This is a genomic window from Pseudoxanthomonas sp. CF125, from assembly GCF_900104085.1.
In the GTDB taxonomy this organism is placed as follows: domain Bacteria; phylum Pseudomonadota; class Gammaproteobacteria; order Xanthomonadales; family Xanthomonadaceae; genus Pseudoxanthomonas_A.
In genome coordinates this window covers 521,034-578,704 of record NZ_FNLD01000001.1, presented here as the reverse complement: position 1 = coordinate 578,704, position 57,671 = coordinate 521,034, and the positions used below count along the sequence as shown (strand labels likewise).

Sequence of the window (57,671 nt, the reverse complement as noted above, 5' to 3'; positions counted from 1 at the left end):
TTCTGGTAGAAATGCGGATGTCCGGCGGCGATGCCGGTATCCAGCACCGCCCAGCCGATCTTCTGCCCCAGCGCGCGGTAAGCCGTTTGCGCGGCGTCGGCCTGGATCACGCTGCGCGATTGGTTCAGCAACGCGCGCTTGCCCGCGTCGCGCCATAGCCGCTTGAAACTCAGGGCCTGGTAGTCGTTGCGCAGCGACTCGATTTCGAAACGGGTCAGCTTGGCCGAAACGAAGCGCTGAAGGTTGTCCTCCAGGTAGATTTCGTCGTCCAGCGCTTCGTTCTTGAGCTTGGTCGTTTCCGAAGCCAGGCCGCGTATGCGCGCGACCAGCGCAGCGCGCGCCGCCTCGCGCCCACCCTCGCCCGCCGGCAGCTTGTCGAGCTCGATCAGCACTTCATGGCGATGCTCGGCGCCGTTGGCTTCCAATTGATCGGATAGATCCTTGATGAGCACGGTGTTGGAAACCGGCTGGTCGAAACCCACGCCCACCACTTCCCGCACTTTGGCGCGCACGTGCAGATTGGAAAGGTAGCCGGAACCGGAATGCGGATTGCGCGGGCTGTCCGTATTGACGTCGGCGCCTTGCAAGTTGGAGAAGCGTTGCCCGGGATTCTCTATGTCGTCGGTCAGATTGCCGTCCAGCGCGACCGGATCCTGGCGGTCGGCGACGTTGTACCAATGGCGCACGCAGGGCGGGAACGGCAGTTTCTTCTTGCCGATCGAGCGCTTGAACATGCTACGGACGCTGGGCAGGCCGAGCGGCGAGCCGATGGTGACGAACAAGGCCACGTCGTATTTGGCCGGGTCGAGTTTGCGCAGCACTTCGTAGGCGATCATCGAACCCTGGCTGTGAGCCACCACCACGAACGGCCCGCCGCCGGATTCCATGCGGTCCAGCAGGCTGCGCTCCATCGCCTCGCGGCGCTTCTTGTCGAAGAAGAAATCGTGCACGTCTTGCAACAAGGCGGCCGAGATCATCTTGAGCAGGATTTCGTTGACTTTATCCAGCAGTCCGCGCTTGCCGGGGCCGCGTTGCGGCGTGCCGGTCGCGCCCATTTCCTCAAGCATGGCGTGCAGCATTTCGCTCTCGGCGGGCGTACCTGCCAGCGCATCGGCCAGTTCGCCCAGGTCGCGGCGGCTGGGCGCAACACCCAGCGCGCTCAACACCCGTTGCTCGGCCTGATTGATAGTGGGGCCCTGGTCGCGGTCGCCGCAGGTACCGGGTTCCGGCGTCGGATAACGATCACGGTTGACCCAGTACGCCAGCCGCGTGCGTTCGCCCATGCCACGTCCGAACAGCGCCTTGTCCCATTGGCAGCGCAGGACCTCGGCGGTCGGCTTGTTGCCGATGCCATGGATGTAGATGACAGTCTTGGCCTCGCCCTGGGCGGCGGCCATGAAATCGGAACGCTGCAAGGCGTCGGACTTGGCGGACTTCGCCGGGGCCGCTTTCCTGGCCTTGGCTGGCGCCTTGTCCTTCTTGGCGGTCGTCTTGCCCGCTGTTGCGACGCCGCGCGACGCCGGGGTCCGTTTGCCGCCTTTCTTTGCCGCCATGATCGATCCTCCGCTCTCCACCGGAAACGCATTCCCGCCGGGCCTGGGGCCGTCGGCGTGGAAAGCGATGAAGCAATGCTAACCAGCGCCTGTCGCAGAAGTTGTGACCCGGGTCCATCGCCCCTACACTGGGGATATCAGCAATGTCTGATTCCCGGGGATGCACTGGCTTCGACGGGGGTTGCGAAATTGCCTGGTGCATGCCGAGGGGGCGACTTTCCTCGTTAATCCAGTAGCAAACTTCTAGTTGCCAACGACGACAACTACGCTCTCGCCGCTTAAGGCGTAAGCCCCGAACCCACTTGTGCCCGTGCTCGTGGATGTAGGGTCATTATCACGGAACCGGCTGTGACGGCTGCCTGTCAGTCACGGCTTAACCAAAACAGGCTGGTCACCGGGTGCGCTTTGCGTGCCGTGCTGCCCGGGGGCGAGATCTAACGGAACGCTAAGCATGTAGTACCGGGGATGGAGTGCCTTCGGACGCGGGTTCGATTCCCGCCATCTCCACCATCTCAAGCGAAAGCCGGAACCGCGAGGTTCCGGCTTTTCGTTTTCCGCCGATCGATAGCGTCGCCGCGCTTGGGTGCCTAGCCCAGCGGCAGAATGGCCGGGAGCTGCGGTTCCCAGTCCGGCGCTTCGCCGAAGCGTTCGCTCAGGAAGTCCAGGAACGAGCGCACCAGGGCCGGCATTTGCCGGCGAGAAGCGTAGACGGCGTAGATGCCCATGGGCGGCACTTCGTAATCCGGCAGTACCGCGACCAGTTCTCCGCTGTGGATGAGTGGCGCCAGCTGGTAGGTCGGCAGCATGGCGATGCCTGCGTCGGCACGTACCGCCTGCAGCAGCACGCTGGCCTCGTTGGCACTGATGCTGCCACCGACGGCCACCGCCACGTCGCGTCCATGGCGCCGCAGCTGCCACAGGCTCTTGCCGACGAAGTGGTGGGTAAGACAGTTGTGCCGAACCAAATCCTCGGGCCGCTGCGGCGTGCCGCGGGCGGCCAGATAGGCCGGTGTGGCGCACAGCAGGGAACGGCAAACCGACAACCGGCGCGCGATCAAGCTGGGATCCAGTTCATGGGTAATGCGGATGGCCAAATCGATGCGTTCTTCGATCAGGTTCACGGTGCGGTCCACCATCAGCATGTCGATCCGTACGCCGGCAAAACGGTCGACGTAATCGGCCACAGCCGTTGCCAGCTGGCTTTGTCCGAACGATGTGCTGCAGGTAATTCGCAATTGCCCGTGCGGCGGCGCATTGGCGCTTTCGCCGACCGCTGCCTGCAGATCCTCGCCCAGTTCCAGCAAGCGGCGGCAACGCTCCAATGCCTGCTCGCCGGCCGAGGTCAGGTTGATGCGCCGGGTGGTGCGATGGAACAGCCGCGCGCCCAGCCAGTCTTCCAGTTCGGCCAGATAACGGGTAACCATCGCCCGCGACATCTCCAGCGCCTCGGCGGCGGCGGTCAAGCTGCCGCGCTCGGCAACTTCGACGAAGACGGTCATGGCGGTCATTCGGTCCATTTGATCGATATACGCAACAAATAAAGTACTTATACGGGGTTTTTCGCGCGATTTCAGCTCATTAAAGTGCCTTCATTCCCACTCTGGAGCGCACCATGAAAATCGCCCTTGTCGCCGCTACCGGCAAAATCGGCCGCCAGATCGCCCAGCAGGCGATCGCCCGCGGCCACGAAGTCACCGCTGTCGTCCGGCGCGATACCGACCTGCCGCCGGAACTGGCTGGCGCCCGTCTGGTTATCGCGCCATTGGACGATCACGATGCGTTGGTCGCGGCTATCCGTGGCAACGACGTGTTGGCCAGCGCCTACGGCCCGGCGCCCGGCGCTGAGGCAACGCTCAGCGAGATTGCCGATGACCTGATCGCCGCGGCGCGCGACGCCGGCATCCGGCGCCTGATCGTCGTCGGCGGCGCGGGCAGCCTGGAACTAGCTCCCGGCGTGCAACTGGTCGACACACCCGATTTCCCGGCGGCTTACAAACCGGTCGCACTTGCCCATCGCGATGCGCTGAAGCGCTACCAGGCCGCCGATGATCTGGACTGGACCTTCTATTCGCCCGCCGCGCATATCGGTCCGGGCGAAAAGCGCGGCGTCTTCCGCAGCCAAGCCAACGCATTCCTGGCGGATGCCGACGGCAACAGCGCCATCAGCTATGCCGATTACGCCGACGCCTTCGTCGGCGAGATCGAGCAACCCAAATATCCGAAGAACATCGCCACTGTCGCGTACTGAACGCGCCGTCGACTCTGTCGCGGCAAGTCAGAACTCGCTCCCATCCTTTTACCGCCCATGAAGGAACGAACATGAAATCGCATGCCCTGCCCCTCGCCTGCACCGCAGCCCTCACCCTGATGCTTGGCGCATGCAATCGCGAAGCGCCTCCCTCCTCCGGTCCGGCAACGGAAGCCGCCACGACCTCGCAGGCCGTCGAACCGGCCGCCCAGCCGTTGACGGTCGAAATCTACAACCCTGGCGAAAAAGCGGTTTTCGCGGTGACTTCGGTGTTGGTCAGCGGCAGGCAGGATGCGATTCTGATCGACGCGCAATTCTCCACTCTCGATGCGCAGAAAGTGGCCGATCTGATCCGGGCTTCGGGCAAGCGCCTGACTACGATCTACATCAGCCATGGCGACCCGGATTACTACTTCGGCCTGGAGACGCTGAAGCAAGCGTTCCCCGATGCGAAGATCCTGGCCACTCCGCAGACCGTCGCCCACATCAAGGAAACCAGCGCAGGCAAGCTGGCCTATTGGGCCCCGATACTCGGCGCCGGCGCACCGAAGCAGGCGGTCGTCCCCGAGCCGTTGCAAGGCAATAGCCTGAGCCTGGAAGGCCGGGAGCTGCAGATCATCGGCCTGGACGGTCCCACCCCGGACCGCAGCTTCGTGTGGATCCCGTCGATCAAGACCGTGGCCGGCGGAATTTCCGTCATGGCGGGCGAACACGTATGGATGGCCGATACGCAGACTCCGCAATCGCATGCCGATTGGCTGGCCACGCTGACCAAGATCGAATCGCTGCAGCCGGCGCGGGTGATTCCAGGCCACTTCGCCTCGGGCGCGCCGCAGGATCTGGAGGCAGTGCGTTTCACCGCCGCTTATATCAAGGCCTACGACGAGGAGGCCGCCAAAGCCAAGAACTCCGCCGGACTGATCGCGGCGATGACGCAGCGCTACCCCAAGCTCGACGCACTGCCCTCGCTGGAATTGAGCGCGAAGGTAAGCAAGGGCGAAATGAAATGGCCGTGAGCGTTGCGTAGGCAGCAATTGCCTGCTCCATGAGCCAGCGACAGGAACGGGCCGCTTTCTTTGCGGCCCGTTCTTTTTCGCGGGAATGCCTCCGTACGCTTAGAATTTAACGACACCGACCGGAGATAACGATGAATCCCCGCTCCGAAATGCAGAAGATGCTGGCCGGCGAACTCTACGACGCAGGCGATGCGGAGATACAGACCGCGCAAGCCGCCGCCAAGCACTGGATGGCGCGCTACAACGCCGCAGCGGACCGGCCTGCCTCGTTCCATCGCGAACTGCTTCGGGAGCGTTTGCCGGCCGTGGGCGATGGCGCGGTCATCCGCCCGCCGTTCCATTGCGACTACGGCTTCAACATCCATCTGGGCGCAGGCGTATTCCTCAACTTCAATTGCGTGATCCTGGATGTCGTGGCGGTGACCATCGGCGCCAGGACCCAGATCGCACCGGGCGTGCAGATACTGACCGCCGACCACCCGCGCGATCCGGAAACCCGGCGCACGGGTCTGGAATTCGGCCGGCCGGTGCATATCGGCGAGAACGTCTGGATTGGGGCCGGCGCGCTGATCCTGCCGGGAGTGACGATCGGCGACGATGCCTTGATCGGCGCCGGCAGCGTAGTGACGCGCGACGTGGCCGCCGGCGCTACCGTGTTCGGCAATCCGGCAAGGGCCAAGCCGCAATAAAAACGGGCCGCTTTCGCGGCCCGTTTCGCCATTACAACCGAACGCCGTGGCTTACGAACGCAGCGGCAACACGCGGATTTCGACGCGGCGGTTCAAGGCGCGGCCCGAATCGGTGTCGTTGCTGGCCACCGGCTGGGTTTCGCCGAAGCCGACGATTTCGAAACGCTCGCGCACCAGCCCCTTGCCGATCAGGTAATTGCCCACCGAATTGGCGCGTTGCACCGACAGGGTCTGGTTGGCCGCATCGCTGCCCACGCTGTCGGTGTGGCCGGACACCTCGACGATGGTCTGGTTGTACTGGGCCAAAGTGCTGGCGACGTTATCGAGCGCCGGGTAGAACTGCGGTTTCAGGTTCGCCTTGCCGAAGTCGAAAGTAACGCCATCGGGCAGATTGAGCTTGATGACATCGCCATCGCGGCTGACCTCGATTCCGGTTCCCGCGGTCTGGCGGCGCAGCTCGGCTTCCTGACGGTCCTGATAGGCGCCGATGGCGCCGCCGGCAAGACCGCCTACGCCCACGCCTACCAGCGCGCGCTGACGCCGTTCGGTCGCGTTGCCGCCGCTCAGCAAGCCGGCCACTGCGCCGATACCGGCGCCGATCAGCGCGGCATTGCGGGTGCGGTTTGGATCGTTGGGGTCGTTGGTCTGCCCGGTGTAGGTAGCGCAGCCACCCAGGGTGAGGGTGGCGATAAGCGCAGCTGCGGTGGCCTTGATTGCGTAGGTCTTCATTCGACTTCTCCTGTCATGAGGGACCGTGTCCCCTGGGTGGTTCAGAGTCGGCAAGCTACCTAGCCTGTGATGTCTGCTGGATAAAGCGGAGTGAAGAAAACGCAAACCGGAGTTGATCCGTTCAGTTTGAGGCGACGGTCAGAGCGGCGGCCGCTTCCGAATCCAGACTCCTGTCCCAGTTGCCCATCAGCGCCAGGTACAGCAATTTCTCGAACTCCGGACCGAAGCGCTGGATTACCGCATCGGGATCGGGCACCAGCTTGGCGTCGGCGATCAAACCGAAATGTACGCGGTTGTTGTAGCTCATGATGGAAATGCCGATGCCGATCGAGCCGGTCTGCGGCACCCAGAACATCATTTCCCGCATTTTGCACCCGCCCAGATACAGCGGCTGCTGCGGGCCGGGAACGTTGGTGGCTACCGCTGTGGCCTTGCGACTGAAAAGCTCCAGCGCAACGCCCTGCACTGCCGTCGGGGCCATGCCAAGCGCGGCAAGAAGTCCAAATGCAACAATGGCTTGCCTTGAATTCTTCAAGTCATTCATACACTGAGCGACGCGTTCCACACGCCGGATCGGATTGTCTTCCCCGACCGGCAGCTCCAGGAATACAAGACCGAAGTGATTGCCCAGTTTCTTGGCGTGCTCCAGCGGCCGCAGGTTCACCGGCACCGTGGCGCGCAAAGTCACTCCTTCCAGATCCTCGCCGCGTTCGATCATGTAACTGCGAAGCGCGCCGGCAGCCGCCGCCATCAACACGTCGTTGACCGTGCAATCGCAGGCGCGGCCGACCGCCTTCACTTCATCCAGATCGAGTGGTTCTGCCCAGGCCACTCGCTTGCTCACGCCCAGCTTGCCGCGAAGCATGGTGGGCGGATCGTCGGACAGCGCCAGCGCCGCCAGCAGCTCGCGGCCGATCTCGCCGCCCTCTTTGGCCAGCATGGTGGCCAGGGTCGGGTCGCGATACATCTCCATGCCTTTGTCCAGCACCTTGCCGCCGATCTTCATGTAGCGGTCGATGGCGCCGACGCGACGTACCACTTCGGCGCCGTCCTGCTTCAACCATGCGGTGCGCAGTTCGCTGCTTTTCTCGGGTTTGCGGGTAGTGTCCGTCAGCGACAGCAACACCTGCACCAGGGCGATGCCGTCGGCGTAGCTGTGGTGGATGCGGGTCACCAACGCCGAACCGCCGCCATATTTCTCAACCAGATGGAACTGCCAAAGCGGTTTCGACTTGTCCAACGGCGTGGACGCCATCTGGCTGACGAAACGCTCGAACGCCTTTTTCTCGGATTTCTTGTCGCTGCGGCCCGGCAACGCGGTCATGCGCACGTGCCAGTCCAGGTCGAAGTGCTCGTCTTCCAGCCACGCCGCGCCGGCGGGCGTGTCCACCGCCTTCTGCAGGAAGCGCGGATAGGCCAGGAAGCGTTTCCGGACCACCTTCTTCAGCGTTTCGAGCGTCATCGGCTCGTCCAGCATCAACACGCCGGTGATCATCATCGGGTTGGTGGGACGTTCCATCCGCAGCCATGCCGTATCGACCCTCGACATGGGTTCCTTGCGCGGCTTGCGCGGCGCTTTCGTCGTTGCCATCGTTTTCTCCTCTCCCGCGCCGAGTGAAGCACGCGGCGGCGAAGGGCGTCAACGCAGGTCGGACCCGGGTGGAAAGCGTTATGCGACGATTGCGCCGCCTGCAAGGTACTCGCGCGATATGCGCTGGTTAAGACCGGTCAGGATTTCGTAGGGAATGGTGCCCGCAGCCTGCGCCACCGCCTCGCAGTCGATCGCCGCATCGCCCTGCCATCCGATCAGCACCACTTCGTCGCCGTTGTAGGCGGTACCGTCCGGGCCGATGTCGACCATGAACTGGTCCATGCAGATGCGGCCGACGATCGGATGGCGCTGCCCACGCACCAGTACCTGCCCGCGCGAGGACAACGCGCGCGGGTAGCCATCGCCGTAACCGATGGGAAGCGTGATCACGCGCGTATCGGCTTCCGCGGTCCAGGTGGCGCCGTAACTCACCGTGCGGCCCGCCTTCACCACTTTGAAATAGACCACGCTGGACACCAGCGACAGCGCCGGTTTCAGCGCCACCGTGGCGCGCGAGGCCGGGTCCGGCATCACTCCGTACAAGGCGATGCCCGGGCGCACCATGTCCAGCCAGGTTTCCGGGAAATGCAGCACACCGCCGGAATTGGCCAGGTGGCGCAGCGGCATCGGCGCGCCGATCCGTTCGAAGTGGGAGCAGGCGGCCAGGAAGCGTTGCAGCTGCTCGGCGGTCATGGCCGAGGAAGGATCGTCGGAACAGGCGAGATGCGAATAGACGCCCTTGACCGTGCACCAGCGCGAAGCCGCCGCCGCCTCGATGAACGCCGCCGCGCTCTCGCTGTGCACGCCGATGCGTTCCATGCCGGTATCGATCTTCAGATGGATCACCGCCTTGCGGCCGATGGACTCGGCGGCTTGCTCCACCTGGCGAAGCTTGTCGATAGAGGAGACGGTCACTTCCAGGTCGTGGATCAGGAACTGGCTTACCTGCGGCGCGTGGATCCCGCCCAGCACCAGGATCGGCACCCGCACTCCGGCCCGACGCAAAGCCAGCCCTTCTTCCACGAAAGCGACGCCCAACTGGGCGATGCCCTGCGCCTCCAGGTGCAGGGCCACCGGCACCAGGCCATGTCCATAGGCATTGGCCTTGACGATGCCCATGACCGGCACGCCGGTGTGGCTGTGTAGCGCTTGCAGGTTATGAGTCAAAGCGCCCAGGTCCACGCGGATGCGCGTAGGACGGTCGCTGGCCTCGGCGCGATGCGGGTTGGCTTGACCGGGCACGGCGGTCGTAGACGGTTCGGACATCGTCAGATTGTAGCCGCCCTGCCCTGACGGCACCGCAGCTGGCCTGCGCCATCGCCGGATTCCGTATCGATAAGGATAGCCACGGCGCTCCAGGACAGATGATGGACACCACGCCCAGCCCGGACAGTTCGGTCTACCGCATCCTTTATTTCGAAGAGATATATCCGAGCCGGGCTGCTGAAGAACAGGCCGAGAAAAGCAAGCTAGCCGCCTTCGGCACGCTGGCCCGGCTCAATCCACTGAATCGTCCGAAACCCGAAACCGTTAAGCTCTCCAAGTGGGAGCTGCGGTACGAACCGTTCTGGCACCTCATCGCGCGCCGCGAGATCGACTACCTGCACGAAGCGGTGTATCCGGTGCAGATCACCAATCCCTATGCGCGCAAGGTCGAGATCGCCGGCAGCGCCTTCGAGATCATTCCCAACAGCGGCAGCAAACCGCGCATCGATGTGCAGCTGCAGGAATTCTGCCACCGCAAGATCGACGCGGTAGTCCACCAGGACGGGCTCAAGCGCGGAATCAAGCCGGTCAAGCTGCAGAGCTACATCGACCGCTACAAGGCCACCGAGCGCACCCAGCTGGACGTGGACGGCACGATCCCGCCGCAACTGCCGTTCAACGCCGCCGTGCAGATCGTGAAGGCAAAACTGGCCGCCGAGCCCATCGACGCGCATTCGATCCAGAGCGACACGGTGGAGTTCACCACCGCGCATCTGTATTTCCGCCCGGTATTCGCTTTCGAATACAACTGGAACAACAAGCTGGGCGTGATCGAGATCGACGGCCTCACCGGCGAGGTGATCGAGAACGGGGAATGGTTCCGCGAGAAGGTGGACATCGTGATGTCGCGGGAGATGATGTTCGAGCTGGGCGCGGAGGTCGCTTCGGCGGTGGTGCCGGGTAGCGGCTATGCGGTGAAGCTGTTGAACAAGGTGACGCAGGAGAAGCCCAAGGCCAACATGTAGGGCGGGCACTGCCCACCGCGGGCGTCCGACGCACATTGGCGGCGGGCAGTGCCCGCTCTACGTTTGCTGCGGAATGCTATTCGAAGCTGCCCACTGCATCGTGGGCCAGGTTGTCGAAGCGCGTGTACTCGCCGAAGAACTTCAGCTTGATCGAGCCGGTGGGGCCGTTACGCTGCTTGCCGATGATCACTTCGGCCAGGCCCTTGTCCGCCGAGTCCTTGTGGTAGTACTCGTCGCGGTAGATGAAGATGATGACGTCGGCGTCCTGCTCGATTGCGCCCGATTCGCGCAGGTCGGCCATCACCGGGCGCTTGTCGGTGCGCGTTTCCAGCGAGCGGTTGAGCTGCGACAGCGCGATTACCGGCACGTTGAGTTCCTTGGCCAGGCCCTTGAGCGAGCGCGAGATCTCGGAGATCTCGGTGGCGCGGTTTTCGCTGTTTCCCGGCACCGCCATCAGCTGCAGGTAGTCGATCACGATCAGGCCCAGGTCGTGTTCGCGCTTGAGCCGGCGCGCCTTCGAACGCAGCACGTCGGGCGATAGCGCCGGCGTGTCGTCGATGAAGATCTTGGTTTCCTTGAGCATGCGGATGGCGCTGGTGACGCGGCTCCAGTCCTCGTCTTCCAACTGGCCGGTGCGCAGGCGGGTAGCGTTGACCCGGCCGTTGGAGGAGATCAGGCGCAAGGCCAGCTGCGAGGCCGACATTTCCATCGAGAACACCGCCACCGCCTTCTTCGACTTGATCGCCGCGTATTCGGCGATGTTCAGCGCCAGCGTGGTTTTGCCCATCGCCGGGCGCGCCGCCAGGATCAACAGGTCGGTAGGCTGCAGGCCCGCGGTCATCTCGTCGAAGTCGTGGTAGCCGGTCGGCAGGCCGGTGATGCTGCCGCCGTTCTCGAAGCGGTTCTGCAGCACTTCGAACGCGTCTTTCAATGCGGTGTTGACCGCGGTGAAATCGGTGCGTCCGCGCGCGCCGGCCTCGGCGATGGCGAACACTTCCTGTTCGGCCTTGGCCAGCAGTTCGGCGCTGTCGCGGCCATCGGGCTGGAAGCCGTCGTTGATGATCGCCGTGCCGACTTCGATCAGCTGCCGCATCACCGCCTTGTCGCGCACGATTTCGGCATAGGCCACGATGTTGGCCGCCGACGGCGTGGTGGTGGCCAGCTCGACCAGATAGGCGCCGCCGGCGACCTGTTCGATCTGCCCCTGCGATTCGAACCACTCGCCCAAAGTCACCGCATCGTAGGGGCGGCTCTTTTCCGCCAGCTCGCTGATGGCGCGGTAGATGAGCTGGTGGTCGCGACGGTAGAAGTCGACGTCGTTGAGTTTGTCGTTGATGCGGTCGTAGGCTTCCGGCGCCAGCATCAGCCCGCCCAGCACCGCCTGCTCGGCCTCGATGGAGTGCGGTGGCACGCGCAGCTGTTCGATGCGCGCATCGTGCTGGTCGTAGCGGAAACCTGGGCGTGCGGACATGGGTGCGGTGGATTCCTGTGCGGTTCTTGCGATGCTGCGGATGCTTGCGTGATCGGCCATCGTAGGTGCTCCGCCTGTGTGCTCGCGATGGCACAACCTGTGGATAAGTACGATTGCCTGATAAACCTTTCGAGTCTCAGGGGCTGCGACCTTCGGAAACGAAACAGGCGCCTTTCGGCGCCTGTCCCGGATGCAGCTTGAAGCAGTGGCTTACGCTTCGGCGATGACGACGACCTTGACGGTCGTCTCGACGTCGGCGTGCAGGTGCACCACCACGTCGTACTCGCCGATGTGGCGGAATGCGCCTTCGCCGAGGATGACTTCGCTCTTCTCCAGCGGGTAGCCAGCCTTGGTGAAGGCTTCGGCGATGTCGCGCGGGCCGACCGAACCGAACAGTTTGCCTTCGGTAGCGGCGTTGGCGCTGATGGTGACGCTGGCGCCTTCCAGCTTGGCACGGCGGCCTTCGGCTTCGTCATGGATCGACTTGGCCTTGGCTTCGTAGTCGGCGCGCTTGGCTTCGAACTCGGCGACGTTGGCGGCGGTGGCCGGCACGGCCTTGCCCTGCGGCACCAGGTAGTTGCGGCCGTAACCCGGCTTCACGTCGACTTTGTCGCCGAGCACGCCCAGGTTGGTCACTTTCTGCAGGAGGATCAGTTGCATGGTATTGCTCCGTATTCGTTAGCGGGATTCATCCCGCAGCGGTGGGCTGTCCGAATGACAGTTCGTCAGAGCCCTCCCCTTCAAGGGGAGGGTTGGGTGGGGATGGTGCTGCCAGTGATCGAATTTTTGCGCCGCGGAGGGGAAAACCATCCCATCCCGGCCTCCCCCTTGAAGGGGAAGGAGAACTCAGTTGTCGTGGCTGTCGGTGTATGGGATCAGCGCCAGGAAACGCGCGCGCTTGACTGCGGTCTGCAACTGGCGCTGGTAACGCGACTTGGTGCCGGTCACGCGGCTGGGGACGATCTTGCCGGTTTCGGTCAGGTACTGGCGCAGGGTGTTGAGATCCTTGTAGTCGATCTCTTTCACGCCTTCGGCGGTGAACTTGCAGAACTTGCGGCGACGGAAGAACTTGGACATGGGGGTGCTCCTTAGGCGGCTTCGGCAGTGTCGGAATCGGTATCGACGGCGGCTTCGACAGCCTCGCCCTCGTCGTCATCGCGACGGCGACGTTCGCCACGCTCGGGCTTGTCGCCCTTCTCGTCCTTGCTCTTCATGATGATCGACATTTCGGTGTCGGCTTCATCGCGCTTCATGATCAGGTGGCGCAGCACCGCATCGTTGAAGCGGAAGCTTTCGGTCAGTTCGGCCAGGATCGCCTGTTCGACTTCGATGTTGAACAGCACGTAGTGGGCTTTGACCAGGTTCTGGATGGGGTAAGCCAGCTGACGGCGGCCCCAGTCTTCCAGGCGGTGGATCTTGCCGCCGCCGTTTTCGACCAGCGTCTTGTAACGCTCGATCATGGCGGGGACTTGCTCGCTCTGGTCGGGGTGGACCAGGAACACGACTTCATAATGACGCATCGTTGTATACCTTTCGGATGATGGCCGGCATCCCTGGTGGAGGCCGACCGGACAGCCCCCCGACCGTCCCCAGAGTGGGAATGAAGGACGCGGTGGGGCAAGGATTCCCGCAGGACAAGCCCGCAGGAAGCCGGAAATTATGTCAGCTCAATGACTTAGCTGCAAGCGGAAAGGCTATTTGGCCGCCTTCTTGGCGCTTATCCAGGCGTCGATGTGCTTCTCCAGGGCCTCCAGCGGCACCGAGCCGGTCTCCAGCACGGCATCGTTGTACTCGCGCAGGTCGAACTTCGGCCCCAGCTCCCGCTGGGCGCGGGCCCTCAGCTCGGAGATCTTCATCTGCCCGATCTTGTAGGCCAGGGCCTGGCCGGGGGTGCCGATATAGCGGTCGATCTCGTTGACGATGTCCTGCTCGGTCTTGGCCGCGTTGTCCTTGAAATAGGCAATGGCCCGCTCCCGGCTCCAGCCCTTGGCGTGCATGCCGGTGTCCACCACCAGGCGCACTGCGCGCCACATTTCGTAGACCAGCTGGCCGAAATGGTCGTAAGGGTCGTCGTACAGGCCCATTTCGAAGCCCAACTGCTCGGCGTACAGGCCCCAGCCTTCCCCGTAGGCCACAAAATAGGCGGTCCGGCGGAACATCGGCGCGTCGGGAATCTCCAACCCCCGCGCGAACTGGAAATGATGACCCGGCACCGCTTCGTGCAGGGACAGCGGCACCATTTCCCAGGTCGGCCGCACCTCGGGCTTGTACAGGTTGACGTAGTAGTAGCCCGGACGGGTGCCGTCTGAGGCGCCCGGCTGGTAGTAGGCGGTGGTGGTGTCGGGGGCGATGTTGTCCGGGATCGGCCGCACGCCGTACGGCAGGCGCGGAATGGTCTTGAACACCTTCACCAGTTCCGGGTCGATGCGCTTGGACAGGGCCCGGTAGGCGGTCAGCAGCTCATCTGGCGTCTTGTGGAAGAACTTGGGGTCGCTGCGCAGATAGGCGAAGAACTCGGCCAGCGTGCCCTTGAAGCCGGTCTGCGTCTTCACCTTCTCCATCTCCGCGCGGATGCGCGCCACTTCCTTCAGGCCGATGGCGTGGATCTGGTCGGCGGTCAGTTCGGTGGTCGTGTAGTAGCGGGCCAGGAAGTCGTAATAGGCCTTGCCGTCCGGCAGGTCGGTCGCAGCGATCGACTCGCGGGTCTTGGGCAGGTATTCGTCGTTGAAGTAGGCCTGCAACTTGCGGTAGGCCGGAACGACGTCGCTGGCAATCACGCGCTTGGCTTCCGCCTGCAGCTTGTCGCGGTCGGCCTGAGCGATGGAATCCGGGAACTTGAGGAACGGCTTGTAGAACGCGCTCTTGGCCGGATCGTCCACCACTTGCCCCGCAATCTGTGCCGGCACACGCTGCATCAACACCCGCGGCGGCAGGTTGCCTGCCTTCACCCCTTCCTGCATCAGCGCCACGACCTGATCCAGGCTCTTGGGCAACGCCTGCAGGCGCTTCAGCCAATCCTGGTAGTCCTTGACGGTGGCGAATGGCAGCACCTCGGCGATCCCGTCAGCGGTTTGTGGTCCGCCCTGGTGGCTGATCGGTTGCTGGTATTCGTGGAATTTCTGCCGCTCGATGCTGCGCTGCAGATTCCATTCGAAGGTGTCGTAGTCCAGCTGGTCGGCCGCCGACAGGGCCTTGCGGTCTATCGCATGCAGTTTTTCCAACGCAGCACGATCTTCTTCTTGCCGGGCGGCGATGGCCGACAGGCTGAAGTCGGTCCAGCGGTCGTTGAAGCGGGGGTCGCCGTTGTAGCTGGCGTTCTCAGGGCTTTCGCGCAGGCCCCGCTCCCATTCGTCGGCGAAAAGCTTGTGGAGCGTGGGATTCTGGGCGGTGGTTTGGGCGTGCGCGGGTAGAACGGCAGCAAGCGTCAACGCTGCCAGCAACAGGGGACGGAACATGGACCACTCCGGATTCGGCGAACCGGGAGCTTAATACGGAGAGGTCAGGCCGGTGGGAGTGCCATTGGTCGCACTCGCTGCACTGCCGTGCCTTCAGGCCAGATCGGCTTCGGTGGTGAAGCTTTCGCCGCATCCGCATTCGGCGGTGGCGTTGGGGTTGCGGAACAGGAAGGTTTCGCTGAGGCCCTGCTTGCCGAAGTCGATCTCGGTGCCGTCGACCAGGGACAGGCTATCGGCATCGACGAAGATCTTCACGCCTTCCTGTTCGAACACGGTGTCGTCCTGGCGCTGGTCGCGGGCCAGGTCGGCCACATGGCCCCAGCCGGAGCAACCGGTGCGGGTAACGCCGAAACGCAGACCCAGGGCGCCCGTCTCGGCAACGAAACGCTGCACGCGCTGGAATGCGACCGGGGTAAGGGTAATGGCCATCGGATCTCCTGCTTACGGCGATTATAGACCTGCGGACGGGGCTTTCCCGGCGCTGCTCCGGTAAACTCCGCGTTCCATTAATGGTTGCGTTCCCGAAGGATTCAAGTCATGACGGTGGTAAGCGTCGAACATGCGCTGGCGGGCAAGATCCCGGCCGGCGGCGAAGTCACGGTACGCGGTTGGGTGCGCACACGGCGCGATTCCAAGGCCGGCCTGTCCTTCGTCAACGTCAGCGACGGCTCCTGCTTCGCGCCGATCCAGGTCGTCGTGCCCAGCGCGCTGGGCAACTACGAATCCGAAGTGAAACACCTCACCGCCGGCTGTGCGGTGATCGCCACCGGCACGCTGGTCGCTTCTCAAGGCCAGGGCCAGAGTTACGAAATCCAGGCTTCGACGATGGAAGTGGTCGGCTGGGTGGAGGATCCGGAAACCTACCCGATCCAGCCCAAGGCGCACTCGCTGGAATTCCTGCGCGAAGTCGCCCACCTGCGCCCGCGCACCAACCTGTTCGGCGCGGTGACGCGCATCCGCAACTGCCTGGCCCAGGCGGTGCACCGCTTCTTCCACCAGAACGGCTACTACTGGATCAGCACGCCCATCGTCACCACCTCCGACGCCGAGGGCGCCGGACAGATGTTCCGCGTATCCACGCTGGACCTGGCCAACCTGCCGCGCACCGACAAGGGCGAGGTGGATTTCAGCCGCGATTTCTTCGGCAAGGAAACCTTCCTCACCGTGTCCGGCCAGCTCAACGTCGAGGCGTACTGCCTGGCGCTGAGCAAGGTCTACACCTTCGGCCCCACCTTCCGCGCCGAGAACAGCAACACCACCCGCCACTTGGCCGAGTTCTGGATGATCGAGCCGGAGATCGCCTTCGCCGACCTGGCCGAGGACGCGCGCGTGGCCGAGGCTTTCCTCAAATACCTGTTCCGCGCGGTGCTGGACGAGCGCGGCGACGACCTGGCCTTCCTGGCCGAGCGCGTGGACAAGAACGCGATCAGCAAGCTGGAGGATTTCATCAACGCGCCGTTCGAACGCATCGAATACACCTATGCGATCAAGCTGCTGCAGGAATCCAAGCAGAAGTTCGATTTCCCGGTGGAATGGGGTCTGGACCTGCAGACCGAGCACGAGCGCTGGCTGACCGAGCAGCACGTGGGCCGGCCGGTAGTGGTGACCAACTACCCCGAGCATATCAAGGCGTTCTACATGCGCCTAAACGACGACGGCAAGACCGTGGCCGCGATGGACGTGCTGGCCCCTGGCATCGGCGAAATCATCGGCGGCAGCCAGCGCGAAGAACGCCTGGACGTGCTGGATGCGCGCATGGCGCAGTTCGGGCTGGATGCTGCGCACTACGGCTGGTACCGCGATTTCCGCCGCTACGGCACGGTACCGCACGCCGGCTTCGGCCTGGGCTTCGAGCGGCTGGTGGTCTATGTCTGCGGGCTGTCGAACATCCGCGATTCGATCCCCTACCCTCGCGCGCCGGGGAATGCGGAGTTTTGATGCTTTCTTTCCTAGCGAAAAATACAGTCGTCATCCCAGCGAAAGCTGGGATCCATTTTGACTTTGACTTTGCTTTCACTTTGCCGCGCCTCCGGGAGGCTGCCGCGAAGATCAAGATGGATCCCAGCTTTCGCTGGGATGACGATGTTTAAAAGTTACGAGGTTTGATTCTCAGTGATCCTGTTCTTCGCCCTGTTGTTCTTAGCCACCGCCATCGCCGGTTTCTGCGCGTTCGTGATTTTCTGGCCGCTGACTCTGGTGCACGTGCGCGACCGCCATGAAGCCATTGCTGCGGAATTCGGTGCGGGTGCCTTTCTCAAGCCGGTCGCATTGGGTTGGCTGTTGAGCGGGCGCTATCGCGACACTCACGACCGCTCGCTGACTGGTTTGGCGACGCCGGCGAAGATTTCGCTGCTGGTAATCTTCGGCGGAGTGGCTTGCGCAGGAGCGCTTTGGCTTTTGTCCCTGGTGATGACATGAACGAGACGACGGAATATCAGTGGTACGTAGCGTCCCTCGGTCGCACCCTCGTGTGGGCGCGGTTGCGCGTGCGCGACGCAGGTACCGCGGAAGTCTTCGACAGCGACGGCAACACCCTGACCTACGATAGCGACGACACCGCCCGCGCCGCGCTGTTCGACGCCGAATTCGTGGCCTTCGACGGCCTGGACGAAGACGATGCGCTGGCCAGGGGCTTCTCGCTGGACGAAGTCTCTCCTCCGCGCGCCGAGAACGACGCGGCATTGCGCCATCTGATGGTGCAGTCGCTGGGCGCGCGGGCCTGATCGGCTTCGATGTACACGCCCCGGGCCTTCGCTGAAACCGACCTGCTGGAACTCGACCGGCTGCTGGCGCGCGATCCGTTCGTCACCTTGATCAGCAACGCGGAAGGCGTACCGTTCGCCAGCCACCTGCCGGTGCTGTATTCGCGCGACGGCGGGCAAGTGACTCTCGAAGGCCACTGGGCCAAAGCCAACCCGCAAGCCTTGCACTCCGGCCGCGCTCTGATGATCGTGCAGGGCCCGCACGCCTACATCTCCCCGAGCTGGTACACCGACAAGGAAGAAGCGGCGCGGGTGCCGACCTGGAACTATGCCGTAGCGCATCTGACTGGCCGGTTGGAGGCTTCCGAAGAAGAAGGTTTCCTTGCCAGCATCATCGACCGCTTGAGTGTCCGCCACGAGGCGGCCGTCGGCAGCGATTGGCGTTATGAACACGACAATCCGCGGCTCCGCAGCCAGCTGCGTGGCATCGTGGGGTTCCGTTTCGTGCCCGAACGGATCGAACTGAAATTCAAGCTCAGCCAGAATCATCCTGCGGCCAATGTGCTGGGCGCGGCGGATGGATTGGCTATGCTGGAGGACCCGCAATCGCATGAGATCGCGGCACTGATGAGAGAGCGGCTGGCACACCGCGCACCCGACTGAGGAACGCATGGACCTGAATCTCGACGGAAAACATGCACTGGTCTGCGGAGCGTCGGCAGGTATCGGCCGTGCGGCCGCGCTGGAACTCGCGCTGCTCGGTGCGGACGTCACCCTGCTCGCGCGCCGAGCCGAGACGCTCGAAGCGGTGGCGTCCTCCCTGCCCCACAAGGCCGAAGGCCAGCGACACGATTGGGTAGCCATCGACATCTCCGAACACAATGCGCTTACCGCGCGCGTACAAGCGCTCGTCGCCGGCAATCCGGTGCATATCCTGGTCAACAACACTGGCGGTCCGCCCGGTGGGCGCGCCATCGATGCGGAGGCCGGCGCTTATCTGGATGCCTTCAACAGGCATCTGCTTGCCAACCAGGCGCTGGTGCGGGCGGTGCTGCCGGGCATGCAGAGCGCGCAATGGGGCCGCATCGTCAACGTGATTTCCACCTCCGTGAAGGAGCCCATCGTCAACCTCGGCGTGTCCAACAGCATCCGCGGCGCGGTGGCGAGCTGGGCCAAGACCCTGTCGCGTGAGCTCGCCCACGACGGGATCACGGTGAACAACGTACTGCCGGGCTACACCCGCACGCAGAGGCTGGAGCAGATTCTGGACGACCGCTCGGCTTCCAGCGGCAAGTCGCGCGATACGATCGCCGCCACCATGCTGTCGACCGTGCCGGTGGGCCGTTTTGCCGAAGCCAGCGAGATCGCCGCAGCCATCGCCTTCCTTGCCAGTCCTGCCGCCGCCTACATCAATGGAGTCAGTCTGGCGGTGGATGGCGGGCGAATGCAGTCCATCTAAGTAGGTCGGGGCTACGCCCCCGACGCCCTCCATGCTAATCCTCCTACGCCCGTGCGGTTAAGCTTGGCATATGCAGAAACTGCACCACTGGATCGACGGCCAGGCCCAGCAGCCCCGAAGCGGGGGTTGGCTGGACGTATTCGACCCCAATACCGCGCAAGCCCATGCCCAAGTGGCGCGCGGCGACGCCAGCGATGTCGAGGCCGCGATGGCTGCCGCGGCACGCGCCTTTCCTTCATGGTCCGCGCTACGCAACAGCGAGCGTGCGGCGTGGCTTGAAAAGCTGGCATCTGCGCTCGAATCGCGTACGGAGCAGTTCGCCCGCGCCGAATCGCTGGACGGCGGCAAGCCGCTGGCTTTGGCGCGCGACGCGGAAATCCCCCGCGCCGTCTCCAACCTGCGTTTCTTCGCCCATGCCGCGACCCAGTTCGCCAGCGAATCGCATCATGGCGAGGCAGGCCTGAATTACACGCTGCGCCCGCCCTTGGGAGTGGTGGCGACGATTTCGCCGTGGAACCTGCCGCTATATCTGTTCACCTGGAAAATCGCCCCTGCCCTGGCGGCCGGCAATACCGTTGTCGCCAAGCCTTCCGAAGTGACGCCGCTGACGGCAACGATGCTGGCCGAATTGGCGGCCGAGATCGGGTTTCCCAAAGGCGTGCTCAACATCGTTCACGGTTTGGGACCGGAGGTCGGCGAACCATTGGTGACCCACACCCAGGTGCGCGCGGTTTCGTTTACCGGCAGCACCGCCGTCGGCAAACGCATTGCGGCGCTGACTACGACTTCGCTGAAGAAGCTGTCGCTGGAACTGGGCGGCAAGAACCCTACCCTGGTCTTCGCCGACAGCGATTGGCGCCGGCAGCTGGATACGCTGGTCCGCTCCGCTTTCCAGAATTCCGGGCAGATCTGCCTGTGCGGCTCGCGCCTGCTGATCGAGCGTTCGATCTACGGTGAATTCCGCGATGCGTTCGTCGAACGGGTACGCGGCTTGCGGGTCGGCGATCCGACCAACGAAGGAACCAACCTGGGCCCGCTCGTTTCCCAAGCCCACTTCGACAAGGTCATGGCCTGCCTGCAGCGTGCCCGCGACGAGGGCGGCACGTTCCTGTGCGGTGGCCGCAGCATCGGGCGCGCCGGCTGGTTCGTCGAACCAACCGTGATCGAAGGGTTGGGACCGGATTGCGCCAGCAACCGCGAGGAAATCTTCGGCCCGGTGGTCACGCTGCAGCCATTCGATACGGACGAAGAAGCCCTGGCCCTGGCCAACGCCAGCGACTACGGCCTGTCCGCGTCGCTATGGACCCGCGACCTGGATCGCGCGCACCGGCTGTCCGCGCAGCTGCGCGCAGGCATCGTGTGGGTCAACACCTGGCTGATGCGCGACTTGCGCACGCCGTTCGGCGGCGTGGGCTCTTCCGGTCTGGGCCGCGAAGGCGGGGCCGAAGCGATGCGCTTCTTCACCGAAGCGAAGAATGTCTGCCTGGCTCTGCTGCCTTAGTCTGCTGCCTTAGTCTGCTGCCTTTAGTCTGCTGCCTTTAATCTAAGATAATGGACGTATGAGCGACCTCGACGAACTACTGCGCAACAACCGGGAATGGGCCGAACGGATCAAGCAGGAAGATCCCGGCTTCTTCAAACGCCTGTCACAACAACAATCTCCGCGTTACCTGTGGATCGGCTGCTCGGACTCGCGCGTGCCGGCCAACCAGATCCTGGGGCTGGACCCCGGCGAGGTCTTCGTACACCGCAACATCGCCAATCTGGTGGTGCACACCGACCTGAACTGCCTTAGCGCGATCCAGTTCGCGGTGGACCTGCTCAAGGTCGAACACATCCTCATCGTCGGCCATTACGGTTGCAGCGGCGTGCACGCCAGCCTGACCAATCGCCGCGTCGGCCTGGCCGACAACTGGCTGCGCCACGTGGGCGATGTGGCACAGAAACATGCCGCGCTATTGGAGCAGGTGGAAACCGATTCGCTGCGTCATGCCCGTCTGTGCGAGCTCAACGTGATCGAACAGGTCAGCAACGTGTGCCAGACCACCATGCTGCAGGACGCCTGGGCGCGCGGGCAGAAGGTCTCGGTGCACGGCTGGGTCTACAGCCTGTTCGACGGACGTGTGCGCCAGCTCGGCATCGACGTGGACAACGCCGAGCAACTCGCCTCCGCCTACCAGAATGCCATTGCCGCGGTGAAGCCACAGGGCGACCGGCATGAGTGAAGTCGTGCGCACGGATTCGGCTCCGGCTCCGGTGGGCAGCTATCCGCATGCGCGCCGCGTGGGCAACCTGCTTTTCCTTTCCGGTATCGGTCCTCGCGATGCGGCCAGCAATGAAATCGCCGGCAACGAATATTTCGCCGATGGCCGCGTGCGCAAATACGACATCGAGGCCCAGGCGCGCGCTGTTTTCGCCAACGTGCGCGCGGTGCTGGAAGCCAGCGGCACCGGCTGGGAGGATCTGATCGACGTGACCGTCTACCTCACCGACATGGCCCACGATTTCAAGGCCTACAACCGGGTCTGGGCCGAATATTTCCCCGACGCGGCCACGGCGCCTTGCAGAACCACATTGGGCATAACAGCCCTGCCTACGCCGATCGCGATCGAATTGAAATGCGTAGCTGCGCTAAGGGCCTGACCACTATGCCTCGGTTCGGAATTTGTCTGTTGCTGGCTTTCGCCAGCTCACAGACATGTTTTGCCTCTGATACCTCGCCAGTTCCGCAGCCCCCTTCCGACAATGCGGCGCTGCAAAAGATATTCAACGCGGATCAGGCAGACAGACTCGGCGATGCCTTTCGCAAAGAACCAGAAGCTGTTCTGGCACGCGATGGACAGAGGCGCGATGCCGCACTGAAGATGGTGAAGGACGGAGCGCTGCGTACGGCCCGCGACTATTTCTCCGCCGCCATGGTATTTCAGCATTCGTCCGAGGATATCGGCCTTGCGCATTCGCTCGCGACAATAGCCAGTTATCTGGACCCGCAGAACAAACAGTACCGCTGGCTCATAGCCGCCTCCTGGGATCGCATGTTGATGCAACACGTGCAGCCGCAATGGTACGGAACGCAATACCAGGGCGATGATCAGGGCACCTTCCTTTTCCCGGTTGCCGAGGGCGCGGTCACCGACGCCGAACGGGCTGCCATGGGCGTGCCCTCGCTGGATGAATCGCATGCACGGCTTGCCGAGATGGCGGCCATGGTCGGGGAAAAGCCCCACCCCAAACCACCTACCATCGAAGACCTGCAAAAGAACGGCCGCCTTAACTTCGGCAAGACCGCGCCGCCCGCCAGCCCAGGCAAGACGGAGAAGTAGCCATGCTGCCCAACCCCCTCAACCTGCAAGCCTGGATCGAGGAACACCGCCACCTGCTCAAGCCGCCGGTCGGCAACAAGGTGATCTATGCCGGTGACTTCATCGTGATGGTCGTAGGCGGGCCGAACTCGCGCACCGACTACCACTGGGACGAAGGTCCTGAGTGGTTCTATCAGTTGGAGGGCGAGATGGTGCTGCGCATCCAGGAACATACCGATGACGGCGGGGGCGCGGTTCGCGACATTCCCATCAAGGCCGGCGAAATCTTCCTGCTGCCGCCGCGCGTGCCGCACTCGCCCCAGCGCATGCCCGATTCCATCGGTCTGGTGATCGAACGCAAGCGCCTGGCCCACGAGGACGACGGTCTGCTGTGGTTCTGCGAGCAATGCAACCACAAGGTCTACGAGGAATACTTCCATCTGCACGACATCGAGAAGGACTTCCCGCCGGTGTTCGACCGCTTCTATTCCTCAGTCGAACACAGGACCTGCAAGCACTGCGGACACCTGAACCCCGCGCCAGCCCGCTACGTGATGCCCGACACCTGAGCGGATGCAAGGCGGGCACCGCCCGCCGCTCCACCGTGCATCATCGCCAAAACCCGAATCCGGCCGATTCACTGCGATTCCCCAATCGCTCCCGTAAATCCTTGGCGCACCAACCGATGGAAGCTGGAGAAAGGCCAATCGCGTACTTGGCCCAAAAAACCATGCTTCACTGGATTCCGTGGCGGCACAATGTCCTCAATGAACTCGACACTCCGAAAACTCGAAGCACTCGCCACCGAAAGAAAGTTCGCCCCGCTGCCCGACGCAAGCACGCCCGAGGTCGATGCCGTGTGCGAAGCTCTGGGCGCGGGCAAGATGCGCGCGGTGGCCCGTACACCGGGGAACGACCTGTACTCGCACCTGATCGAGTGCGAATTCAACAGGGAGCTGCGCGCCCGTTTTCTCATACGGTTCGACCTGCGCGTTTTCGTCGTCCTGCCCTATGTCATGAACGGGCGCCTCTGGGAACTGGCGACCGGGCACGCGAAGCTGCAGGCACTGTGCGCGCCCCTGGTAAGCAGGCTGCTGGAGCGAAAATTCGAGCAGATCACCTTCGCCGAGGCCATGGGGCCCCTTGCGAAAGACGCCATGCTTGAGCAGGGGTTCATCGATAACACCGTGCTCGGGTACTTTTTCGAAAGCCTCTGAAGAAAGCCCGCGCCGCCCAGCCGCCTATCTGAAATGGAAACAAAGTCTGTACTCCGGCCACAGTTTGCCCAGCAGTCCGATATTGGATGACACCAGAGTCGGCGGCAGGTCTGCGACGGGCAATGCCCGCCCTGCAAACCTGACCCTGACGTAAGAATTCTGCTCGATTGGCCGTCTTCGGCGACCAAGCCAGGCAAGCCCCGCCCCGCCCGGCTAAACTGGGCCATGCTCAAGATCGACACCCACGCCCACTACCTGCCGCACACCTGGCCGGACCTGGCCAAGAAGTACAACGACGAGCGCTTTCCCGTGATACACCATGGCGATGACGGGCGCGCACGCATCTATAAGGACGGGAAGTTCTTCCGCGAAATCTGGCCAAAGACCTGGGACCCGCAGGTGCGTATCGACGACTACGCCCGGTTCGGCGTGCAGGTGCAGGTGCTCAGCACCGTGCCGGTCATGTTCAGCTACTGGGCCAAGCCCAACCAGGCGTTGGAACTGCATCAGGCGCTCAACGACCACACGGCCGAGGCATGCCGGCAGTATCCCCGCCACTACGCCGGCATCGGCACGGTACCCATGCAGTCTCCGCGGCTGGCGGTGCAGGAGCTGGAGCGCTGCATGGACCAGTTGGGGCTGCAGGGCGTGCAGATCGGCAGCCATATCGGCGAACTAAATCTGGATGCGCCCGAGCTTTTCGAATTCTTCCAGGCCGCGGCGGAGCTGGAAGCGGCGGTGCTGGTGCACCCGTGGGACATGATGGGCGCCGAAACCATGCCCAAATACTGGCTGCCCTGGCTGGTCGGCATGCCGGCCGAACAATCGCGCGCGGCCTGCTGCCTGATCTTCGGCGGGGTGCTGGAGCGGCTGCCGAAACTGAAGATCTGCCTGGCCCATGGCGGCGGCAGTTTCCCCTACACCATCGGCCGCATCGAGCACGGCTTCAACATGCGCCCGGATCTGGTGGCCACCGACAACCCCGGCAATCCGCGCGATTACATCAAACAGCTCTACTTCGATTCCTGGGTGGCCGATCCCCGCGCCTTGCAATACCTGCTGGACACGGTAGGCACCGACCGTGTGATGCTGGGCACCGACTATCCATTTCCGTTAGGCGAGCAGGAACCGGGCGCAGGAATTGCCGCGCTGAATCTGGACCCGGCCGGCCAGGCGCGTCTGTACCACGGCACCGCGCTGGAATGGTTGGGCCTGTCGGCCTCGAGATTCCAATGACCCTATCCCCCCGTAGGAGCGACGTAAGTCGCGATGGATTTTTGCTGGTGAAACCTGATCGCGACTTACGTCGCTCCTATGGCGCTCCTACGGCGCCTCATTCTTTTCATTGAAAGGCTTATGACCGACTCGCTTTCACGTACCCACGCCATGGCGCTGGACGCCGCCGATCCTCTGCGCCCGCTGCGCAGCGAATTCCTGATTCCCAAGCACAAGCACAACGAGCAGATCTATTTCTGCGGCAACTCTCTGGGCCTGCAGCCGCGCGGCGCGCGCGCGCACGTGCTGCAAGTGCTGGACAAATGGAGCCATGAGGCGGTCGAGGGCCATTTCACCGGTCAGGCGCAGTGGATGACCTATCACGAACAGGTACGCGAACCGCTGGCACGCGTGGTCGGCGCCCAACCTTCGGAAGTGGTGGCGATGAATTCGCTGACCGCCAACCTGCACCTGATGATGGTCAGCTTCTACCGACCGACCAGCGAGCGGGCCGCCATCATCATCGAAGCGGGAGCCTTTCCTTCCGATCGGCATGCGGTCGAATCGCAGATCCGTTTTCACGGTTTCGATCCGGCAACCCACCTGATAGAAGTCGAGCCCGACCAGGCCGACGGCACCTTGTCGATGGAGGCCATAGAAAGCGCGATAGGCGAACACGGGGCGCGCACTGCGTTGGTGTTGTGGCCGGGCATCCAGTACCGCACCGGACAGGCTTTCGAACTCAAGAAGATAGCGCGCCTCGCCCATGCGCAAGGCGCGGTGGCGGGTTTCGATCTGGCCCATGCCGTCGGCAACGTGCCGGTGGATCTGCACGACAGCCAGGCCGATTTCGCGGTGTGGTGCCACTACAAATACATGAACGCAGGGCCGGGAGCGGTGGCCGGCTGTTTCGTGCACGAGCGCCATGCGCGCACCGACCGCCCCCGCTTCGCCGGCTGGTGGGGCCATGAAAAGGAAACGCGTTTCCAGATGGGCCCGCAGTTCGTGCCGACCCCCGGAGCCGACGGCTGGCAGCTCAGCAATCCGCCCATCCTTGCATTGGCGCCGTTGCTGGCTTCGCTGGAAGTGTTCGACAAGGCCGGCGGCATGACGGCGATCCGCACGAAGTCGGAAAAGATCACCGGCTTCCTTGAGGCGCTGATTCGTGCCCGTGTTCCGGAGACCTTGGAGATCGTCACTCCTTCCGACCCGGCCCGTCGCGGCAGCCAGCTTTCGCTGCGCGTCGCCGGTGGGCGCGAACGTGGACGCGAGCTGTTCGAATACCTCTCTTCCGTCGGCACCATCGGCGACTGGCGGGAACCGGACGTGATCCGCATCTCGCCCGCCCCGCTCTACAACAAGTTCATGGATGTTTACCGGTTCGTGGAAGAAGTGGAGTCATGGAGAGGCGTTTGAAAAGTACTGTTGGATCGTCATTCCCGCGAAGGCGGGAACCCAGCGACTTGGCTTCTTCTACGCCCGGTAGAGAATCCATCTAGCGCCCGAGTCGTCAAAAAGCGGCGGCCGCTGAAGAGCCGAAGTCGCTGGGTTCCCGTCTTCGCGGGAATGACGGGTAGAAAATTCGCGAATGACCAAAAGGTGGATGCATTGACTGATACGACTGCCAGATCCATCACCCTCATCGGCGCGGGTCTTGCTGGCGCATTGCTGGCCATTCTTCTGGCGCGCCGCGGCTGGCAGGTGGATGTCTACGAGAAGCGCGGCGATCCGCGCGTGAAAGGCTACCAGGGTGGCCGCTCCATCAATCTGGCCCTGGCCGAACGCGGGCGCAATGCGCTGCGCCAGGCCGACGCCGACGACGAAGTGATGAAGCAAGCGGTGATGATGCGCGGCCGCATGGTGCACTTCCTGGATGGCCGCCAACAATTGCAGCGCTATGGACGCGACGATTCGGAGGTGATCTGGTCTATCCATCGCGGCGACCTCAATATCGTCCTGCTCGATCTTGCCGAACAGGCCGGGGCGCGCCTGCATTTCGACCGCAAGCTCGAAAGCGTCGATTTCAATGCGCGCTCGGCACGCTTCGTCGATGAGCGCGATGGTTCGGAAAGCGAGACGGAGTTCGAGGCATTGGTGGGCGCCGATGGTGCAGGCTCATCGCTGCGCGCTGCGATGATGAAGCAGTCCGATCTGGGCGAGAACACGGAGTTTCTGGATCATTCCTACAAGGAGCTCGAAATCCCGCCGGATGCGAACGGCGGGTTCAAGATCGAACCCAATGCGCTGCATATCTGGCCGCGCGGCCACTATATGTGCATCGCCCTGCCCAACGACGAGAAGACCTTCACCGTCACCTTGTTCCTGCCCAACCAGGGCGACCCCAGTTTCGCGACGCTGCGCACCGGGGCCGAAGCCAGGGCGTTGTTCGAGCGCGATTTCGCCGACGCCGTACCGTTGATCCCACGACTGGAGCAGGACTGGGAGCGCAATCCGCCCGGCCTGCTGGCCACGCTGTACCTGGACCGCTGGCATATCGACAGCCGCGCGGTGCTGCTCGGCGATGCCGCACACGCCATGGTGCCCTTCCACGGCCAGGGCATGAACTGCGCTTTCGAGGATTGCGTGGTATTGGCGCGCAAACTGGAGCAGCATGCGGACCTTGCCGATGCCTTCGCTGCTTTCGAGGCCGAACGCAAACCCAACGCCTCGGCCATCCAGCAGATGGCGCTCGAGAACTATCTGGAGATGCGGGACCGCGTGGACGACCCTGATTTCCTGCTGCAGCGGGAACTGGAACGCGTGTTGCAGGAGCGTCACCCCGGGCGCTTCGTGCCGCATTACACCATGGTCACTTTCATGTTGATTCCGTACGCAACCGCACTGCACCGCAGCGAAATACAGCGCGAGATCCTCACCACCGCCACGCGCGGGCTGGATTCGCTGGATGCGATCGATTGGAAAGCCGTGGATGCCGAGGTAACGGCGCGCCTGGACGTACTGGTGGATGCCGCCTGATGGCCGCGAGTTTTCTGTTCTACGACCTGGAAACCTTCGGCCGCGATCCGCGCCGCACCCGCATCGCGCAGTTCGCCGCGGTGCGCACCGACAGCGATCTCAATGTCGTCGAAGAGCCGATCAGCTTTTTCGTCAAACCCGCCGACGACCTGCTGCCCTCGCCCACCGCCACTCTGATCACCGGCATCTCCCCTCAGCATGCATTGCGCGAAGGCGTGGACGAAGCGGAAGCCTTCGCCCGCATCGCCGAGGAAATGTCGCGGCCGGAGACCTGTACGCTGGGCTGGAACTCGTTGCGCTTCGACGACGAGTTCGTGCGTTACGGGTTGTTCCGAAATTTCTACGACCCGTACGAACGCGAATGGCGCGGCGGAAATAGCCGTTGGGACATGCTGGACATGATGCGGCTCGCGCATGCGCTGCGTCCCGAGGGAATCGTCTGGCCCGAACGCGAGGATGGAGCCACCTCGTTCAAGCTGGAGCACCTGGCGGCGGCCAATGGCGTTCGCGAGGGCGATGCCCATGAGGCTTTGTCCGACGTAAACGCCACGATAGGCATGGCGCGTAAATTCCGCGATGCCCAGCCGCGCCTGTGGGACTACGCGTTGAAACTTCGCGACAAGCGTTTCGCCGCCACGTTGCTGGATACCGTGGCGCTGAGCCCGGCTCTGCATATCTCCCAACGCTACCCCGCAAGCCGAATGTGCGCGGCTCCCGTGCTGCCGCTGGCCCGCCATCCGCGATTCGATAACCGCATCATCGTGTTCGATCTCGATGGCGATCCGGAAGCCTTATTGCAGCTGGATGCAGCAGATATAGCGGACCGGTTGTACACGCCCGCAGCGGACCTTCCGCCTGGCGAGATGCGCGTTCCGCTGAAGGAAGTGCACCTGAACCGTTCGCCCGCACTGGTCGCATGGTCGCACCTGCGCGAGGAAGATTTCGCCCGCCTGCGTATCGACAGGCTTGCCGCGGAAGCCGTGGCCGACCGACTGCGTCCTTTCGCGGCGCAACTCGCCGAGAAGATGCGGCAGGTTTTCGGCAGCGAGCGCGCTCACGACAAGCCAGATGCCGATGCCGCTCTCTACGACGGCTTCATCGCCGATGGCGACAAACGCAGGATGGCCGAAGTGCGCGCCACGCCACCAGAACACCTGGACAAGCGCGAATTCGGCTTCAGCGATCCGCGCCTGCCGGAACTGCTGTTCCGTTACCGTGCGCGGAATTGGCCCGGCACCTTGACGCAACCCGAACAGGAGCGCTGGAACCATTACCGCCGACAACGGCTATGCGTGGACAGTGGAATGTCGGAAGTAACGTTCGAATCCTATTACCAGGAGATCGATACCCTGCGTCTGCAGTATGCGGCAGACGGCGCCAAGCAGATCCTGCTGGACCAGCTAACGGCATGGGGCGGCGAACTGGAACACCAGCTATCGTAGGAGCGACGCAAGTTGCGAAGGATTTCCTATGGAAGATTGTCCTTCGCGACTTACATCGCTCCTACGCGATTACATGCAACCCGTTTATGGCCTTTCTATGACCACTTATTTCTCCGATGCCAGCTTCAAGTTCCTGCGCGCCCTGGCTAAGCACAACGACAAGGCCTGGTTTGCCGCCAACAAACAGAAGTACGAAGACCACGTCCGCCAGCCGTTCCTGCGCCTGTTGGTCGATCTGCAGCCGGACCTGGCCCAGGTCAGCCCGCATTTCCGCTCCGACCCCAAGACCGTGGGCGGTTCGCTGTTCCGCATCTATCGCGATGCGCGTTTCTCCAACGACAAGTCCCCCTACAAATCCTGGCAAGGCGCACGCCTGTACCACGAACGGCGCAAGCAGGTGCCTGCGCCTTCTTTCTACGTGCACCTGCAGCCCGGAGAGTGCTTCGTCGGAGCGGGCCTATGGCACCCGGAGCCCGACACCCAGCGCCGCATCCGCCAGTTCATCCACGACAATCCGGGAAGCTGGAAGGCGGCCGCGCATGCGCCCAAATTCCGCAAACGCTTCGAATTCGAAGAAAGCGAAATGCTGACCCGGCCGCCGCGCGGATTCCCGGCCGATTTCGAATTCATCGAGGACCTGAAACACAAGAACTTCGTGTTCTGGCGCTCGCTGGACAACGAAACCATGACCGGGCCCAAACTGCGGCAGACGCTGGCGACGGACCTTGCCGCCCTGGCGCCGTTCGTGGACTATCTGTGCGCGGCCCTGGATCTGGAGTTCTGAGCATGAAGAAGTGGATCGCCCTGGTTGTGGCCGTGCTGATCGCCTTGGGTGGCTATGTCGCCGCCGGGCCTTACCTTGCCATCAACGGCATTCGCACGGCATTGGCCGAACAGGACACCGGAAAGCTGGAGCGGCACGTCGACTTCCCCGCGTTGCGCGTCAGCATCAAGGCGCAGATGGAAGACGCGCTGGCGCGACGTGCCGGCAGCGACCTGGGTTCCAATATCTTTGGCGCCGTTGCGTTGTCGATCGCCAGCAATGTAATGGGCACCGGCGTGGACACCATGGTGACGCCGCTGGGTATCGGCGCCCTGCTGCAGGGCCGCAGCATGTGGAAAAAGTCCATCGGGGAAACCGTGGATGGCGACACCTACGGCAAACCCGTGCCCGCCGATCCCCTGAAAACGGCAACGCATAAATACGAGTCGCTGTCGCGCTTCACCGCCACGGTGCAGGACGAGGACGGCGACCCGGTGGTCTTCGTGTTCAAGCGCAAAGGACTGACCTGGAAGCTGGCCGACATCCGCCTGCCGTTGTAGGAGCTGCGTAAGCTGCGACCGTAAACACGCAATCTCCGGGATTCGCATTGACACGGAATTTTCATAGTCGCAGCTTACGCAGCTCCTACAACAAGGGTCAAGGATTCGCCACGCCGTGCGGCACATGGCCGGTGGCCACATGCAGACGTGCGCTGTCGATGTTGTGCTGCGAATCGTCGAAGAAGATGTCGGCGCCGAAAGCTTCCAGAAACGGACCTTTGTGCCTGCCACCAAGGAATAGCGCTTCGTCCAGGCGTACACCCCACTCGCGCAAGGTGCGGATCACGCGCTCGTGCGCCGGGGCCGAGCGCGCGGTGACCAGTGCTGTGCGGATCGGCGCGTCCTTGCCGGGCGGGAAAGCAGCCTGCAGGTCGTGCAATGCGGATAGGAAGCTTTTGAACGGGCCGCCCGACAGAGGTTCCTTGGCGCGGTCGCGCTCGTGCCGGCCGAAAGCTTCCACGCCCTGCTCCCGCGATACGCGTTCGCTTTCGTCGCCGAAGATCACCGCGTCGCCGTCGAAGGCGATGCGCAGTTGATCGGAACGTTGCTGCAGGGCCTTGGCCGGCAGGATGGTCGCTGCGGCGATGCCGTGTTCCAGCGAACGCCGCACGGACTCCGGATTGGCGGAGAGGAACAGGTCGGCGCCGAACGGCTTGGCGTACGGCCAGGTAGGCTCGCCCGAGGTGAAAGTGGCGCGGACGATACCCAGTTTGTGGTGCTGGATGGAATTGAAGATGCGCAGCCCGGTATCGGCGGAGTTGCGCGAAAGCAGGATCACCTCGACCCTGGGCGTATCGGCAGGCGCGCCCTCGTTGAGCGCCAGCAACTTCCGCACCACCGAGTAAGCCATGCCGGGCGCCAGCACGTCGTCCTCGTGCGTGCGCTGGAAATCGCTATAGGCCTCGACCCCTTCGCTTTCGAAAAGAGCGTGGCTTTCTTCAAGGTCGAAGAGCGCGCGGGAGGTGACCGCGACCGTCAGCAGGCGGGGAGTGTTATCGGAAGACATGCGCCATTATCCCGCACCCCGGTCGCATGCAACGAGATCCGTAGGTCGGGGCTACGCCCCCGACGCACGGATGGTTCCGGTTTCCGTATGTCGGGGCGTAGCCCCGACCTACATTTCTTGGCCTTAGCTTGAGCCCCCAGGAGCCGCCCGCACCACGATCCGGGTCGCCGGACCGCGGCGGTTGTCGCGGGTGACCGCCCGCACGTCGACCTGCAGGTCGATGGTTTTCTGCTGGGCCGGCGCGCCTTCCTGCCACATGAACAGGAAATCGCTGTTGCGTCCCTCGACTGGGGCCTGTATCGGCCCCTCCGGAAAGATCGCATAGGGCGGCTTGTCCGAAACCACTTTGAACTCGAACCCCATGTCGCGCAGCTTGTGCTTCCCGCGAGGCCATTCCAGCGTCACCGAAAGCAAGCCTGTGTCGTCGCAGGACGCATGCTTGGGCCCGATGCCGCGAACTATTTCCTTTACCGCCACCACGGGCGCAGGAATCTCGCCATCGACCGTTTCGGCAGACCCATTGCCCGCGTCCAACGCGAACGGCGTCAGCCTGTTGGTCATCCCGCACGCATATACATGCGGTGCGGCCAATAGCGCGCACAGCATGACCGTCCACTTGCCCTTCATAGGAGACCCCTCCCCCAATCGGATGTGTCTGTACTTCGGCCGCCCCACTTCGCGGCCACCGGAAGCATACCTCTTTCCGGTCGAACCGAGTCAAGCGGGCTCAGACCACGAACTGCTCGCTCAGGATGCGCTCTTCCAGATTGTGTTCCGGATCGAACAGCAGCGTCACCGTGCGCTCGCGGGATTCGCGGATGGTGACTTCCACCACGTCGCGCACTTCGTGCGAATCGGCGGTGACGCTGACCGGACGTTTGTAGGGATCCAGCACGCGGAAGCGCACTTCGGTGTCGGCCTTGAGGATCGCGCCACGCCAGCGGCGCGGGCGGTACGGCGCGATAGGAGTCAGGGCGATGGTGTGCGAACCCAACGGCAGGATCGGGCCGTGCGCGGAAAAGTTGTAGGCGGTGCTTCCGGCCGGAGAAGCCACCAGCACCCCATCGCAGACCAGTTCATCGACTCGCGTCTGTCCATTGAGGTCGATGCTCAGATGCGCCGCTTGCCGGGTCTGGCGCAACAACGAAACCTCGTTGTAGGCCAGCGAACCGATGCTGGCGCCGGACTCGGTGAGCGCCAGCATTTCCAGCGGGCGCAGTTTGGCAGGCTCGGCCGCGGCGATGCGGTCGAGAAGACCGTCGTCGCGGTAGTGGTTCATCAGGAAGCCGACCGTACCCAGCTTCATGCCGAATACCGGTTTGCCCAGTCCGCCATGGCGATGCAGGGTCTGCAGCATGAACCCGTCCCCGCCCAGCGCGCAGAGCACATCGGCCTCTTCGGGTTCGCAGGCGCCATGAAGCGCGGTCATTTGCGTCAGCGCCTGTTGTGCTTCTTCGGCAGGACTGGCGAGAAAGGCGATGCGGGGCGTAGTCATGGCGGCAGCATAACCGGTCTCCCGATCAATGTAGGAGCGGGCCCTGCCCGCGACGCTTTTGTCGTGCGAAACGAAAAGCGTCGCGGGCAGGGCCCGCTCCTACAGGCTCGTCAGTGCTTGATGGACAGTTGCGATAGACGCTGGACCGCGACGGAGGCCGTCGGATAGTCGAGCGTCTTCTGCGCCGCCAGTTCGTTGAGCATCGCCAGAGTGAAGCGCAAGAGAGCGTCGTCGCGTCCGATCCAGTTCTGGACCTTGGCATCGGCATTGGCGCCCGGCATCGACAGCACCTGGTCGGTAAGCAGGCGCTGCTGCAGAGCGAGTTCGTCGCGCAATACGCCGCGTGCCACCGCGTGCCAGCGGCCGTCGACCTGCAGTGCATCGATCTGGTCGAACAGCCAGGGCAAGTGCAGCGCCTCGCCCAGGCGGTAATGCACCTTGGACACTTCCGCCGGCTTGAGCTTGCGCGCGCGCGCCAGTTCGATGATGTCGCTGGACGGCTCAAGGTATGGCAACGCCGCCAGTTGGCCGGCGAGCGCGGGCGGCAAACCCTTCTCCTTCCAATCCTGCAGACTGGCCTCGTAGGCAGGACGCAGGGAAGCGGGCAACACACCGTCGGCCGCGCGGATCTCGTTGTAACCGTCGTGGTAGCGCGCCACTGCCGTGGCGATATCGGGAATGGCGCCCGGGCGGCTCAGCAGCCAGCGCGTGAACGAACGCTGCAGCGACCAGATCACCTGCAGGGCGTCGATCTGCACCGGTTCAGGCACCTTGCCGTCCAATGCATCGATCTGGGTCCACAGCGCGCGGGCGTCCAGGGTTTCGCGAGTGATGGTGAACGCTTTGGCCACTTCGGCCGGACTGCGCCCGGTGTCTTCCTGCATGCGCAGCAGGAAGGTCGCGCCCATGCGGTTGATGGTGGAATTGGTCACCGCGGTGGCGATGATTTCGCGCTTGAGGCGGTGCTTCTCCATTTCGTTGGCGTATTTCTTCTGCAACGGCTCGGGGAAGTAGCGCTGCAGTTCCTTGGACAGGTAAGCGTCTTCGGGAATGTCCGAATCCAACAACTGCTGGTAAACCACCAGCTTGGAATAGGACAGCAGCACCGCCAGTTCCGGACGGGTCAGCCCCTGTCCACGCGCCTTGCGCTCTGCCAGCTCCGCATCGGACGGCAGGAACTCGATCTGCCGGTCCAGCAGGCCCTGCGATTCCAGGGTCTGGATGAAGTGCTGCTTGGAACCCAGGCGCGACACGCTCATCCGCTCCATCAGGCTGATGGCTTGGTTCTGGCGGTAGTTGTCGAACAGCACCAGGTCGGCCACCTCATCGGTCATCGACGCCAGCAGCTTGTTGCGCGCCTCAAAGGTCAGCTTCTTGGACTGGACCACGCCGTTGAGCAGGATCTTGATGTTGACCTCGTGATCGGAGGTGTCCACGCCGGCGGAGTTGTCGATGAAGTCGGTGTTGAGCAGCACGCCGTGTTGCGCGGCCTCGATGCGGCCGAGCTGGGTCAGGCCCAGGTTGCCGCCCTCGCCCACCACCTTGCAGCGCAGGTCGCTGCCGTTGACCCGCAGCGCGTTGTTGGCGCGGTCGCCGGCATCGGTGTGCTGTTCGCTGCTGGCCTTGACGTAAACGCCGATACCGCCGTTCCACAGCAGATCCACCGGCGACTTCAGGATAGCGCTCATCAGTTCGTTCGGCGACAGCGACTTCACGTCCTCGGCCAGGCCCAGCGAAGCGCGGACTTCAGGGCTGACGGCGATAGCCTTCAACGTGCGCGGATAGACGCCGCCGCCCTTGGAGATGAGGTTGACGTCGTAATCGGCCCAGCTGGAACGCGGCACCTGGAACATGCGCTGGCGCTCTTTGAACGAACGCGCCGCATCGGGATTCGGGTCCAGGAAGATGTGGCGATGGTCGAACGCCGCGACCAGGCGGATATGTTCGGACAGCAGCATGCCGTTGCCGAACACGTCGCCGGACATGTCGCCGATGCCGGCGCAGGTGAAATCCTCGGTCTGCGAATTGCGGCCCATGGCGCGGAAGTGGCGCATGACCGATTCCCAGGCACCCTTGGCGGTGATGCCCATGCCCTTGTGGTCGTAGCCGACCGAGCCGCCGGAAGCGAACGCGTCGCCCATCCAGAAACCATGCGCGATGGCCAGGCCGTTGGCGATGTCGGAGAAGGTCGCCGTGCCCTTGTCCGCGGCGACGACCAGGTACGGATCGTCGTTGTCGTGGCGGACCACGTCCGGCGGCGGCACGATCTTGTTGCCGACTATGTTGTCGGTGATGTCCAGCAAGCTCTGGATGAACATCTTGTAGCAGGCGATACCCTCGGCCAGCACCGCGTCACGGTCGCCGCCGACCGGCGACTGCTTGACGAAGAAGCCGCCCTTGGCGCCGACCGGCACGATCACCGTGTTCTTCACCATCTGCGCCTTGACCAGGCCCAGCACCTCGGTACGGAAATCCTCGCGCCGGTCGGACCAGCGCAGACCGCCGCGCGCCACCGGACCGAAACGCAGGTGCACGCCTTCCACGCGCGGACCGTAGACGAAGATTTCGCGGTACGGACGCGGCTTGGGCAGGTCCGGCACCTGCGCCGAATCCAGCTTGAAGCTGATCGTTTGCGCGGGCAGACCATCGGCGCCCTTCTGGTAGTAGTTGGTACGCAGAGTGGCCTCGATCACGCCCATGAAGCTGCGCAGGATGCGGTCTTCGTCCAGGCTGGAGACGCGGTCCATCAGCTTGAGCAGGGTCTTGTGGGTGGCTTCGACCTGGTGCTCGCGGCCTTCGCCGCGCGTTTCGATCACGTACTGCAGCGACTTGAGTGTGGCCTCGTCCCCGCCGGCCAAGGCGCGCAACTGCTGTGCGAAACGCTCCTGGCCCTGCTTGATCTCGGCCTTGCTCTCCTTGCCCGTGCAGGGATCGAAGCGCGCTTCGAACAGCTCCACCAGCAACCGGGCCAGCAACGGATAGCGGTTCAGCGTTTCTTCCACGTAGCTTTGCGAGAACGGCACGCCGGTCTGCATCAGGTATTTGCAATAGCCGCGCAGCAGCGCGACCTGGCGCCATTCCATGCTGGCGCCCAGCACCAGGCGGTTGAAACCGTCGTTCTCGGCGTCGCCGCGCCAGATGCGCGCGAACGCGTCCTCGAAAGCGGCGTTGCGGGCTTCCACGTCGATCTCGCCGAAGGTGGACTCGACTTCGAATTCCTGGATGTAGACCGGGCTGTTGTCCACTTCCAGCCGGAACGGATGTTCGGAGATCACGCGCAGGCCCATGTTCTCCATCAACGGCAGGGCGTCGGAGAGCGGCAGGTCGCTGTTGCGGCGGTAAAGGTTGAGCCGCAGTCTGCCCTCGCCTTCGCGCTGGCGGCGCGACAGGTGCAGGCTCAAGCGCAGGTCGTCGGGCCCGTTGAGCGCGGCGAGCTGTTCTACGTCGTTGGCGGCGATATCGGGAGACACGGTTTCGATATAGCCGGCGGGCAAGGCGCGTGCATAGCTGCCCGAGAGCTTCAGGCCGTCGGATTCGCCATGGCGCGCGATCAGGATTTCGCGCAGATCGTCCTGCCAGTTGCGCAGCAGGTGCGCCAGACGGGCTTCGAGTTCGGCGGTGTCGACATCGACCTGCTCGCCTGCGCGGGGACGCACCACCAGATGCAGCTGCGCCAGCGGCGATTCGCCCAGCTGTACGTTGGTGTCCACGTATTCGCCGTGCAGGGCCTCCTTCAACAAAGCCTCGATACGCAGGCGCACGTCGGTATTGAAGCGTTCGCGCGGGATGTAGACCAGCGCCGAGAAGAACCGGCCGTAACGGTCGCGGCGCAGGAACAGCTTGCTGCGCACGCGTTCCTGCAAGCCCAAAATACCCAGGCTGGTGCGGCTGAGTTCGTCTTCGTTGGACTGGAACAGCTCCTCGCGCGGCAGCGTTTCCAGGATATGACGCAAGGCTTTACCGCTGTGGCTGCTGGGCGACAGGCCGGATTGGCGCATGACGTGTTCGTGGCGCTCGCGCACCAGCGGAATTTCCCAGGGGCGGCGGTTGTAGGCGCTGGAGGTGTACAGACCGATGAAGCGCTGCTCGGCCACCGGGTTGCCCTTGGCGTCGAATTCCAGCACGCCGATGTAATCCATGTTGCCGGGACGGTGCACGCTGGAACGGGCGTTGGTCTTGGTCAGGATCAGCGTATCCACCGAACCGGATTGCGGCATGTAATGGGCGGCCAGCGACTTCACGTTGCGCGCGGTCGATTGGCCCTTGCCGCGCAGCAGGCCCAGGCCGCCCCCGGTCGCTTCCAGAATGCGTTCGCCGTCCTTGCGTTCGATGCGGTATTCGCGATAGCCGAAGAAGGTGAAGTGGTCGTCTGCGGCCCAGCGCAGGAATTCCTGCGCTTCGCGACGGCCGGCATCGTTCACCGGCATGCGGCGCGTGGCCAGTTCTTCGGCCAGCGCCAGCATTTTGTCGCGCATCGCGCTCCAGTCCTGCACGATGGAGCGCACTTCTCCCAGCACCTTGCGCACACGGGCTTCGATCACCGGCATCTGCTCGGCGGGCTGGCGGTCGATCTCCAGCAGCATCAGCGATTCGGGTTTGCCCTCGCCCACTGCGGTCAGCTTGCCGGCCTTGTCGCGGGTGAAGCGTAGCAACGGGTGCCCCAGCACATGCACGCCGATACCGGCCTCGGCCAGGGCCATGCTCACCGAATCGACCAGGAACGGCATATCGTCGTTGACGATCTGCAGCACCGTATGCGGCGACTCCCAACCGTTGGCTTTCAGGGTGGCGTTGAACACGCGCACGTTGGTGGTGCCCGGCTTGCGCACGCGTGCGAAATCCAGCATGTCGCAGGCCAACGCGGCCCAGGCTTCGGGCGTGTGGTGCGGATATTCGTCGTCTTCCATCCGCTTGTAGAAGGTTTCGGCGAAAGCCTTGGCTTCGGCCTGGCGCGCCGCGGGCAGGCGCTTGCGGATGGCAGTGAAAATGGGTTCGAGCGAGAAGCCCGGGGCGGGCTTGGCGGGCGCCGTATCGGCTGCCATGGCCTTGGTCGCTTTGGCGGTCTTGGCCGCGGGGGCCTGGGTGCCGCTGGTCTTGGAATCTGGCTTCGAGGAAGGTTTAGCGTTCTTCTTGGGCGCGGTTTTTTTCGGTTTGCGAACAGCGTTCATGCAGGCCGTGGCTCTGTGTTTGTAGGCAGTCGTTCATTGTAGCCTCGCGAGCGATGACAGCCTTGTTGCGCGGCCGCAAATATCGGGGTGTCTTCATCGAGGAATCAGCGGTCTGCTGGTAAGCCGATGGTGGTCGATCCGGGACGCGCGCACCGCTTCGCATTTTTTGAGGAAGCCGTCGGCCCGGGTCGATGAATTGCCCACACCGGTATCGAAACGGACCCTGCTTCGGGCCAGGGGACTGGTCAAATTCTGAACTGGACGGTATAGTCCAATTCCTATGCCCCCCTCCCCCAAGCCCTCTCCCGCCTTGCGGCGCCGCCAACGCGTGCACGACGCCGTGCGGCAGTTGATGGCCGAACAGGGCTTCCGGGTCAGCATGGACGCGGTGGCCGCGCGCGCCGGCTGCTCCAAACAGACCCTGTATTCGTACTTCGGCAGCAAGCAGGAGCTGATGCGCAGCGTCATGCAGGAACACCTGGACATGGCCACCGCCCGCCTGGACGACCAACACGGCGATCTACGCAGGACCCTGCTAGCGTTTGCGATGGAGCATATGCAGCGTCTGTCGGAGCCGCACGTGATCGTCACCTGCCAGCTCTTGAGCGCGGAGGCTGCCCTGTTCCCCGAAGAGGCCCGAACCCTGTACCGCGACGGTTGCGACACGCTGCAGCAGCGCCTGGCCGAATGGCTGGAGCGGGCCATGCGCCGCGGACAGCTCAGGCATGACGATCCGCACTGCTCCTCGGAACTGCTGTTGAGCATGATTGTCGGCCTGGATTTCGAACGCCAGCGTTTCGCCGTGCCGCATCGCGACACCGATGCGGCGCGTATGCGCTGGGCCGAATTCGCCGTCGATGCCTTCCTGCGCGCGTTCGCCCCGGATGCGCGCGCCCGGCCTGCCGCTTCCCCCATCGCTTTCCTTTCTCCCGTATCCAAGTCTTGACCCGGAGCTCCCCCATGACCCCCACCCTTCGACCCATCGCCTTGAGCGCCGCATTGCTTCTGGCCCTGGCAGCCTGCAAGAAGCCGGAGCAGCCTGCGCCGCCACCGCCGGAAGTTGGAGTGGTTACCGCCGCGCCGCAGACGGTGCCGCTGCAGCGCGATCTGGTCGGCCGCCTGGCCCCGTACCGCAGCTCCGACGTGCGCGCCCGCGTACCCGGCGTGCTGACCAAGCGCGTGTACCAGGAAGGCAGCGACGTGAAGGAAGGACAGGTGCTGTTCCTGATCGACCCTGCCCCGCTGCAGGCTTCCCTGAGTTCGAGCCAGGCGCAGTTGGCGTCGGCGCAGGCCAGCTATACCAACGCGCATATCGCCGCCGAACGCGCGCGCCAGCTGATCGGACAGAAGTTCATTTCCAAGTCCGACCTGGATAATGCCGAAGCCGCCGAGCGCAGCGCCGCCGCCGCGGTGCAGTCGGCCAAGGCCGGCGTGACCGGTTCGCGCATCAGCCTCGATTACGCCAGCGTGCGCGCGCCCATTTCCGGACGTGCGGGCAAGCAGCAGGTCACCGAGGGTGCGCTGGTCGGACAGGGCGATGTGACCCTGTTGACCACCATCGACCAGATCGATCCGCTGTACGTCAATTTCTCGATGAGCGTTTCCGAGCTGGAAGCGCTGCGCAAGGCGCAGGGCGCCGGCAGCGTGGCGCTGCAGGGCAACGGCAAGGCGCAGGTACAGGTGACCTTGGGAGACGGCAGCGTGTACGGCGAAACCGGCACCCTGGATTTCTCGGACGTGGTGGTGGATCCGCAGACCGGCGCGGTGTCGCTGCGGGCTCAGCTGCCGAATCCGGACAAGGTTTTGCTGCCCGGCAGCTTCGTCACCCTGAAGGCGACGCTGGGCGAGCAGAACAACGTATTCCTGGTGCCGCAAGCTGCGGTGCAGCGCGACACCATCGGCGCCTACGTGATGGTGGTCGGCAAGGACGGCAAGGTAGCGCGCAAGAACGTCGAGACTTCCGGCACCCGCGAAGGCAAATGGCTGGTGACCTCGGGTCTGGCCGCAGGCGACCAGGTCATCGCCGCTGGCCTGCAGAAGGTCAAGGAAGGCGCAACGGCCAAGGCCATACCGTGGGATCCGAATGCCGCCCCGGCTGGCGCTCCGAACGCCGCCAAGCCCGCCGCAGGTGCTCCAGCCGACGCCAAGTCCGCGCCGCAGGGCGAAAAACCCGATGCGCAGCCGCAGGGCGAAAAGCCCGCCGCGCAGCAGAACTGATCGAGGCGCCAGACCATGTCCAAGTTTTTCATCGACCATCCCGTCTTCGCATGGGTGGTGGCGATCCTGATCACACTCTCGGGTGTGATCTCGATCCTCGGGCTCGGCGTCGAGTCCTACCCCTCCATCGCCCCGCCGCAGGTCACCGTCAGCGCCACCTATCCCGGCGCCAGCGCCGATACCGCCGAAAAATCGGTCACCCAGGTGATCGAACAGCAACTGACCGGCATCGACCACCTGCTGTATTTCAGCTCCTCGTCCAGTTCCAACGGCCGGGTCAGCATCACCCTCACCTTCGAGACCGGCACCGACGCCGACATCGCCCAGGTGCAGGTGCAGAACAAGGTCGCCCTGGCCACGCCGCGCCTGCCCAGCGAAGTCACCCAGCAGGGCGTGGTGGTGGCCAAGGCCAACGCCGGCTTCCTGATGGTGGTGGGCCTGCGCTCGACCAACAGCACCATCGACCGCAACCGCCTCAACGACATCATCGGCTCACGCGTGCTGGAACAGATTTCGCGCATCCCCGGCGTCGGCAGCACCCAGCAATTCGGTTCCGAATACGCCATGAACATCTGGCTCAACCCCGACCGGCTGCAGGGCTACGGCATGTCGGCCAGCCAGGTGCTGACGGCGATCCGCGGCCAGAACGTGCAGTTCGCCGCCGGCTCGGTCGGCGCTTCGCCGCAGCCGCAGGGCCAGGGCTTCACCGCCACGGTCTCGGCCGAAGGACGCTTCAGTTCGCCCGAGCAGTTCGAGAACGTGGTACTGCGCGCCAATAGCGATGGCACCACGGTGCGGCTGAAGGACGTGGCGCGGGTCGAATTCGGCGCCCAGAGCTACGGCACCGACACTAAGTACAACGGCGCGCCCACCGGCGCCTTCGCCGTGCAGCTGCTGCCCGGCGCCAATGCATTGAATGTGGCCGGCGCCGTACGCAGCAAAATGGACGAACTGGCTCCCAGCTTCCCGCAGGGCGTGGAATGGTTTTCGCCCTACGACAGCACCACCTTCGTCAACATCTCGATCAAGGAAGTGATCAAGAGCCTGGTCGAGGCGATGGTGCTGGTGTTCCTGGTGATGCTGATCTTCCTGCAGAACTTCCGCGCCACGCTGATTCCGACCCTGGTGATTCCGGTAGCGCTGCTGGGCACGTTCCTGGGCATGAGCATCATCGGCTTCACCATCAACCAGCTGACCCTGTTCGCCATGGTGCTGGCGATCGGCATCGTGGTGGACGATGCGATCGTGGTGATCGAAAACGTCGAACGCATCATGTCGGAAGAAAAGCTTTCGCCGCGCGAGGCCACGCGCAAGGCCATGGACCAGATCACTGGCGCGGTGATCGCCATCACGGTGGTGCTGGCGGCGGTGTTCATTCCCAGCGCCCTGCAGGGCGGCGCGGCGGGCGAGATCTACAAGCAGTTCGCGCTCACCATCGCCATCGCCATGGCGTTCTCGGCGTTCCTGGCGCTGGGTTTCACCCCGGCGCTGTGCGCGACCATGCTGAAATCCGAGCACCACGACGAGAACAGGAAGCCCAACTTCATCTTCCGCATTTTCAACAAGTACTACGACAAGGTGCAGCACACCTACGTCGGCCACATCACCAGCGCCGTCAAACACGCGCCGCGCTGGATGATCCTTTTCGCGGTGCTGGCGGTGCTGACCGGCTTCCTGTTCACCCGCATCCCGGGCAGCTTCCTGCCGGAAGAGGATCAGGGTTACGCCCTGGCCATCGTGCAGCTGCCGCCTGGCGCGACCCTGGAGCGCACCAACAAGGTGTTCGAGCAGATGCGCGGCAAGCTGGACGGCATGGAGGGGATCGAGGGCATGCTGCAGATCGGCGGCTTCAGTTTCGTCGGCTCCGGCGAGAACGTCGGCATGGCTTTCATCCGGCTCAAACCATGGGACGAGCGCGACGTGGTCGCCTCCGATTTCATCGGCCAGGCCAACGGCGCGTTCTCGAGCATCAAGGAAGCGCAGATCTTCGTGGTCAACCTGCCGACGGTGCAGGGCCTGGGCCAGTTCGGCGGTTTCGACATGTGGCTGCAGGACCGTGCCGGCCTGGGCCATGAAGCCCTGAACCAGGCGCGCAACACCCTGCTCGGCGCCGCCGCGCAGAACCCGGTGCTCACCGGCGTGCGCCCGAACGGCCTGGAGAACGCTCCCCAGCTGCAACTGCACGTGGATCGTGTGCAGGCGCAGTCGATGGGCATGTCGGTCAACGACATCTATAGCGCGATCCAGCTGATGCTGGCGCCGGTGTACGTGAACGATTTCTTCTACGAGGGCCGCATCAAGCGGGTCAACCTGCAGGCCGATGCGCCGTACCGGCAAGGCCCCGAGGCGCTATCGCGCTTCTACACCCCCAGCACGCTGGCCACCGACAGCGGCGGTACCACCACCATGATTCCGCTAAGCAATGTGGTGAGCAGCGAATGGGTGACCAATCCGCCTTCGTTGACCCGCTACAACGGCTATGCGGCAGTCAACATCGTCGGTTCGCAGGCGCCTGGCCGCAGTTCGGGCGAGGCCATGAGTGCGATGGAGGAGATCGTGCGGGACAAATTGCCCGCAGGCTATGGCTACGACTGGGCCGGCATGTCCTACCAGGAGATCATCGCCGGCAACTCGGCCACGCTGCTGCTGGTGCTTTCGCTGGTGGTGGTGTTCCTGTGCCTGGCCGCGCTGTACGAGAGCTGGTCGATCCCGCTGGCGGTGATGCTGGTGGTGCCGATAGGCATCCTGGGCGCGCTGTCGTTCTCGATGCTGCGCGGGTTGCCCAACGATCTGTACTTCAAGATCGGCATGACCACGGTGATTGGTTTGGCGGCCAAGAACGCCATTCTGATCATCGAGTTCGCGGTCGAACAGCGGCGCGAAGGTAAGACCCTGCGCGAGGCCGTGGTCGAAGCGTGCCGCTTGCGTTTCCGCCCCATCCTGATGACTTCCTTCGCCTTCATCATGGGCGTGATCCCGCTGGCGGTGTCCACCGGCGCCGGCGCCAACTCGCGCCATGCCATCGGCACCGGCGTGATCGGCGGCATGCTGTTCGCCACCTTCATCGGCCTGTTGCTGATCCCGGTGTTCTTCGTGGTGGTACGGCGCATGCTGGGCGACAAGCTGGACGAGCCGTCCAAGGAATACTTGGAGCATAAGAGCCAGCCAGCGCCGCGCTGATCGCGGCATCGGGTTGGGAAAAGACCCCGGCAGCCTGCCGGGGTTTTTTTATTTACGACGCGAAGGTGCTCTGTAACAACAGTTACAATGGCTGAGAATGACCGGCAACCTGCCAATCCATGCAAAGGCGTCGCCAATGCTGGGTAAGCATGCGCATGAGTATGTCGAAACGACATGCTCCGGTTCGTCGGTTACGGGAAGCCAGCGCAATCCAGGTCCCTTCATTAGGACTACCAAGGAATCGCCAGCGCCAGCCTGTCGGACACTGTCGCAGCGTGTGCGATTGCTCGCCTGCACGATTATTAAGATGTCTTAATCTCAATCGGGGACTTTTCTTGTACTCATGCGTTCGGTATCTTTCACCTTCAGCGCCTTCCCCAGCCATGCTTTCATTCGTCCGCCCCGCATCCCGTACAGCGGCGGCGGCGGAGATGACAACCAGCGCCCGGTTTCCATTCCGCTAAATCCTGCGCACGGTCGCCACGACCCTGCCTGCCCTTTGTCCTGAGGTTACCCCATGGTCCAGAAAGAGAAGCAGAAGAAGCCCGCCTCGTTGCCTAAACGCATGTTCTGGATGCTGCTGATCGCACTGGTGGTGTTCGGCGGCGTGTTCGGGATCAAGGCGATGATCGGGTCGCAGACCAACAAGTTCTTCGACAACATGCCGCAGCCGGCATCGGCGGTGACGGCCTATACCGCCAAGCAGGAACAGTGGACCGATGCGCAGGAAGCCGTGGGCACCTTCGTCGCGATCAACGGCACCGACGTCACCACCGAAGCCGGCGGCGTGGTCAAGGAACTCACCTTCGAGGCCGGCCAGCCGGTCAAGGCCGGCACAGTGCTGGTGCGGCTCAATACCGCCAACGAACTGGCGACGCTGAAATCGCTCGAAGCCACCGCCAGATTGACGGCGGTCCAACGCGACCGCTGGCGCACGCTGGGCAAGGACAAGCTGGTGTCCCAGGACGAAGTCGAACAGCGCGCCACCGCAGCGGCCAGCGCCCAGGCCGACGCCGATGCGCAACGCGCCCTGATTTCGCAGAAGACCATCCGCGCCCCGTTCGATGGCGTGCTCGGCCTGCGCAGGGTCAATCTGGGCCAGTTCGTCAATCCGGGCGATCCTATCGTCAGCCTGCAGGCGCTCGATCCGATCTATCTGGATTTCTCGCTGCCGGAGCAGCGTATCGGCGAAGTCACCCTGGGCCTGCCGGTCCGCGCCACGGTCGATGGGCTGCCGGGCCAGGTATTCGAGGGCAAGATCACCGCCGTCGAACCCCAGATCGATACCGACACCCGCAACTTCAAGGCGCAGGCGACCCTGCAGAACGGCGAAGGCAATCTGCGTCCGGGCGCGTTCGCGCACGTCAATTTCAACACCGGCGCCGAGCAGAAGGTGATCGTGATTCCGCAGACGGCGATCAGCTTCAACCCTTACGGCAATTCGGTGTACGTGATCTCGGAAGTGCCCCGCGGCAAGGACGAGAAGGATATGCAGGGCAAACCGCTTACCGGTTCCAAATTGCTGGTCAAGCAACGCTTCGTCAAGACCGGCGCCACCCGCGGCGATCTTGTCGCGGTGACCGATGGCCTCAAGCCCGGCGAACGCGTGGTCACCAGCGGTCTGCTGAAGCTGCGCAACGATGCCGAAGTGACGATCAACAACAAGGTGCAGCCGGCCTCCAGCGAAACGCCGACACCGGAAAACCGCTAGAACTTCGCTCCCTCCCCAGCGACTGCCGGGGAGGGCTGGGGAAGGGTTGCGTCGGCGCGAGCATCGCTTGATTGCGCAAGGCACCCCCTTCCAACCTCCCCCTGCAGTCGCTGGGGGAGGGGCAGAAATCCCTCTTGAGGTCCGCGATGAAATTCACCGATATCTTCGTCAACAAACCGGTACTGGCGATCGTCGTCAGCCTGTTCATCCTGCTGTTCGGCCTGCGCGCGTTCACCTCGCTCAACGTGCGCGAGTATCCGGAACTGCAGAATGCGGTCATCAACGTCAGCACCACCTATTTCGGCGCCGACGCGGACCTGATCCAGGGCTTCATCACCACTCCGCTGGAGCGCGAGATCGCCAGCGCCGACGGCATCGAGTACCTGACTTCCTCCAGCTCCGCCGGCATCAGCACCATCCAGGCCTATATCCGCCTGGACCAGGATCCGAACCAGGCGCTGACCCAGATCTCTGCCAAGGTCAACAAGATGCGCGGCGAACTGCCGCAGGAATCCGAAGACCCGGTGATCGACCTGCAGCAGGGCCAGCAGATCGCCGCGATGTACGTGTCCTTCGCCAGTGAAGTGCTCAACAACAATCAGATCACCGATTATCTCACTCGCGTGGTCCAGCCCAAGCTGGCGACCATCCCGGGCGTGCAGCGCGCCGATATCCTGGGCGCCGGCTCGTTCGCGATGCGCGTGTGGCTCAAGCCCGACCGCATGACCGCGTTGCAGGTCACCGCCAGCGACGTCAGCAAGGCGCTGCAATCCAACAACGTGCTGTCGGCGCTGGGTTCGACCAAGGGCGAAATGGTCGCCATCGACTTGACCGCACGCACCGACCTGCGTACGCCCGAGGAATTCCGCGCTCTGGTCGTGCGCGAGCAGAACGGCGCGATCGTGCGGCTGGGCGACGTGGCCGACGTCGTGCTGGGTTCGGAAAACTACGGCACCTCGGTGCGCATCAATGGCGATGCGGCGACCTTCATGGGCATCTTCGTGGCCCCCGACGCCAACTCGCTGGACGTGATCAAGGAAGTGCGCAAGGCCTGGGACGGCGAGATCGTCCCGCAGCTGCCCGAGGGCATGAAAGGCACGATCCCCTACGACAGCACCGAGGCGATCCAGGACGCCATCAACGAGGTCATCAGTACGATCGTGGAAGCGGTGATCATCGTGATCGTGGTGATCTTCCTGTTCCTGGGCTCGTTCCGCAGCGTGCTGATTCCGGCGGTGACAGTACCGCTGTCGCTGATCGGCGCGCTGTTCCTGATGCTGCTGATGGGCTTCACCATCAATCTGCTGACGTTGCTGGCGATGGTGCTGGCGATCGGCATCGTGGTGGACGATGCGATCATCGTGCTGGAGAACGTGCACCGCCACATCGAGGAAGGCATGTCGCCGTACGATGCCGCGATCCGCGGCGCGCGCGAGCTGGCCTGGCCGGTGGTGGCCATGACCACCACGCTGGTCGCGGTGTACCTGCCGATCGGTTTCCAGGGTGGTCTGACCGGCGTGCTGTTCACCGAATTCGCCTTCACCCTGGCCGGTTCGGTGCTGCTGTCGGGCGTGATCGCTTTGACGCTGACGCCGATGATGTGCGCCAAGATCCTCAAGCCGCACAGCGAAGGCGGCAAGGGCAAGCTGGAGAAGTGGCTGGACGAGCGCTTCGAGTGGCTGCGTCAGGGCTACCAGGGAAAACTGCACGGAGCACTGGAAACCAAGGGCGTGATCGCCATTTTCGGCGCCATCGTGTTCGTGTCCTGCATCTTCCTGTTCATGGGCTCGCCCAAGGAACCGGCACCGGCCGAGGACCAGGGCTTCATCTTTTCGATCGGCAGCGCCGATCCATCCGCCACGCTCGACTACGTGGAGCGCTACACCGAAGAGATCACCAAGATTGCCAAGGACGTGCCGGAAGTGGAGAACTATTTCCTCTTCAACGGCGGCTTCGGCAGCGGCGGCGGCGCCAGCAACAGCGCGATCGCCGGCTTCGTGCTCAGGCCCTGGAGCGAGCGCGAGCGCTCGACCAAGCAGGTGCTCGAGCAGGAGCTGCAGCCGAAGATCTCCGAGGTCACCGGCCTGAACGTGTTCGCGCTGATCCCCCCTGCCCTGCCTACTGCAGGCGGAGACGGCGGCGGCGAGTTCATCATCGGCGGTATCGGTTCGCTGCAGCAGCTGCAGGAACTGGCCGACGCCGTGCTGGCCAAGGCCATGGCCAGCAAGCGCTTCATCTTCCTGGACAAGGACCTGAAGATCGACAAGCCGCGCATCGAAGTGCAGATCGACCGCGACAAGGCGGCCTCGCTCGGCATCGACATGCAGACTTTATCGGCCGACATGGCGGCGATGCTTTCCGGCGGCTACACCAACCGCTTCGCGATGCAGAACCGCTCCTACCGGGTGATCCCGCAGGTTCAGCGCAGCGACCGGCTCAACGCCGAGCAACTGGGCAACTACTACACCCGCACCCGCGATGGCGAGCTGATTCCTTTATCGACCATCGTCACCCTGAAGGAAAGCGCGCAGCCGCAGACGCTCAAGCGCTTCCAGCAGCTCAACGCGGTCGGCATCACCTTCGCGCCGCGTCCGGGCGTGAGCAAGGGCGAGGCGCTGGAGATCCTGGACCAGGCGGCGAAGGAAGTGCTGCCGCAGGGCTACAGCGTGGACTACGCCGGCGAATCGCGGCAGTTCAAGCAGGAAGGCGCGACCATGCTGGTCACCCTGCTGTTCGCGCTGATCATCATCTTCCTGGTGCTGTCGGCGCAGTTCGAGAGCTTCCGCGACGCGATCATCATGCTGATCACCGTGCCGATGGCCATTTGCGGCGCGCTGCTGGTGCTCAATGTACTGGCGATATTGAGCGGCATACTCGGGTTCTCGGGCATCGAAGCCTTCCCGGGCATGAGCATCAACATCTACACCCAGGTCGGTCTGGTGACGCTGGTGGGCGTGATCTCCAAGCACGGCATCCTGATCGTGGAGTTCGCCAACAAGCTGCAGATCGAAAAGGGCCTGAGCAAGCGCGAGGCGATCGAGGAAGCGACCGCCATCCGCCTGCGTCCGGTGCTGATGACCACCGCTGCACTGGTGTTCGCCATGATCCCGTTGCTGATCGCCAGCGGTCCGGGCGCGGCGGCGCGCTTCTCGATGGGCATGGTGATCGCCTCGGGCATGACCATCGGCACCGCATTCACTCTGTTCGTGCTGCCGGCGTTCTATCTCTACCTCGCCCAGGACCACAGCAAGGCGCATGCGCAGGCCAAGGACGACGATGCGGAACCGTCGCTGCCCACGGTAACGTCGATGCCGCATTGACGCTGCGGCTCCGGCGGTGGTCCGAGACCATCGCCGGGGCTTCCATCCCGGGTGTTGTCCGTTTTTGGCGTTGTGCGTTCCGGCACTCGGTGGGCCTGCAATCAGCATGCTAGGGTTCCGGCTCCTTCGATGGAGCCGTTGCCCATGCCCCGCAGTATCCCCTTGATCCTTGCGCTTGCCTGCCTGGCCGCATGCAAACCCGAGCCTGCCCCGGCACCGGAAACAGCAACACAGGCTCCTTCCGCAAGCGCTTCCTCCGATGAAGCCAAGCGCATCGAAACCGACGTGCGTTACCTGGCCGACGACAAGCTGGAAGGACGCGACACCGGCACGCCGGGCTACGACCTTGCGGCCGAGTACGTGGCCAGCCGCTATGCCAAGATGGGCCTGAAGCCGGCGGGAGATGACGGGACCTTCTTCCAGCGCGTTCCACTGTTGAAGGCGCTACGCCAGGAACAGGGGGCGGCCTTCACCATCGAGCGTGACGGCGGCAAGGTTTCGTTGAAATTCCGCGATGAATTCCTGCCCAGCCTCAACTACAACACGCCTTCGCATTCGCTGACCGCACCGGCGGTATTCGTCGGCCAGGGCGTGTACGCGCCGGACCTGGGGCAGGACGATTTCGCCGGAGTCGAGGTGCGCGGCAAGATCGCGGTGCTGTTTCCGGGTGCGCCCGCACGTTTCGACAACGACCGCCGCGCTTTCTATTCGTCCGGCACCCAGAAGCTGCGCACATTGTCGGAGAGGGGCGCGACTGGGGTCGTGTTCGTGGGCACTCCGCAGTACGAGGAGCGCGGGCCTTGGGCGAGCTCTGCCGCGAAGTGGAGCATGCCCGGTATGCGCCTGCGCGCCGAGAACGGCACCGGCATCGATACATTTCCGCAGTTGAAGGCGGGCGCCTCGGTCAGCGCGGCCATGGCCAAGGCGATCTTCGCCGGCAGCGGGCACGAAGCGGACGCTTTGTTCAAGGCCGCCGCGGACGGGCAGCTGAAGGCATTCGACTTGCCGGGCACACTGACCCTGGCGGGACGAACCCGCATCGAACCGGCCGAGTCGCGCAATGTCGTGGCCAGGCTGGATGGCAGCGACGCCGCCTTGGGCCGCGAATTCATCGCCTATACCGCGCATCTCGATCATATCGGCGTGGGCGCGGCGGTCAACGGCGACCGCATCTACAACGGAGCCATGGACAACGCACTGGGCGTCTCGGTGATGCTGGAAGCGGCCAGGCAGTTGACCGATGCCGCGAACAAACCCAAGCGCTCGCTACTGTTCATCGCACTGACCGGCGAGGAGAAGGGTTTGTTGGGCGCCGAATGGTTCGCCTCGCACCCCACCGTACCCAAGACCGACCTGGTGGCCAACATCAACATGGACATGCCGGTGCTGCTGGTGCCGGCCAAGGATGTAGTGCCGATCGGCTTGGAGCATTCGACGTTGAAGACCGCGCTGGATACCGCGGCCAAGGAAATCGGCGTGGGGCTGTCGGCCGATCCGTTTCCGGAAGAGGTAGTGTTCGTGCGCAGCGATCAGTACGCCTTCGTGCGTGCGGGCATTCCGGCGGTCTATCTGGATGGCGGTATAGAGCCTGCTGCGATTGGCGGTGCGAGTCCGAAGGAAGCCTTGGACAAGTTCCTGCGCACTTGCTATCACCAGCCCTGCGACGATGCCTCGCAACCGATCCAGTACGAGGATGCGGCCCGTTTGGCGCGCCTCAACGCGCGCATCGGCGTACTGATCGGCGATGCGGCCGAGCGGCCGCGCTGGAACAAGGGCGATTTCTTCGGCGACCGTTTCGCACCGGCTGCGAAAGCGCCCTGACGCCCACCGTCATTGTCCGCACAAAAAACCCCGGCCAAGCCGGGGTTTTTCTTTGTCGGACAGATCTGGTCCCAGCGCGCAATCTACTTCGCGGGGGCCGCCTGACCTTTCTGGCTGGCAATCCACTGATCCACCCGCTTCTCCAGCAAAGTAAGCGGTAGTGCGCCACCGCCCAGCACCGTATCGTGGAAACCCTTGATGTCGAACTTGTCGCCCAGTTCGGTCTCCGCTTTCTTGCGCAGTTCCTGGATGCGGATCATGCCGATCTTGTAGGCCGTGGCCTGCCCCGGCATGATCAGATAACGCCGCACTTCCGAACGGATCGCCGCCAGCGGCACGGCGCTGTTGTCGTCGAAATACTTGATCGCCTGCTCCTCGGTCCAGCCCTTCGCATGCAGGCCGGTATCCACCACCAGACGGATCGCGCGCCACATCTCCGAGCTCAGACGGCCGAACTCCGAATAAGGGTCCTGATAGGTGTTGGGCATCTCCTTGGCCAGCCATTCCGAATACAAACCCCAGCCTTCCTGATAAGCGGTGAAACCGGCCTGCGTACGGAACTTGGGCACGCCGGTGAGTTCCTGCGCGATGGAGATCTGCATGTGATGGCCCGGCAGGCCTTCGTGGTAGGCGATGACTTCCAGCTCCGGCTTCGGCATCGCGCTCATGTCGGACAGATGAGCGTAGTACACGCCCGGGCGCGAGCCGTCCGGCGTACCAGGGAAGTAATGCTGGGCCGCGCCATCCTGTTCTCGGAAGGCCTCCACACGCTTGACCACCAGGTCAGCCTTCGGCAGCAGGCCGAAGTAGTTCGGCAGCTCTTTCTTGATATTGGCGATGACCCGCGTGGCCTCATCGATATATGCCTGGCGTCCGGCGTCGGTGTTGGGGAAATTAAATTGCGGATCGCTGTCGATGAAGGCGAAGAAAGCGTCCAGGTCGCCCTTGAAGCCGACCTTGTCCTTCAGCGCGGTCATTTCGCCCTTGATGCGCTCCACTTCCTTCAGGCCCAGCGCATGGATCTCCTCGGCCGTCATGCCGGTGGTGGTCATCAGGCGCAAGCGGTACTCGTAGTAGGCCTTGCCGTTGGGGTGCGTGCTGCCCACGCCTGTGGCGTTGACTGCGGCATTCGGCAGATCTTCCTCGCACCAGGCGATCACGCGGTCGTAGGCGGGCTTGAACTGCTCAAGCAGCGCCTTGCGCGCCTCTTCTTTCAACGCGGCCGCGCGCGTAGCGTCGATCTTGCCGCTCTTCACCAGCGCATCGGCCTTGGCCTGCGCGTCCGCCCAGATCGCCGAATCCTTGCCCGCCGAGAATGGCGCACCGGCGATCACCTTTCGCGACTGATCGATGACGCCTTCATAAGCGAACTTGGGCGGGCGGATGCCCTGCCCGGCCGACTTGCGGGCACGTTCCAGCAACTGGTCGAATGCGCGCGCGGTGGCCTTCAGACGGGAGACGTAGGCGGTGTAGTCGGATTCTTCTTCCACCTTGTGGAAACTGATCAGCACGGTGGGCAGGAAACTCTGCGCGCCGTTCATTTGATCGAAGCTGTAGCTGTCGTCCAGGAAAGGCAGGCCGGCCTTGGCGTCCTCATATTGCAGTTTCCACAGGTCGTAGGAAAACTTGCCTTCGTCGCTGAGCTTGGCGTAGTCGAAGGTCTTTTCCATCTCCTCGACGCTGGCCTTCTGCCAGGCCACCTGGTCGATCTGGCTCTTCTCCGACAGATCATCCAATTGATCGTACAGATCCTTGCGCCCCTGGAAGGTCAGCTGCAACGGGCTGAAGCGCAGTTGTTCTTCGTACTTCTTCTCGAACCACTGGTTAAGGCGTTCGGTTTCTGCGGCGATGTCGGCCTGGGAAGCGGCGACTGCGGGCTTCGTGGCGGTGTCGGACGAAGGCGCGCGGTCGCAAGCGATCAGGGCCAGCGCCAGGGCACAGACGATCAAGGTTTTACGCATCGGGTTCTCCAGTAGAGGCACGGCGGTTAAGGGCATAAGGCATGTCCAACCGCCGAACTCTAACGGATCGGAGCGATCCCGTCCGCTGCACGCATTCCACAACCGTATCGCTGGCAGGCTTCGCTCTTGCTTTGCTTGCTTTGCTTGCTTTGCTTGCTTTGCTTGCTTTGCTTGCTTTGCTTGCTTTGCCCCCTTTGGGAAAGGGGGCTACGGGGGATTTGCTTTTGATCTTGCTCTGCGCGAAGAGCAAATCCCCCTCGATCCCCCTTTTTCAAAGGGGGAGGCCATCCGACTTGTGCAGGGAGGACTGCAATCGACCGCTTCGATCATTCTCCAACATAATCATTCAGCAACATACAAGCGATCCGCAGATCCTCGAATCTCAGCGCAAACCCGTTTCGTTGCGGGCGATCACAAGGCGCTGGATCTCGCTGGTGCCCTCGTAGATCTCGGTGATCTTGGCGTCGCGGAAATAGCGCTCCAGCGGCATTTCCTTCGAATAGCCCATGCCGCCGTGGATCTGCACGGCCTGATGGGTGATCCACATCGCCGCCTCGGATGCGGTGAGTTTGGCGATGGCCGCCTCGTTGCTGAAGCGTTGGTCCTGGCCCTTCACCCATGCCGCGCGCAGGGTCAACAACAAGGCCGCGTCCAGCTTGCACTTCATGTCGGCGATCTTGGCCTGGGTCATCTGGAAGGTACCGATGGCCGCACCGAAGGCTTTGCGCTCTTTCACGTATTCCAGCGTCGCCTCGTACGCCGCCCGGGCGATGCCGATGGCCTGCGAGGCGATGCCGATACGGCCCGCGTCCAGCACGCCCATGGCGATCTTGAAGCCCTCGCCTTCGGCGCCCAGCACATCCTCGGCGGCGACCACATAATCCTGGAACTCGATCTCGCAGGTGGCCGAAGCACGGATGCCCAGCTTCGGTTCGGTCTTGCCGCGGTGGAAACCGGGATTGGCGGTGTCCACCAGGAACGCGGTGATGCCGCGCGCGCCCTTGTCCGGTTCGCTCATGGCGAACAGCACGATGTACTTGGCTACCGGTCCGGAAGTGATCCAGCTCTTCTTTCCGTTGATCACATAACTGCCGTCGGCCTGTTTCACCGCGCGGCAACGCATGGCGGTGGCGTCGGAACCGGATTGCGGCTCGGTCAGCGCGAAGGCGCCGATTTCGCGGCCCTCGGCGATCGCGCGCACGTACTTCTGCTTCTGCGCTTCGGTGCCGTTCCTCAGGATGCCGTTGCAGAACAGCGAGTTGTTGACCGACATGATGGTCGAATGGGCCGCGTCGCCGGCGGCGATCTCGACCATGGCCAGCACGTAGGCGATGGGATCCATGCCGGCGCCGCCGTATTCCTCGGGCACCTCGATGCCCATCAGGCCGTTCTCGCCCAGCAGGCGGATGTTCTCCAGCGGGAACTCGCCCACCCGGTCGAAGTGCTCGGCGCTGGGCGCGATTTTCTCCTGCGCGATACGCCGCGCCACGTCCTGAAGCATCAACTGTTCTTCGGTGAATCCGAAATCCACGGCAAACCCCTTCCTGTAAGCATGTCCGCCCATTGTACCGGGGCCACCCTACGCGGGCGTACGCGGCTTGACCCGGCGCCCGCCACGGCGGACAATATCTTTATATCGCGATAGGAAGATATGTATGGATCTGGAAGCCTGGTCGACCCGGCTCAAGGTATTCGCCGATGCCACCCGCGTGCGCCTGCTGGTGCTGCTGGCCTCCGAAGAACTGACCGTGGCCGAGCTTTCGGCCATCACCCAGCTGGCCCAGCCCCGGGTTTCCACCCATCTGGCGAAATTGAAGGAAGCCGGCCTGGTGCGCGACCGCCGCGCCGGGGTTTCGGCGTATTACCGTTTCGATGAAGACAATCTGGACAACGCCCAACGCGAACTGTGGCGCAGCCTGCGTCAGGGCAGCGACGATCCGCTGCTGCGCCAGGACGCCGAGCGGGTACCGTCGGTGCTGGCCTCGCGCGCGGCCGAACAGAATTGGGCCGACAGCGTGGCCGGCGACATGGAGCGGCACTATTCCCCCGGCCGCACCTGGGAGGCGCTGGCGCGGACCGCGCTGCCGCTGCTGGAAACCGGCGACGTACTGGATATCGCTTCCGGCGACGGCGTGCTGGCGGAATTGCTGTCGCCGCACGCCAAGCGTTACGTCTGCATCGACACCAGCGCCCGCGTGGTGGCGGCCGCGGGCGAGCGCCTGCGCCGTTTCCCCAACGTGGAAGTGCGCGAAGGCGACATGCATGCCCTGCCCTTCAAGGACAACAGTTTCGACCTTGTGGTCTTGATGCACGCCCTCACTTATTCCGCCAAACCCGCGCAGGCGGTGGCCGAAGCGGCCCGCGTGCTGCGTCGTGGCGGACGCCTGCTGCTCAGCAGCCTGGCCAAACACGAGCACCAGGCCGCGGTGCAGGCTTATGGCCACCTCAACCTGGGTTTCACAGACAAGGAACTGCGCAAGTTCGCCGAGAAAGCCGGCCTGCAGGTCTCCAACCTGGGCACGGTGACCCGCGAGCGCCGCCCGCCGCATTTCGAAGTGATCTCGCTGATAGGAGTCAAACCATGAAGACCCTGCTCTGGTTGAATCCGGCGCGCGCGCAAGCGCTGCAGAACGCCTTGTCCGAACGCATCCTGATCATCGATGGCGCCATGGGCACCATGATCCAGCGCCATCGCCTGGAGGAAGCCGACTACCGTGGCGAACGCTTCGTAGACGGCTTCGACAGCGCGCACGTCCACGACGGCCAATGCGGCCACGACCTGAAGGGCAACAACGATCTGCTGCTGCTGAGCAAGCCGGAAGTCATCGCCGGCGTGCACACCGAGTATCTGGAAGCCGGCGCGGACCTGGTCGAGACCAACACCTTCAACGCCACCTCGATCAGCCAGGCCGATTACCACCTGGAGCACCTGGTCTATGAATTGAACAAGGAAGGCGCACGCGTCGCACGCGCCTGCTGCGACGCGATGGAAGTCAAGACGCCCGGCAAGCCGCGCTTCGTGATCGGTGTGCTCGGCCCCACCAGCCGCACCGCTTCCATCAGTCCCGACGTCAACGACCCAGGCTACCGCAATACCAACTTCGACGAGCTGCGGGCTACCTACCGCGAAGCCATCGAAGGACTGATCGACGGTGGCGCCGACACGATCATGGTGGAAACCATTTTCGACACGCTCAACGCCAAGGCCGCGCTGTACGCGGTGGAAGAAGTGTTCGAGGCGCGCGGCGGCCGTCTGCCGGTGATGATCTCCGGCACCATCACCGACGCGTCGGGACGCACGCTTTCCGGCCAGACCGCCGAGGCGTTCTACGCTTCCGTGGCGCACGGCAAACCGTTGTCGGTGGGCCTGAACTGCGCGCTGGGCGCCAAGGACCTGCGCGAACACGTGGAAACCCTGGCGCGCGTGGCCGATGGTTACGTCAGCGCGCATCCCAACGCCGGCCTGCCCAATGCCTTCGGCGAGTACGACGAAACCCCGGAAGAAATGGCGGAGACCCTGAAGGAGTTCGCAGAGTCCGGATTGCTCAATCTGGTGGGCGGCTGCTGCGGCACGACTCCGGCGCACATCAAGGCGATCGCCGAAGCCGTGGCTGGTCTCGCACCGCGCCGATTGCCTGCCGCGCTTGCCCATGCCGCTTGAATCGATTGCGCGTAGGTCGGGGCTACGCCCCCGACGGCTTTCGTCCGGACGGGTCGTCGTCGGGGACGTAGCCCCGACCTACCGTGTTTGGTCGTTATCGGCCGCCATCGCCATGTGCCGCTCTATGTTCGAAGACCTTTTCCTATGACCGCAACGCTTCGCCACACCCGCCTGTCCGGCCTCGAGCCACTGGTCATCACGCCCGACCTGTTGTTCATCAACGTCGGCGAACGCACCAACGTCACCGGCAGCGCGCAGTTCAAGAAGCTGATCAAGGAAGAACGCTACGAGGAGGCGGTGGAAGTCGCGCGCCAGCAGGTCGCCAACGGCGCGCAGATCCTCGACGTCAACATGGACGAGGGACTGATCGATTCGGAGAAGGCGATGGTGCGCTTCCTCAATCTGATCATGTCCGAGCCCGATATCGCCCGCATCCCGGTGATGGTGGACTCGTCCAAATGGAGCGTGATCGAGGCCGGGTTGAAATGCCTGCAAGGCAAGAGCGTGGTCAACTCCATCTCGCTGAAGGAAGGCGAGGAAGCCTTCATCGAGCACGCGCGCAAGGTGTTGCGCTATGGCGCCGCCGCGGTGGTGATGGCTTTCGACGAGGACGGCCAGGCCGATACCTGTGCGCGTAAGGTCGAGATCTGCACCCGCGCCTACAAGGTGCTGACCGAAAAGGTGGGATTCCCGCCCGAAGACATCATCTTCGACCCGAACATCTTCGCCGTGGCCACCGGCATCGAGGAGCACGACAACTACGCGGTCGATTTCATCGAAGCCACGCGCATCATCAAGCAGACTTTGCCGGGCTGCCATGTCTCCGGCGGCGTGTCGAACGTGTCGTTCTCCTTCCGCGGCAACGAACCGGTGCGCCAAGCGATCCACTCGGTGTTCCTGTACCACGCCATCAAGGCGGGCATGGACATGGGCATCGTCAACGCCGGCGGCATGCCGATCTACGACGACCTCGATCCGGAACTGCGCGAACGCGTCGAGGACGTGATCCTCAACCGGCGCAAGGATTCCACTGAACGACTGCTGGAGATCGCCGAGCGCTACCGCGGCAAGAAGGGCGAAGTGCAGGTCGAGAACCTGGTCTGGCGCGAAAAGCCGGTACGCGACCGCCTCAGCCACGCGCTGGTGCACGGCATCGACCAGTACGTGGAAATCGACACCGAGGAGGCGCGGCAGATGTCCACGCGCCCGCTGGATGTGATCGAGGGCCCGTTGATGGACGGCATGAACGTGGTCGGCGACCTGTTTGGCGCGGGCAAGATGTTCCTGCCCCAGGTGGTGAAGTCGGCCCGGGTCATGAAGAAGGCAGTGGCCTATCTGCTGCCTTTCATTGAAGCCGAGAAGCTGCGCACGGGCGAAGTCGGCAAGTCCAATGGCAAGATCATCATGGCCACGGTCAAGGGCGACGTGCACGACATCGGCAAGAATATCGTCGGTGTGGTGCTGGCTTGCAACAACTTCGATGTGGTGGATCTTGGGGTGATGGTGCCCACG

The 57,671-nt window shown here is 63.6% G+C and carries 48 protein-coding genes and 1 other RNA gene (2 of these 49 cut by a window edge); 31 read left to right on the top strand and 18 right to left on the bottom strand.

Annotated features, from left to right (window positions below):
* Nucleotides 1-1,397, bottom strand: partial view of a S8 family peptidase gene (locus BLR66_RS02620; protein ID WP_255402370.1) — the 5' portion only. The gene continues 919 nt to the left of window position 1, outside the view; the window shows 1,397 of its 2,316 coding nt (coding positions 1-1,397); it begins with the start codon at nucleotides 1,395-1,397; its stop codon lies off the left edge, out of view.
* A 312-nt stretch (nucleotides 1,398-1,709) separates the two neighbouring features.
* Here BLR66_RS02620 and ssrA point away from each other — a divergent pair.
* Nucleotides 1,710-2,063, top strand: a transfer-messenger RNA (tmRNA) gene (gene ssrA / locus BLR66_RS02615).
* 77 nt (nucleotides 2,064-2,140) lie between these two features.
* On the opposite strand, the gene BLR66_RS02610 is transcribed toward ssrA, so the two are convergent.
* Nucleotides 2,141-3,070, bottom strand: a complete 930-nt coding sequence (locus BLR66_RS02610; protein WP_093280071.1) for a LysR substrate-binding domain-containing protein — start codon at nucleotides 3,068-3,070, stop codon at nucleotides 2,141-2,143.
* A 95-nt stretch (nucleotides 3,071-3,165) separates the two neighbouring features.
* Between BLR66_RS02610 and BLR66_RS02605 the strand changes: the two genes are divergently transcribed.
* The 3 genes from BLR66_RS02605 to BLR66_RS02595 all read left to right on the top strand — a co-directional run bounded on the left by BLR66_RS02605 (nucleotide 3,166) and on the right by BLR66_RS02595 (nucleotide 5,506).
* Nucleotides 3,166-3,801: an NAD(P)-dependent oxidoreductase gene (locus BLR66_RS02605; RefSeq protein ID WP_093280070.1), complete on the top strand. Its 636-nt coding sequence runs from the start codon at nucleotides 3,166-3,168 to the stop codon at nucleotides 3,799-3,801.
* A gap of 71 nt (nucleotides 3,802-3,872) precedes the next feature.
* Nucleotides 3,873-4,817 (top strand): MBL fold metallo-hydrolase, encoded by a 945-nt coding sequence (locus BLR66_RS02600; RefSeq protein ID WP_093280069.1) that lies wholly within the window; start codon nucleotides 3,873-3,875, stop codon nucleotides 4,815-4,817.
* Between the two features lie 131 nt (nucleotides 4,818-4,948).
* Complete coding sequence (locus BLR66_RS02595) at nucleotides 4,949-5,506, top strand: sugar O-acetyltransferase (protein ID WP_093280068.1); 558 nt, start codon at nucleotides 4,949-4,951, stop codon at nucleotides 5,504-5,506.
* Between the two features lie 51 nt (nucleotides 5,507-5,557).
* On the opposite strand, the gene BLR66_RS02590 is transcribed toward BLR66_RS02595, so the two are convergent.
* The 3 genes from BLR66_RS02590 to alr form a co-directional block, all read right to left on the bottom strand.
* Nucleotides 5,558-6,235: a YiaD family glycine zipper/OmpA-like lipoprotein gene (locus tag BLR66_RS02590; protein WP_093280067.1), complete on the bottom strand. Its 678-nt coding sequence runs from the start codon at nucleotides 6,233-6,235 to the stop codon at nucleotides 5,558-5,560.
* 121 nt (nucleotides 6,236-6,356) lie between these two features.
* Nucleotides 6,357-7,826 (bottom strand): WS/DGAT/MGAT family O-acyltransferase, encoded by a 1,470-nt coding sequence (locus BLR66_RS02585; RefSeq protein WP_093280066.1) that lies wholly within the window; start codon nucleotides 7,824-7,826, stop codon nucleotides 6,357-6,359.
* 78 nt (nucleotides 7,827-7,904) lie between these two features.
* Nucleotides 7,905-9,092 carry an alanine racemase gene (alr, locus tag BLR66_RS02580; protein WP_143014530.1) on the bottom strand — a complete coding sequence of 396 codons (1,188 nt, stop codon included), beginning with the start codon at nucleotides 9,090-9,092 and terminating at the stop codon, nucleotides 7,905-7,907.
* 101 nt (nucleotides 9,093-9,193) lie between these two features.
* On the opposite strand from alr, the gene BLR66_RS02575 reads away from it, so the two are divergent.
* Nucleotides 9,194-10,057, top strand: coding sequence for a hypothetical protein (locus BLR66_RS02575; protein WP_218119589.1), 864 nt, complete (start codon nucleotides 9,194-9,196; stop codon nucleotides 10,055-10,057).
* Between the two features lie 76 nt (nucleotides 10,058-10,133).
* On the opposite strand, the gene BLR66_RS02570 is transcribed toward BLR66_RS02575, so the two are convergent.
* From BLR66_RS02570 to BLR66_RS02545, 6 genes are all read right to left on the bottom strand, one after another.
* Complete coding sequence (locus BLR66_RS02570; RefSeq protein WP_093284216.1) at nucleotides 10,134-11,528, bottom strand: replicative DNA helicase; 1,395 nt, start codon at nucleotides 11,526-11,528, stop codon at nucleotides 10,134-10,136.
* A gap of 210 nt (nucleotides 11,529-11,738) precedes the next feature.
* Entirely contained in the window at nucleotides 11,739-12,188 is a 450-nt protein-coding gene (gene rplI, locus BLR66_RS02565) for a 50S ribosomal protein L9 (RefSeq protein ID WP_093280063.1), read from the bottom strand.
* A gap of 186 nt (nucleotides 12,189-12,374) precedes the next feature.
* Nucleotides 12,375-12,605, bottom strand: a complete 231-nt coding sequence (gene rpsR, locus BLR66_RS02560; RefSeq protein ID WP_093280062.1) for a 30S ribosomal protein S18 — start codon at nucleotides 12,603-12,605, stop codon at nucleotides 12,375-12,377.
* An 11-nt stretch (nucleotides 12,606-12,616) separates the two neighbouring features.
* Nucleotides 12,617-13,048 carry a 30S ribosomal protein S6 gene (gene rpsF / locus BLR66_RS02555; RefSeq protein WP_093280061.1) on the bottom strand — a complete coding sequence of 144 codons (432 nt, stop codon included), beginning with the start codon at nucleotides 13,046-13,048 and terminating at the stop codon, nucleotides 12,617-12,619.
* A 174-nt stretch (nucleotides 13,049-13,222) separates the two neighbouring features.
* On the bottom strand, nucleotides 13,223-14,983 hold the full coding sequence (locus tag BLR66_RS02550) for a DUF885 domain-containing protein (protein ID WP_093280060.1): 1,761 nt from the start codon (nucleotides 14,981-14,983) through the stop codon (nucleotides 13,223-13,225).
* A gap of 93 nt (nucleotides 14,984-15,076) precedes the next feature.
* Nucleotides 15,077-15,412 (bottom strand): HesB/IscA family protein, encoded by a 336-nt coding sequence (locus tag BLR66_RS02545; protein ID WP_093280059.1) that lies wholly within the window; start codon nucleotides 15,410-15,412, stop codon nucleotides 15,077-15,079.
* Nucleotides 15,413-15,520: 108 nt separating this feature from the next.
* On the opposite strand from BLR66_RS02545, the gene asnS reads away from it, so the two are divergent.
* The 17 genes from asnS (at nucleotide 15,521) to BLR66_RS02460 (ending at nucleotide 30,619) form a co-directional block, all read left to right on the top strand.
* A complete protein-coding gene (gene asnS, locus BLR66_RS02540) occupies nucleotides 15,521-16,921 on the top strand; it encodes an asparagine--tRNA ligase (protein ID WP_093280058.1) in 1,401 nt (466 codons plus the stop codon).
* Between the two features lie 174 nt (nucleotides 16,922-17,095).
* The gene (locus BLR66_RS02535; RefSeq protein ID WP_093280057.1) at nucleotides 17,096-17,401 is read left to right on the top strand and encodes a hypothetical protein; all 306 of its coding nucleotides are present in this window, start codon (nucleotides 17,096-17,098) and stop codon (nucleotides 17,399-17,401) included.
* Nucleotides 17,398-17,706, top strand: coding sequence for a hypothetical protein (locus BLR66_RS02530; protein WP_093280056.1), 309 nt, complete (start codon nucleotides 17,398-17,400; stop codon nucleotides 17,704-17,706). Before BLR66_RS02535 ends, BLR66_RS02530 begins: the two co-directional genes overlap by 4 nt.
* Nucleotides 17,707-17,715: 9 nt before the next feature.
* Entirely contained in the window at nucleotides 17,716-18,348 is a 633-nt protein-coding gene (locus BLR66_RS02525) for an FMN-binding negative transcriptional regulator (protein ID WP_093280055.1), read from the top strand.
* Between the two features lie 7 nt (nucleotides 18,349-18,355).
* A complete protein-coding gene (locus BLR66_RS02520; protein ID WP_093280054.1) occupies nucleotides 18,356-19,144 on the top strand; it encodes an SDR family oxidoreductase in 789 nt (262 codons plus the stop codon).
* A 70-nt stretch (nucleotides 19,145-19,214) separates the two neighbouring features.
* Nucleotides 19,215-20,645, top strand: coding sequence for an aldehyde dehydrogenase (locus tag BLR66_RS02515; RefSeq protein ID WP_093280053.1), 1,431 nt, complete (start codon nucleotides 19,215-19,217; stop codon nucleotides 20,643-20,645).
* 58 nt (nucleotides 20,646-20,703) lie between these two features.
* Entirely contained in the window at nucleotides 20,704-21,369 is a 666-nt protein-coding gene (can, locus tag BLR66_RS02510) for a carbonate dehydratase (RefSeq protein WP_093280052.1), read from the top strand.
* Nucleotides 21,362-21,787 carry a RidA family protein gene (locus tag BLR66_RS02505; RefSeq protein WP_093280051.1) on the top strand — a complete coding sequence of 142 codons (426 nt, stop codon included), beginning with the start codon at nucleotides 21,362-21,364 and terminating at the stop codon, nucleotides 21,785-21,787. The genes can and BLR66_RS02505 overlap by 8 nt, the downstream gene beginning before the upstream one ends.
* A gap of 29 nt (nucleotides 21,788-21,816) precedes the next feature.
* A complete protein-coding gene (locus tag BLR66_RS02500) occupies nucleotides 21,817-22,467 on the top strand; it encodes a DUF6624 domain-containing protein (protein ID WP_093280050.1) in 651 nt (216 codons plus the stop codon).
* A 2-nt stretch (nucleotides 22,468-22,469) separates the two neighbouring features.
* A complete protein-coding gene (locus BLR66_RS02495; RefSeq protein ID WP_093280049.1) occupies nucleotides 22,470-23,015 on the top strand; it encodes a 3-hydroxyanthranilate 3,4-dioxygenase in 546 nt (181 codons plus the stop codon).
* 198 nt (nucleotides 23,016-23,213) lie between these two features.
* Nucleotides 23,214-23,663, top strand: coding sequence for a hypothetical protein (locus BLR66_RS02490; RefSeq protein ID WP_093280048.1), 450 nt, complete (start codon nucleotides 23,214-23,216; stop codon nucleotides 23,661-23,663).
* 225 nt (nucleotides 23,664-23,888) lie between these two features.
* Nucleotides 23,889-24,899, top strand: a complete 1,011-nt coding sequence (locus BLR66_RS02485) for an amidohydrolase family protein (RefSeq protein WP_093280047.1) — start codon at nucleotides 23,889-23,891, stop codon at nucleotides 24,897-24,899.
* Nucleotides 24,900-25,019: 120 nt separating this feature from the next.
* Nucleotides 25,020-26,294, top strand: a complete 1,275-nt coding sequence (gene kynU, locus BLR66_RS02480; protein ID WP_093280046.1) for a kynureninase — start codon at nucleotides 25,020-25,022, stop codon at nucleotides 26,292-26,294.
* Nucleotides 26,295-26,486: 192 nt separating this feature from the next.
* A complete protein-coding gene (locus BLR66_RS02475; RefSeq protein WP_093284211.1) occupies nucleotides 26,487-27,854 on the top strand; it encodes an FAD-dependent oxidoreductase in 1,368 nt (455 codons plus the stop codon).
* Nucleotides 27,854-29,296, top strand: a complete 1,443-nt coding sequence (gene sbcB / locus BLR66_RS02470) for an exodeoxyribonuclease I (RefSeq protein WP_093280045.1) — start codon at nucleotides 27,854-27,856, stop codon at nucleotides 29,294-29,296. The genes BLR66_RS02475 and sbcB overlap by 1 nt, the downstream gene beginning before the upstream one ends.
* A gap of 97 nt (nucleotides 29,297-29,393) precedes the next feature.
* Entirely contained in the window at nucleotides 29,394-30,080 is a 687-nt protein-coding gene (locus BLR66_RS02465) for a DUF2461 domain-containing protein (RefSeq protein ID WP_093280044.1), read from the top strand.
* 2 nt (nucleotides 30,081-30,082) lie between these two features.
* Nucleotides 30,083-30,619 carry a DUF2939 domain-containing protein gene (locus tag BLR66_RS02460; RefSeq protein ID WP_093280043.1) on the top strand — a complete coding sequence of 179 codons (537 nt, stop codon included), beginning with the start codon at nucleotides 30,083-30,085 and terminating at the stop codon, nucleotides 30,617-30,619.
* A gap of 97 nt (nucleotides 30,620-30,716) precedes the next feature.
* Here BLR66_RS02460 and BLR66_RS02455 read toward each other — a convergent pair whose 3' ends face one another.
* The 4 genes from BLR66_RS02455 to BLR66_RS02440 form a co-directional block, all read right to left on the bottom strand.
* Nucleotides 30,717-31,625 (bottom strand): 5'-nucleotidase, encoded by a 909-nt coding sequence (locus BLR66_RS02455; RefSeq protein WP_093280042.1) that lies wholly within the window; start codon nucleotides 31,623-31,625, stop codon nucleotides 30,717-30,719.
* A 123-nt stretch (nucleotides 31,626-31,748) separates the two neighbouring features.
* Nucleotides 31,749-32,252 (bottom strand): hypothetical protein, encoded by a 504-nt coding sequence (locus BLR66_RS02450; protein WP_093280041.1) that lies wholly within the window; start codon nucleotides 32,250-32,252, stop codon nucleotides 31,749-31,751.
* Between the two features lie 100 nt (nucleotides 32,253-32,352).
* On the bottom strand, nucleotides 32,353-33,120 hold the full coding sequence (locus tag BLR66_RS02445) for an NAD kinase (RefSeq protein WP_093280040.1): 768 nt from the start codon (nucleotides 33,118-33,120) through the stop codon (nucleotides 32,353-32,355).
* Nucleotides 33,121-33,230: 110 nt separating this feature from the next.
* Nucleotides 33,231-38,162, bottom strand: coding sequence for an NAD-glutamate dehydrogenase (locus BLR66_RS02440; RefSeq protein ID WP_343123918.1), 4,932 nt, complete (start codon nucleotides 38,160-38,162; stop codon nucleotides 33,231-33,233).
* Nucleotides 38,163-38,568: 406 nt separating this feature from the next.
* Here BLR66_RS02440 and BLR66_RS02435 point away from each other — a divergent pair, with 406 nt between their 5' ends.
* From BLR66_RS02435 to BLR66_RS02425, 3 genes are read left to right on the top strand one after another with little or no spacing between them, the layout of a single operon-like run.
* A complete protein-coding gene (locus BLR66_RS02435) occupies nucleotides 38,569-39,234 on the top strand; it encodes a TetR/AcrR family transcriptional regulator (protein ID WP_093280038.1) in 666 nt (221 codons plus the stop codon).
* A gap of 14 nt (nucleotides 39,235-39,248) precedes the next feature.
* Nucleotides 39,249-40,505, top strand: a complete 1,257-nt coding sequence (locus BLR66_RS02430; RefSeq protein ID WP_093280037.1) for an efflux RND transporter periplasmic adaptor subunit — start codon at nucleotides 39,249-39,251, stop codon at nucleotides 40,503-40,505.
* A gap of 15 nt (nucleotides 40,506-40,520) precedes the next feature.
* On the top strand, nucleotides 40,521-43,685 hold the full coding sequence (locus BLR66_RS02425; protein ID WP_093280036.1) for an efflux RND transporter permease subunit: 3,165 nt from the start codon (nucleotides 40,521-40,523) through the stop codon (nucleotides 43,683-43,685).
* 318 nt (nucleotides 43,686-44,003) lie between these two features.
* On the opposite strand, the gene BLR66_RS19100 is transcribed toward BLR66_RS02425, so the two are convergent.
* A complete protein-coding gene (locus tag BLR66_RS19100) occupies nucleotides 44,004-44,141 on the bottom strand; it encodes a hypothetical protein (RefSeq protein WP_176943738.1) in 138 nt (45 codons plus the stop codon).
* A 61-nt stretch (nucleotides 44,142-44,202) separates the two neighbouring features.
* On the opposite strand from BLR66_RS19100, the gene BLR66_RS02420 reads away from it, so the two are divergent.
* From BLR66_RS02420 to BLR66_RS02410, 3 genes are all read left to right on the top strand, one after another.
* The gene (locus BLR66_RS02420) at nucleotides 44,203-45,396 is read left to right on the top strand and encodes an efflux RND transporter periplasmic adaptor subunit (RefSeq protein WP_093280035.1); all 1,194 of its coding nucleotides are present in this window, start codon (nucleotides 44,203-44,205) and stop codon (nucleotides 45,394-45,396) included.
* Between the two features lie 146 nt (nucleotides 45,397-45,542).
* Nucleotides 45,543-48,716: an efflux RND transporter permease subunit gene (locus tag BLR66_RS02415; protein ID WP_093280034.1), complete on the top strand. Its 3,174-nt coding sequence runs from the start codon at nucleotides 45,543-45,545 to the stop codon at nucleotides 48,714-48,716.
* 144 nt (nucleotides 48,717-48,860) lie between these two features.
* Nucleotides 48,861-50,537 carry a M28 family peptidase gene (locus tag BLR66_RS02410; protein ID WP_176943737.1) on the top strand — a complete coding sequence of 559 codons (1,677 nt, stop codon included), beginning with the start codon at nucleotides 48,861-48,863 and terminating at the stop codon, nucleotides 50,535-50,537.
* A gap of 83 nt (nucleotides 50,538-50,620) precedes the next feature.
* Here the strand turns inward: BLR66_RS02410 and BLR66_RS02405 are convergent, their stop codons facing one another.
* Both BLR66_RS02405 and BLR66_RS02400 read right to left on the bottom strand, forming a co-directional pair.
* Nucleotides 50,621-52,498, bottom strand: a complete 1,878-nt coding sequence (locus BLR66_RS02405) for a DUF885 domain-containing protein (RefSeq protein ID WP_093280032.1) — start codon at nucleotides 52,496-52,498, stop codon at nucleotides 50,621-50,623.
* A gap of 382 nt (nucleotides 52,499-52,880) precedes the next feature.
* Nucleotides 52,881-54,029, bottom strand: coding sequence for an acyl-CoA dehydrogenase family protein (locus BLR66_RS02400; protein ID WP_093280031.1), 1,149 nt, complete (start codon nucleotides 54,027-54,029; stop codon nucleotides 52,881-52,883).
* A 124-nt stretch (nucleotides 54,030-54,153) separates the two neighbouring features.
* Between BLR66_RS02400 and BLR66_RS02395 the strand changes: the two genes are divergently transcribed.
* The 3 genes from BLR66_RS02395 to metH form a co-directional block, all read left to right on the top strand.
* A complete protein-coding gene (locus BLR66_RS02395; RefSeq protein WP_093280030.1) occupies nucleotides 54,154-55,083 on the top strand; it encodes an ArsR/SmtB family transcription factor in 930 nt (309 codons plus the stop codon).
* Nucleotides 55,080-56,159 (top strand): homocysteine S-methyltransferase family protein, encoded by a 1,080-nt coding sequence (locus BLR66_RS02390; RefSeq protein WP_093280029.1) that lies wholly within the window; start codon nucleotides 55,080-55,082, stop codon nucleotides 56,157-56,159. Before BLR66_RS02395 ends, BLR66_RS02390 begins: the two co-directional genes overlap by 4 nt.
* 144 nt (nucleotides 56,160-56,303) lie before the next feature.
* Nucleotides 56,304-57,671: the 5' portion of a methionine synthase gene (gene metH / locus BLR66_RS02385; RefSeq protein ID WP_093280028.1), read on the top strand. It continues 1,347 nt past the right edge of the window; 1,368 of the gene's 2,715 nt are visible here — the first part of the coding sequence; its start codon is at nucleotides 56,304-56,306; the stop codon falls past the right edge of the window.

Bases quoted from the DNA above. Each gene is read 5' to 3' on its own strand.
- BLR66_RS02610 (WP_093280071.1), bottom strand. From the start codon at position 3,070: ATGGACCGAATGACCGCCATGACCGTCTTCGTCGAAGTTGCCGAGCGC.
- BLR66_RS02605 (WP_093280070.1), top strand. From the start codon at position 3,166: ATGAAAATCGCCCTTGTCGCCGCTACCGGCAAAATCGGCCGCCAGATC.
- BLR66_RS02600 (WP_093280069.1), top strand. From the start codon at position 3,873: ATGAAATCGCATGCCCTGCCCCTCGCCTGCACCGCAGCCCTCACCCTG.
- BLR66_RS02595 (WP_093280068.1), top strand. From the start codon at position 4,949: ATGAATCCCCGCTCCGAAATGCAGAAGATGCTGGCCGGCGAACTCTAC.
- BLR66_RS02590 (WP_093280067.1), bottom strand. From the start codon at position 6,235: ATGAAGACCTACGCAATCAAGGCCACCGCAGCTGCGCTTATCGCCACC.
- BLR66_RS02585 (WP_093280066.1), bottom strand. From the start codon at position 7,826: ATGGCAACGACGAAAGCGCCGCGCAAGCCGCGCAAGGAACCCATGTCG.
- alr (WP_143014530.1), bottom strand. From the start codon at position 9,092: ATGTCCGAACCGTCTACGACCGCCGTGCCCGGTCAAGCCAACCCGCAT.
- BLR66_RS02575 (WP_218119589.1), top strand. From the start codon at position 9,194: ATGGACACCACGCCCAGCCCGGACAGTTCGGTCTACCGCATCCTTTAT.
- BLR66_RS02570 (WP_093284216.1), bottom strand. From the start codon at position 11,528: ATGTCCGCACGCCCAGGTTTCCGCTACGACCAGCACGATGCGCGCATC.
- rplI (WP_093280063.1), bottom strand. From the start codon at position 12,188: ATGCAACTGATCCTCCTGCAGAAAGTGACCAACCTGGGCGTGCTCGGC.
- rpsR (WP_093280062.1), bottom strand. From the start codon at position 12,605: ATGTCCAAGTTCTTCCGTCGCCGCAAGTTCTGCAAGTTCACCGCCGAA.
- rpsF (WP_093280061.1), bottom strand. From the start codon at position 13,048: ATGCGTCATTATGAAGTCGTGTTCCTGGTCCACCCCGACCAGAGCGAG.
- BLR66_RS02550 (WP_093280060.1), bottom strand. From the start codon at position 14,983: ATGTTCCGTCCCCTGTTGCTGGCAGCGTTGACGCTTGCTGCCGTTCTA.
- BLR66_RS02545 (WP_093280059.1), bottom strand. From the start codon at position 15,412: ATGGCCATTACCCTTACCCCGGTCGCATTCCAGCGCGTGCAGCGTTTC.
- asnS (WP_093280058.1), top strand. From the start codon at position 15,521: ATGACGGTGGTAAGCGTCGAACATGCGCTGGCGGGCAAGATCCCGGCC.
- BLR66_RS02530 (WP_093280056.1), top strand. From the start codon at position 17,398: ATGAACGAGACGACGGAATATCAGTGGTACGTAGCGTCCCTCGGTCGC.
- BLR66_RS02525 (WP_093280055.1), top strand. From the start codon at position 17,716: ATGTACACGCCCCGGGCCTTCGCTGAAACCGACCTGCTGGAACTCGAC.
- BLR66_RS02520 (WP_093280054.1), top strand. From the start codon at position 18,356: ATGGACCTGAATCTCGACGGAAAACATGCACTGGTCTGCGGAGCGTCG.
- BLR66_RS02515 (WP_093280053.1), top strand. From the start codon at position 19,215: ATGCAGAAACTGCACCACTGGATCGACGGCCAGGCCCAGCAGCCCCGA.
- can (WP_093280052.1), top strand. From the start codon at position 20,704: ATGAGCGACCTCGACGAACTACTGCGCAACAACCGGGAATGGGCCGAA.
- BLR66_RS02505 (WP_093280051.1), top strand. From the start codon at position 21,362: ATGAGTGAAGTCGTGCGCACGGATTCGGCTCCGGCTCCGGTGGGCAGC.
- BLR66_RS02495 (WP_093280049.1), top strand. From the start codon at position 22,470: ATGCTGCCCAACCCCCTCAACCTGCAAGCCTGGATCGAGGAACACCGC.
- BLR66_RS02490 (WP_093280048.1), top strand. From the start codon at position 23,214: ATGAACTCGACACTCCGAAAACTCGAAGCACTCGCCACCGAAAGAAAG.
- BLR66_RS02485 (WP_093280047.1), top strand. From the start codon at position 23,889: ATGCTCAAGATCGACACCCACGCCCACTACCTGCCGCACACCTGGCCG.
- kynU (WP_093280046.1), top strand. From the start codon at position 25,020: ATGACCGACTCGCTTTCACGTACCCACGCCATGGCGCTGGACGCCGCC.
- sbcB (WP_093280045.1), top strand. From the start codon at position 27,854: ATGGCCGCGAGTTTTCTGTTCTACGACCTGGAAACCTTCGGCCGCGAT.
- BLR66_RS02465 (WP_093280044.1), top strand. From the start codon at position 29,394: ATGACCACTTATTTCTCCGATGCCAGCTTCAAGTTCCTGCGCGCCCTG.
- BLR66_RS02460 (WP_093280043.1), top strand. From the start codon at position 30,083: ATGAAGAAGTGGATCGCCCTGGTTGTGGCCGTGCTGATCGCCTTGGGT.
- BLR66_RS02455 (WP_093280042.1), bottom strand. From the start codon at position 31,625: ATGTCTTCCGATAACACTCCCCGCCTGCTGACGGTCGCGGTCACCTCC.
- BLR66_RS02450 (WP_093280041.1), bottom strand. From the start codon at position 32,252: ATGAAGGGCAAGTGGACGGTCATGCTGTGCGCGCTATTGGCCGCACCG.
- BLR66_RS02445 (WP_093280040.1), bottom strand. From the start codon at position 33,120: ATGACTACGCCCCGCATCGCCTTTCTCGCCAGTCCTGCCGAAGAAGCA.
- BLR66_RS02440 (WP_343123918.1), bottom strand. From the start codon at position 38,162: ATGGCAGCCGATACGGCGCCCGCCAAGCCCGCCCCGGGCTTCTCGCTC.
- BLR66_RS02435 (WP_093280038.1), top strand. From the start codon at position 38,569: ATGCCCCCCTCCCCCAAGCCCTCTCCCGCCTTGCGGCGCCGCCAACGC.
- BLR66_RS02430 (WP_093280037.1), top strand. From the start codon at position 39,249: ATGACCCCCACCCTTCGACCCATCGCCTTGAGCGCCGCATTGCTTCTG.
- BLR66_RS02425 (WP_093280036.1), top strand. From the start codon at position 40,521: ATGTCCAAGTTTTTCATCGACCATCCCGTCTTCGCATGGGTGGTGGCG.
- BLR66_RS19100 (WP_176943738.1), bottom strand. From the start codon at position 44,141: ATGGAAACCGGGCGCTGGTTGTCATCTCCGCCGCCGCCGCTGTACGGG.
- BLR66_RS02420 (WP_093280035.1), top strand. From the start codon at position 44,203: ATGGTCCAGAAAGAGAAGCAGAAGAAGCCCGCCTCGTTGCCTAAACGC.
- BLR66_RS02415 (WP_093280034.1), top strand. From the start codon at position 45,543: ATGAAATTCACCGATATCTTCGTCAACAAACCGGTACTGGCGATCGTC.
- BLR66_RS02410 (WP_176943737.1), top strand. From the start codon at position 48,861: ATGCCCCGCAGTATCCCCTTGATCCTTGCGCTTGCCTGCCTGGCCGCA.
- BLR66_RS02405 (WP_093280032.1), bottom strand. From the start codon at position 52,498: ATGCGTAAAACCTTGATCGTCTGTGCCCTGGCGCTGGCCCTGATCGCT.
- BLR66_RS02395 (WP_093280030.1), top strand. From the start codon at position 54,154: ATGGATCTGGAAGCCTGGTCGACCCGGCTCAAGGTATTCGCCGATGCC.
- BLR66_RS02390 (WP_093280029.1), top strand. From the start codon at position 55,080: ATGAAGACCCTGCTCTGGTTGAATCCGGCGCGCGCGCAAGCGCTGCAG.